Raw genomic sequence first — 51098 nt, forward strand, 5'->3', positions numbered from 1 at the left:
CCGAGCAGGCCGCAGCGGAAGCGCAGCAGCACCACACGGCGCATCGTTGAAACCCAAGCGCAAAGAAAAAGCCGGATTCGTCCTTCAACGAATCCGGCTTTTTCGCTTCTAAGCAACCGCAATCAGGGATTGGCGCTGCTGCCCATATCCGCGCTCATGATATGCGGCTCGCCGAGCGTATCGAGGAACGAACGCAGACGGCCTGCATCGGCGAAACGCGAGTACTTGCCGTACGAATCCAGCAGCACCATGACGACCGGACGGCCATTCACGGTCGCCTGCATCACGAGACACTCACCCGCCTCGTTGATGAAACCCGTCTTTTGCAAGCCGATATCCCACGACTGATTGCGCACCAGCGCATTCGTGCTGTTGTAGGCAATATTGCGCTTGCCGGTATTGACTTCATAGCTCCGGTCCGTCGAGAACCTGCGGATGATCGGATACTGATACGCCGCGTTCACCATCTTCACGAGATCGCGCGCGCTGGACACGTTCAGGCTCGTGAGACCCGTGGAGTTCTCGAAGTGCGTGTCGGTCATGCCGAGCGACTTCGCCTTCGCATTCATCGCGGCGATAAACGCCGGACGGCCACCGGGGTAATAACGCGACAACGCCGCCGCCGCGCGATTTTCCGACGCCATCAGCGCGATATGCAGCATATCTTCGCGATTCAGCACCGAACCCACTGCCAAACGCGAGCCGGTGAACTTCTCATAATCGCGATCTTCGTCGGTCACCGTCATTTCATCGGTGAGCGGCAGATGCGAGTCGAGCGTGACCATCGCCGTCATCAGCTTGGTGATGGAGGCGATCGGCACCACGGCGCGCGAATTCTTGTCGAACAGCGTTTCCGACGTGTTCTGATCGACCACGTACGCGACGCTCGAACGCAGCGCGAGGCTGTCGGGCGTCTCGTGCAGGCCGAACGCCTGACCGACCGACGTCGCACGCGGCTGGTACGCAACCGCGTGCACGGCACCACGACGCGAATGACTGTCCATCCGATACCGCGCGCGATGCTTCGAGGCGCGCGGTGCATCGTCGTCTTCAGCGGCGGCGACCTTGACGGCTTTCACCGGCTTTGGCGCTTTCAGCGATGTTTTCGCGACGCGCGCCGGCTTTTCTGCCTGCGCGGACGATTTAGCGGTTTTTTTGGCGGTTTTGGTTGTAGTTGCGGTCTTTGCAAGGGCTTCAGCCGGAGCCGCTGCGAAGGACGTCGCTACTGCGATGGAGACGGCGAGCGACAATGCGGAGCGCACTGCCACGCCATGCACCACCTTCAACGACGAAAACATTTCGGTTTTCATTAGTGTTCTATTGGGCGGCTGGAGAGTACCGCCAAGTGTAGTGAAGCTGTGAAATTTAAGCAATATTAAGCACTTATCGACGCTCGTTAAACCGAGTTGTAAGCGCCGTTTGCCTACTGCTGACACATTTGCACACAATGATCGGAAAATACGATCATTCGCGCTGAACAATACTGCCGGCAACACGCTCTCGCATCGCGGTAATGAGCGCACTATCGGCAAAACTTTCTGCGACTTGAGGCTGAAAGATGAAATTCGGGTCCGTACCACGCGCAGCATCGTCGTGGAGGCGTTAATGAAAACGGCGGGAGTGTCGCGCTGCGGCAGCTTCGTCGTGATCGACAGCCGAAATGTTAACGTTTCTTCAACAATTTGGTGTACGGCGTCATCCTAAAAATAAGACGGGCTACAGAATTATCCTGATTCTCGCGCTGCACCAGTTAAGTCGGCAGGCTTGACGCACCAACATAAAATAGTCACTGAAGCATGATTTCATAAGGCTCTCCGGTTACCCGGCGGCCTCAAACAGTCGATGACCAAACTGGTGCATAGGGTTTTCACGGACTCGTCATATGCAACCGAACGCTCGTGTTAAGTTATTGTTTAAACAGCGTTTTCGCGCTTTTGTGCGGCGCACAAAAAACGCTTGACATCCATAGGAATTTCTCTAAAATGGCCTTCATGTTGCGACGCACCAATACTTTTTTGTGCCGGTCGCAGCGTTCGGAGCGCCAAGCGCCCGTATCTATCCAAACCATGACCCGCGTTTGATGGGTCGGTAATCAGGAGCCTGAGATGACCTTGTTGACCCCCGAGCAAATCGCCGCTGCACAGAAATCCAACTTCGACACGCTGTTCGGTCTGACGAACAAAGCGTTCGAAGGTATCGAAAAGCTGGTTGAACTGAATCTGCAAGTCGTGAAGTCGACGCTGGCCGAAAGCCAAGAGAACACGCAGCGTGCTCTGTCGGTCAAGGACGCTCAGGAACTGCTCGCACTGCAAGCCAGCCTGTCGCAGCCGGTTGCAGAAAAGGTGCTGTCGTATGGCCGTCACCTGTATGAAATCGCATCGGCTACGCAAGCTGAATTCGCCCGCGTTGCTGAAGCTCAGTACGAAGAGCAAAACCGCAAGGTGCAAACGCTCGTTGACAACGTCGCGAAGAACGCACCGGCTGGTTCGGAAACGGCTGTCGCAGTCATGAAGTCGGCCATCACCGCCGCCAACACGACGTACGAAACGGTTCACAAGGCAACGAAGCAAGCTGTCGAAATCGCTGAAAGCAACTTCAACGCTGCCGCTACGGCCGCCACGAAGGCTGCTACGCAAGCGACGGAACAAGCTTCGCGCGTCGCCAAGAAGTCGGTTGCCTAAGTTTGTTGCGCCGGGTTTAGGCCCGGTGGCTTGAAGCACGTATCACGAAGAACCCGGCCATCGCGCCGGGTTTTTTGTCGTCTGTACTGTTTGTCTGCACGCCGCGAAATAAAAAAGCGCGCCCCAGTGACGGAGCGCGCTTTTTCGCGTACTGAAAATCGACCGCTTACTTCTTCTTTTGCGGCGGCAAATCCGTACACACGCCTTCGTACAACTCGGCCGCCATCCCAACCGATTCACCCAGCGTCGGGTGCGGGTGAATGGTCTTGCCGATGTCGGTTGCATCCGCGCCCATCTCGATCGCGAGACACACTTCGCTGATCAGATCGCCCGCGTTCAAACCGACGATACCGCCGCCGATCACGCGATGCGTTTCTTCATCGAAAATAAGCTTGGTGAAACCTTCGTCGCGGCCATTGGCGATCGCGCGGCCCGATGCGGCCCACGGGAAGACTGCCTTGCCGAACTTGATGCCTTCGGCCTTGCACTGCTCTTCCGTCTTGCCCGCCCACGCCACTTCCGGATCCGTATACGCGACGGACGGAATCTGCATGGCATCGAAATACGCTTTCTCGCCGTGCGCGGCTTCCGCTGCGACGTGGCCTTCGTGTACGGCCTTGTGCGCGAGCATCGGCTGGCCGACCAGATCGCCGATGGCGAAAATGTGCGGCACATTCGTGCGCATCTGCTTATCGACGTTGATAAAGCCGCGATCCGTCACCGATACGCCCGCCTTGTCCGCGCCGATCTTGCCGCCGTTCGGACTGCGGCCGACCGCCAGCAACACGAGGTCATAACGTTGCGGTTCAGCCGGCGCTTTCTCACCTTCGAACGTCACGTAGATGCCGTCTTCCTTGACTTCGGCCTTGGTCGTCTTGGTCTTGAGCATCACGTTCGTGAAGCGCTTGGAATTGAACTTCTCCCAGACCTTCACGAGATCGCGGTCCGCGCCCTGCATCAGACCATCGAGCATTTCGACCACGTCGATATCCGCGCCGAGCGTTGAATACACCGTCGCCATTTCCAGACCGATAATGCCGCCGCCGACCACGAGCATGCGCTTGGGCAACTGACGCAGTTCGAGCGCGCCGGTGGAATCGACCACGCGGGGATCGTCGGGGAAGAACGGCAGCTTCACGGATTGCGAACCGGCCGCGATGATCGCCTGCTTGAACTTGACAACCTTCTTGCCTTCCGGACCCGTCACTTCCATATGGTTCGGATCGACGAACGCGCCGACGCCCGTGACCACTTGCACCTTGCGCGCCTTCGCCATGCCAGCCAGACCGCCCGTCAGCTTCTTGACGACGCCTTCCTTGAAGCCGCGCAGCTTGTCGAGATCGACCTTCGGCTCACCGAAACTGATGCCGTGCGATGCAAGCGCCGCCGCTTCGTCGATCACCAGCGCCGTATGCAGCAGCGCCTTCGACGGAATACAGCCGACATTCAGACACACGCCGCCCAGCGTCGAATAACGTTCGACGAGCACGGTTCTCATGCCGAGATCGGCGGAACGGAACGCGGCCGAGTAACCGCCGGGGCCAGCGCCGAGCACGAGCATGTCGCATTCGACATCCGCCGAGCCCGAATAGCTGCCGGCTTGTGGCGCGGGCGTCGGCGCGGGAGCGGCTTTTTGCGGAGCAGGCGCAGCGGCAGGCGCAGCGCCGCCTTCGAGCGTCAGAATCAGCGTGCCTTCGGACACGTTGTCGCCGACCTTGACCTTCAGCTCCTTGACCACGCCCGCTGCGGGCGACGGCACATCCATCGTCGCCTTGTCGGATTCGAGCGTGACGAGCGATTGCTCTTTCTCGACCTTGTCGCCCGGCTTCACGTGCACTTCGATAACCGGAATGTCCTTGAAGTCACCGATATCCGGCACCTTCACGTCCTGCGAACCGCCACCGCTTGCCGCAGGAGCAGCAGTCGGCGCGGGCGCAGCAGCAGGCGCGGGAGCCGGCGACGGTGCAGCCGCCGAAGTCTCGATCATCGCAATGACCGAACCCTGCGAAACCTTGTCGCCCTGTTTGACCTTCACTTCCTTGATCGTGCCCGCGACGTCGGCCGGCACTTCCATCGTGGCTTTATCGGTTTCGAGCGTGATGACGCCCTGTTCCTTCTCGATGGAATCGCCGGGCTTGATATTGACTTCGATGACATCGACATCGGAGAAGTCGCCGATGTCGGGTACTTTTAGTTCGACGAGACTCATGTTGTCCCCTAAGAGATGTGCGGATGAAACCCCGGACTCACGTACGCGTAAGCCCGAGGTTCCGCCGTCGGCCAGATCAGAAGATCAAGCGATCAGAGAATGACGCGACGGAAATCGCCCAGAATCGCCGACAGATAAGCGTTGAAGCGCGCAGCCGCCGCACCGTCGATCACGCGATGGTCGTACGACAGCGACATCGGCAGCGTCAGACGCGGCACGAACTGCTTACCGTCCCACACCGGCTTCTGATAGCCGCGCGACAGACCGAGAATCGCGACTTCGGGAGCGTTGATGATCGGCGTGAAATGCGTCCCGCCGATCCCGCCCAGCGACGAAATCGAGAAGCAGCCGCCCTGCATCTGATCGGGCTTCAGCTTGCCGTCGCGCGCGAGCTTCGACAGGTCCGCCATTTCCTTGGCGATATCGACGAGGCCCTTCTTGTCTGCGTCGCGGATCACCGGAACAACGAGGCCGTTCGGCGTATCGGCTGCGAAACCGATGTTGTAGTACTGCTTGAACACGAGCGTGTCGCCGTCCAGGCTTGCATTGAAGTCCGGGAACTTCTTGAGCGCCGAGACCACGGCCTTGATGACGAACGCGAGCATGGTGAACTTGACGCCCGCCTTTTCGTGTTCCTTGTTCAGCTTGACGCGCAGCTCTTCCAGCTCGGTGATATCGGCTTCGTCGTTGTTCGTGACGTGCGGGATCATCACCCAGTTGCGATGCAGATTCGCACCCGAGATCTTCTTGATGCGCGACAGCGGTTTGGCATCGACCGGACCGAACTTGGTGAAGTCGATCTTCGGCCACGGCAGCAGACCGAGTTCGCCACCGCCACCACCAGCCGACGCGGCTGCGGCAGGCGCTGCGGCCTGACCGGTCATCACGCCCTTGACGAACGCGGTGACGTCTTCCTGCGTGATACGGTTCTTCGGACCCGTGCCCCTCACACGCGATACATCCACGCCCAGTTCACGCGCGAACTTGCGCACCGACGGCGATGCGTGGCTCGACGTGCGCGAGCCGTCGCCTGCGGGAATGGCCGGAGCCTGAGCAAGCGCGGACGCGCCGCCTTGCGGCGCGGGCGCGGGTTTCGCGGGCGCATCCGACGGGACTTCCTTCTGCGCGGCAGGAGCCGGTGCCGGAGCGGGCGCAGGAGCCGCACCGCCAGCGCCACCTTCGAGCACCAGAATCAGCGTGCCTTCGGAGACGTTGTCACCGACCTTGACCTTCAGTTCCTTGACCACGCCTGCTGCGGGCGACGGCACATCCATCGTCGCTTTGTCGGATTCGAGCGTGACGAGCGATTGCTCTTTCTCGACCTTGTCGCCGACCTTCACCGCGATTTCGATAACCGGAATGTCCTTGAAGTCACCGATATCCGGCACCTTCACTTCCACCGAGCCACCGCTCGACGCAGCCGGAGCCGGGGCAGGAGCCGCAGCCGGTGCCGGCGCAGCGGCAGGCGCAGGCGCAGCAGTTGCCGCACCACCGCCTTCCAGAATCACGATCAGCGTGCCTTCTGACACGTTGTCGCCCACCTTGACCTTCACTTCCTTGACGACGCCCGCTTCCGAACTCGGCACGTCCATCGTCGCCTTGTCGGATTCCAGCGTCACGAGCGATTGCTCTTTTTCCACGGTATCGCCCGGCTTCACCAGCACTTCAATGACGGGGATGTCCTTGAAATCGCCGATGTCCGGGACTTTGATTTCGATCGCTTGACTCATTATTAGTGTCTCCTGGCTGCACGCGGGCCTCTTCCCGCTTCGGAAAGAGGCCCGCGTCACAACGCACGGGGGCGATGCCTTTAGACGGTCATCGGGTTGGGTTTGGACGGGTCGAGGTTGTACTTCTTGATCGCCTCAGCGACGACCTTGCGCTCGATCGTGCCTTCGTCGGCCAGCGCATTGAGCGCGGCCAGCGTGACCCAGTAGCGGTCGACTTCGAAGAAGTGGCGCAGTGCTTCACGCGTATCCGAACGGCCGTAGCCATCGGTGCCGAGCACGACGAACTTCTGCGGCACGAACGCGCGGATCTGATCCGTCAACGCACGGATGTAGTCCGTCGATGCGATCACCGGACCCTTCGCGCCCGTGAGCAGCTTCGTCACGTGCGGCACGCGCTTCTCTTCGGTAGGATGCAGCAGGTTGTGACGCTCGATCGCCTGACCTTCGCGCGCCAGTTCGGTGAAGCTCGGCACGCTCCAGAGATCGGCGGAAACACCCCAGTCGTTCTTCAGCAGGTCGGCGGCGGCGATCACTTCGTTGAAGATCGTGCCCGCGCCCATCAGCTGGACGTGCGCCTTCGCCGGTGCGTCGGACTTCTTGAACGCGTACATGCCCTTGATGATGTCGGCAGCGACGGCATCGCCTTGCGGAATCGCCGGATGCTCGTAGTTCTCGTTCATCACGGTGATGTAGTAGTACACGTCCTCCTGCTCCTGCACCATGCGACGCAGACCGTCCTGCATGATCACGGCGAGTTCGTAGCCGAAGGTCGGGTCGTAGCTGATGCAGTTCGGCACCGACGCCGCCCACAGCAGCGAGTGGCCGTCTTCGTGCTGCAGGCCTTCGCCGTTCAGCGTGGTGCGGCCCGCGGTGCCGCCCAGCAGGAAGCCGCGCGAACGCATATCGCCCGCCGCCCATGCCAGATCGCCGATGCGCTGGAAGCCGAACATCGAATAGAAGATGTAGAACGGGATCATGATCTCGCCGTGCGTCGAATACGACGTCGCGGCTGCGATCCAGTCACACATACCACCCGCTTCGTTGATGCCTTCCTGCAGAATCTGACCGGTTTCCGACTCACGATAGAACATGAGCTGGTCCGAATCTTCCGGAATGTACTTCTGGCCGTCCTGATTCCAGATACCGATCTGGCGGAACAGGCCTTCCATACCGAAGGTACGCGACTCGTCCGGGACGATCGGTACCACGCGCTTGCCCAGCGCCTTGTCCTTCAGCAGGATATTGAGAATCCGCACGAAGGCCATCGTCGTGGAGATTTCGCGGCCTTCGCCCGTGCCCTTGAGCAGCGGTTCGAATGCGGCGAGCGCCGGCACCGGCAGCGGTTCGGCCTTTTCACGACGCGACGGCAGATAGCCACCCAGGTCCATACGCTTCTGGCGCATGTACTCGAGTTCCTTCGAACCTTCTTCGAAGGTCAGATACGGCACGTCGGCGATCTGTTCGTCGGACAGCGGCAGACGGAACTGGTCGCGGAATTTCTTCAGCGTGTCGATCGGCAGCTTCTTCTGCTGGTGGGTGATGTTCATCGCCTGACCATGCTCGCCCATGCCATAGCCCTTGATGGTCTTGGCGAGGATGACGGTCGGCGAACCCTTCGTGCGCGTCGCGGCGCTGAAGGCTGCGTAGATCTTGTGCGGGTCGTGGCCGCCGCGGTTCAGGTTCCAGATGTCTTCATCGGACCAGTCGGACACCAGCGCCTTGAGTTCCGGCGTGTTGAAGAAGTGCTCGCGCACGAACGCGCCCGACTCCGACTTGTACGTCTGATATTCGCCGTCGACCACTTCCATCATGCGGCGCATCAGCGCGCCGGTCTTGTCGCGTGCGAACAGCGCATCCCAGCGGCTGCCCCAGATGACCTTGATGACATTCCAGCCCGCGCCACGGAATTCGCTTTCGAGTTCCTGGATGATCTTGCCGTTGCCGCGCACCGGACCGTCCAGACGCTGCAAGTTGCAGTTGATCACGAACACGAGGTTGTCCAGACGCTCGCGGCCGGCCATGCCGATCGCGCCGAGCGATTCCGGCTCGTCCGTCTCGCCGTCGCCCAGGAACGCCCACACCTTGCGGCCTTCCGTCTTGGCGATACCGCGCGCTTCCATGTACTTCATGAAACGCGCCTGATAGATGGCCATGATCGGGCCGAGACCCATCGACACGGTCGGGAACTGCCAGAAGTCCGGCATCAGCCACGGATGCGGATACGACGAGATGCCCTCGCCGCCCACTTCCTGACGGAAGTTGTTCAGTTGCTTTTCGGTCAGACGGCCGAGCAGGAACGCGCGCGAGTAGACGCCCGGCGACGAGTGGCCCTGCACGAACACGAGATCCCCGCCATGTTCTTTCGACGGCGCGTGCCAGAAGTGATTGAAACCGACGTCATACAGCGTCGCGGCCGATGCGAACGAAGCGATGTGCCCGCCGACGTTGGTGTCCTTGCCCGCGCGCAGCACCATCGCGATGGCGTTCCAGCGCGTGTACGAGCGAATGCGGTGTTCGATGTCCTGATCGCCCGGAATCTTCGCCTGAGCGGCGACGGGGATCGTGTTGATGTACGGCGTGTTCGCCGAGAACGGCAGATGCTCGCCATGCACGCGAGCGAATTCGATCTGTTTCTCGATCAGGTAGTGCGCGCGATCAGGACCGACCGCAGAAATAACGCCGTCGAGCGCGTCGAGCCATTCGGCGGTTTCCTGGGGATCGTCGTCCTTGGCGTTGGCGACATATTTGAGAACTTCGTCGGGTACAGCGGACATGCTCGTCTCCTGATATGAGGAACACACTCGATGAGAACCGCCGGCGCACGCCCGCAAGAACAGCGAGACAACTGGCCGCGTGCCGGCATTCTAAAGAGGGTCCAGACCTTGTAGCAAGGAATTTTTCGAATCATGAGAGTCTATCTCATAATGCGGAAAATTGCTGCAATGCACCGTCCGATAAGGCTTCTTAGATCAGATGTTTCCCTCCTTTTTCCTGCATTTGCGTCTTCTTTACCGTCTTTTTACGCCAATTAACAATCAGGCGCTGCGTTACAATCGCTTCCATGTTGACTGACCGGCTGATCAAACGCTCGGCGCGGGTCGCGCGAAAGCCGACCGATGCGTCGCCTTCCCGCTGGCACCACGGACCGTGGTGGTCGAATTCTTATTTGCTCACGCCGCTCATTTCGATCCTCGTCTTTCTGGTCGTGATGAGTCTGATTCTCTGGAGCCTGAACCGGCGCGAGCAGCAGCAGCAGGAAGACACGCTTTATCGCAATGTCGCGTGGGCGCAGCAGCAGATTCGTCTTTCCATGACGGGCGCGCAGGAACAGATTCAAGCACTCGCGCGTGACATTGCAAGCGGTCACGGCGATCCGCAGACGTTCCAGACTTCATCGACGGACATCATGCAGGGGCATCCCGAGATCCTCTACATGAACTGGTACACGAGCGAGCACAAGCCGCGCTGGCCGAATACGCCGCTGCCCGTGCTCGGTTCGCGTCTGGCCAAACCCAACGACACGCAGATGGACGAAGCGGTGCAAGCCGCCTTCGACGAAGCGCGCAACACGCGCCGCCAGGTCTATTCCCCGCTGCTCTACGACGACCTCGGCAACGGCTATATCACGCTGCAAACGCCGGTTTTCCGCGACCGCGAATTTCTCGGCTCGATCGCCGCGGTGTTCTCGATCGAAGGCATCCTCAAGCACGACATTCCGAGCGAACTGTCGGCGAAGTACAAAATCTCCATCACCGATCTGAACAACCGCGAACTCGCGACCACGTCGAGCCGGCCGCGCCTGCCGCGCGATATGTTCTACGACTTGCCGCTCGATCCGCCGGGACAGGGTTTGTCGGTGCGCGTGTATTCGTATCCGCAACTGACGAACTTCACCAACAACACGCTGGTGTGGCTGGTCGCAGGTTTGTCGTGCTTCGTGTTGTGGAGTCTGTGGAGCCTGTGGAAGCACACGCGCCAGCGCTTCGAAGCGCAACAGGCGCTGTACGCCGAAGCCTTCTTCCGTCGCGCGATGGAAAACTCCGTGCTGATCGGCATGCGCGTGCTGGATATGCACGGGCGCATCACGCACGTGAATCCGGCGTTCTGCCGCATGACGGGCTGGGACGAAAGCGATCTGGTCGGCAAAAACGCGCCGTTTCCGTATTGGCCGCGTGACGCGTATCCCGAGATGCAGCGTCAGCTCGATATGACCTTGCGCGGTAAAGCGCCCTCGTCCGGCTTCGAATTGCGCGTGCGTCGCAAGGACGGATCGTTCTTCCATGCGCGTTTGTATGTGTCGCCGCTGATCGACAGTTCGGGCCGTCAAACCGGCTGGATGTCGTCGATGACCGACATCACCGAGCCGCGTCGCGCGCGCGAAGAACTCGCCGCCGCGCACGAGCGATTCACCACCGTGCTCGAAAGCCTCGATGCCGCCGTGTCCGTGCTCGCCGCCGACGAAGCCGAATTGCTGTTTGCCAACCGCTATTACCGCCACTTGTTCGGCATTCGCCCGGACGGCCATTTGCAGCTCGCGGGCGCGGGCTTCGACGGCAGCGGCGCGCAGAATTCGTCGTCCGACACCATCGATATGGTCGATACCTTCGCCGGCCTCCCCGCCACCGCGCTCACCGAAAGCTCGGCGGACGCGCAGGAAGTCTATGTCGAAGGCATCCAGAAGTGGTTCGAAGTGCGCCGCCAGTACATCCAGTGGGTGGACGGCCATCTCGCGCAGATGCAGATCGCAACAGATATCACGCAGCGCAAGCAGGCGCAGGAACTGGCGCATCAGCAGGAAGAGAAGCTCCAGTTCACCAGCCGTCTCATGACGATGGGCGAAATGGCGTCGTCGCTGGCGCACGAGTTGAATCAACCGCTCGCGGCCATCAACAACTATTGCTCGGGATGCGTCGCTTTGGTGCGTTCGGGCCGCATGACGCAGGAAACGCTCTTGCCCGTGCTCGAAAAAACCGCCCAGCAGGCCGTTCGCGCGGGCATGATCATCAAGCGTATTCGCGAGTTCGTGAAGCGCTCGGAGCCGAAGCGGCAAGCCACGCGCGTAGCCGATATCGTCGCGGACGCGGTGGGTCTGGCCGAGATCGAAGCGCGCAAACGCAAGATTCGCATTGTCACGGAAATCCGCTCGCGCATGCCGGTGATCTACGTCGATCCGGTTTTGATCGAACAAGTGTTGGTCAACCTGTTGAAAAATGCTGCGGAAGCAATGCATGATGCGAAACCGAATGCCATCGACCCGGTCATCCGCGTCATCGTGCAGCGCATGGACGGCGGCTTCGTTTGCATCAGCGTGGTGGATCAGGGACCGGGCGTGGACGAAGCGACCGCTGAGCGGCTTTTCGAACCGTTCTACAGCACGAAATCCGATGGAATGGGCATGGGGCTGAATATCTGCCGTTCCATCATCGAATCACATCGCGGACGGCTCTGGGTGGTGAACAACGTCGAGTCGGACGGTCATGTGACCGGCGCGACGTTCCACTGCAGCCTGCCGATCGGCCAGGTGGACGGCTCGTCCGACGACGACACGAATAGCGGCGCGAAAGCCCGCGACGAACACACGAGACAACAAACAGTTACGGGAGAACTATGAGCACAGTCACCACTCAGGAAACCGTCTTCGTCGTCGACGATGACGAAGCCGTGCGTGATTCCTTGCGCTGGCTGCTGGAGGCAAACGGCTACCGCGTGCAATGTTTCTCGAGCGCCGAGTCATTCCTAGACGTGTATCTGCCGATCGCGCATTCGGGCAATATCGCCTGCCTGATTCTCGATGTGCGGATGGCCGGCATGACGGGCCTCGAACTGCAGGAAAAGCTCATCGCCGAGAACTCGCTGTTGCCGATCATCTTCGTGACCGGTCACGGCGACGTACCGATGGCCGTCTCCACGATGAAAAAAGGCGCGATGGATTTCATCGAAAAGCCGTTCGACGAAGCCGAACTGCGCAAGCTGGTCGAGCGCATGCTGGAAAAGGCGCGCAGCGAAAGCACCAGCGTGCAGCAACAGCGTGCGGCGGCTGAACGCCTTGGCAAGTTGACGGCGCGCGAGCATCAGGTGCTGGAGCGCATCATCGCGGGCCGGCTGAACAAGCAGATCGCCGATGACCTCGGCATCAGCATCAAGACGGTGGAAGCGCATCGCGCGAACATCATGGAAAAGTTGTCCGTGAATACCGTCGCCGATCTTCTGCGTCTCGCGCTGTCGAACAAGCCGCAGCAGCAGTAATGCTTTTGTAGTCCGTTCGATCTTCCGCTTTCCATGCGGCCGGTTTTTCGCCGGCCGCATGCGTCTGTTGTCCCTGCTTTTCCCGCGCCTCTTCCGACGTCGAAACGTGATATTTCGTGTTTCGCGTTGCACTCCGCATGACCAAATCGTAATTTATCCGGGCCCTCATTTCCGGACCCGGATGTGAACGATCGCGCTTCGCGTCAAACGTGCATTGCGCTGATCGCTGCTCCGGTATATCGCTGTTTGTTCTGTAGCACCGTTTTTCCAGTTCGCTTTCGGCTCTATGCGTAACGTCCTTCACCGGACTGTCGCGCGCACGTCGGGCGGCCGTTGCCGCACGCGTGAGTCGAGTGTCGTGCTCAGGAGGACCTTACCTTGAAAATAACTCAACACTCCGTTCTGTCTACTCGCACGCGTGCGCTGGCTGTCTGCGCTGCGCTCGTCGCCGTGCCGTTCGCGCTGCTTCATGCGCCTGCCGTCGTCGCGCAGACGCGGCCGAGCGCGCCGCCCGCGCAGAAGCTATCGAGCCAGCAACTCGATTCGCTGACCGCGCCCGTCGCGCTGTATCCGGATGCGTTGCTTGCGCAAGTGCTGATGGCATCGACGTATCCGCAGGAAGTGGAAGCGGCCGCGCAATGGTCGCAGCAGAACCAGAACGTCAAGGGCGACGACGCCGTGAAGGCCGTGCAGTCCGAGCCGTGGGACCCGAGCGTGCAATCGCTGGTGGCGTTCCCGCAAGCGCTCGCCACGATGGCCTCCAAACCCGACTGGATGACGCAGCTCGGCAACGCGTTTATCGCGCAACCGAGCGATGTGATGGATTCCGTGCAGCGGCTGCGTCGCGCGGCGCAAAACGCGGGCAATCTGAAGACGTCGCAGCAGCAGAAGGTGACGGTCGCGCCCGCGCCTGCAGGCAGCACGACGACCAGCACGACGGTCATTCAGATCGAGCCGGCGAATCCGCAAGTGGTCTACGTGCCGCAGTACAACCCGACGGTCGTGTATGGCGCGTGGCCGTATCCGGCGTATCCGCCGGTTTATGTGCCGCCGCCGCCCGGTTATGCGATTGCAACCGGTTTTGCTACCGGCCTTGCGTTCGGCGCGGGCGTCGCGGTGGCGAATTCGCTGTGGGGCAATTGCGACTGGAACCACGGCAATGTGAATGTGAACGTGAACCGGTACAACAACATCAACGTCAATAACCGGCTTCAGACCAGCAACGGCAACGTCAACTGGAACCGGAACGACCCGCAGTTCAACCGGAACAACGCGAACTTCCAAAACCGGCAGAACAACTTCAACAACCAGAATCTGGGCGCGAATCGCGAACAGTATCGAGGTCGTGACGATGCCCGCGCGCAGGCCGCGCAGACGCTGCAACAGCGCACCGGGCAGAACATGAATCAGACCGCCAGCCAGCGCGCGCAGAACATCCGCTCGGGCGGCGGCGCGAATGGCATGAACAACGGCAATCTGAATCAGCGTGCTCAGAATGCGAATCGCGAGAACGGCAATTTGAATCAACGCGCGCAGAACGCAAATCGTGATAACGGCAATCTGAACCAGCGCGCGCAGAACGTGAATCGTGATAACGCGCTGCGCGGCGCAGGCGATGGCAACACCGCGCGACAAGACACGCAACGCGGTCAGCAGAGCCGGCAGTCGTTTCAGGATCAGCAGCCGAATCGCATGGGCGCGGGTGGCGGCGGTGAACAGCGTGCGGGTGGATTCGGTGGCGGAGGCGGAGGCGGCGGGTTCCAACGCGGCGGTGGCGGCGGAGGTTTTGGCGGAGGTGGAGGCGGCGGATTCCATCGCCGTTGATCGACCGTCCACCGTTTAGCGCCGTTCATCCGGCGCACGCCCGATTCAGGAGCCAGACATGACCCATATGCAAACCGACAAGAACACTTTCATGCGCACGACATTGGCCGCGCTCGCGCTATCGCTGATGGCGTCGTTTGCGCACGCGCAAGCCGTTTATCCGAGCGCCGAAGCCGCCGCGCAGGCGTTCACCGACGCCATTTCCACTAACGATGAAACCGCGCTGTCCAAGGTGCTCGGCAAGGACCACGCGCGTTACGTGCCGACTGACAGCATCGGCGAACAGGATATTTATGCGTATCTGAGTTCGTGGGCGCAAGGCCACAAGATCGTCACCGACGATAAACCGATCAACGGCCATCAGGCCGCGCACATCGAGACCGGCACCAGCGGCTGGACGCTGCCGATTCCGATCGTCAAGGTCGGAAACGGCTGGCGCTTCGATATGCCCGCCGCGCGCGATGAAGTGCTGACACGGCGCATCGGCCGCAACGAGCGTTCGGTGATGCAGGTCGCGCTCGCCTACGTGGATGCCCAGAACGACTATCACAAGCTGATGAACCACTACGGCCAGCGCTTCGTCAGCACGCCGGGCACGCACGACGGCCTGTACTGGGACACCGCGCCCGGCGAAGCGGAAAGCCCGCTCGGTCCGCTCGCGGCGGTGATGCCGAACAAGGCGACCGCGTCTGGCGGCTACTACGGCTATCACTATCGCATCCTCACGGCGCAGGGATCGCACGCGAAGGGCGGCGCGAAAAACTACATGCAGGGCAAGGAACTGGCGAACGGTTTCGGCCTGATCGCGTGGCCGGCCAAGTACGGCGAAACCGGCGTGATGTCCTTCATGATCGATCAGGACGGGCAGCTTTACGAGAAGAACCTCGGGCCGAAATCGGCGGCGGTGGCGGCATCGATCAAATCGTTCGATCCGGACGCGTCGTGGCACGCGGTCACGCCCTGACGAAGCGCGCCAGGAACGTGGGATGGCTAGCGGCGGTATAATTCGGCCCTTTCCGATGGCGTAAAAACGCCAATCCAAGACGTGCAGCGCCATGCCGGCGGGCCAGCTTCATCGCCCGCCGCGCGTCATTGTGCAACGCGCGACTGCCGCAAGCCCCTCGCCCATCCTGCTTCCTGATCCGATTCGCCATGACCGCCCAACTCATCGACGGCAACGCCCTCTCCAAGACCATTCGCGCCGATGTCGCCACGCGCGCCGCCGCCCTCACCGCTTGCGGACACAAGGCGGGCCTCGCCGTCGTGCTGGTCGGCGACAACCCCGCGAGCGAAGTCTACGTGCGCAACAAGGTCAAGGCCTGCCACGACAACGGCCTGCATTCGGTGATGGACCGCTTCCCCGCGACGCTCGCCGAAAGCGAATTGCTCGCACATATCGACCGTTTGAACGCCGATCCGTCGATTCACGGCATCCTCGTGCAATTGCCGCTGCCCGCGCATATCGACAGTCACAAGGTGATCGAGGCGATTGCGCCGGAGAAGGACGTGGACGGTTTTCACGTCGCCAATGCGGGCGCGCTGATGACCGGCAAGCCGCTGTTCCGCCCGTGCACCCCGTACGGCGTGATGAAAATGTTCGAAGCGCACAAGATTGACCTGAAAGGCGCGAACGCGGTGGTGATCGGCCGCTCGAATATCGTCGGCAAGCCGATGGCGTTGCTGCTGCTCGAAGCGGGCGCGACCGTCACGATTTGCCACAGCAAGACGCGCGATCTCGCGAAGCACACGCGCGACGCGGACGTGATCGTTGCTGCCGTCGGCCGCCGCAATATCCTGACTGCCGACATGGTCAAGCCCGGCGCGACGGTGATCGACGTCGGCATGAATCGCAATGACGAAGGCAAGCTGTGCGGCGATGTGGATTTCGCGGGCGTGAAGGAAGTCGCGGCTTACATCACGCCGGTGCCCGGCGGCGTCGGCCCGATGACGATTACCATGTTGCTGGTCAATACAATCGAGGCGGCGGAACGCGCGGCGCAGGCCTGAATGCACGCACATCAAGTAACGTAAATTCATCGGCCCCTTAAAAACAATCCATTGGATTTTGCCCCTGCCGCCCCAATAATTGCTGAATAGCGTCAGCGCGGGGCGCGGCCCGGCATCACAGGTCACGCCCGGCGCTTCATTCATTCGAGAAAGGAGAGCCATGAGCGATACCACCGCAACCACGACGGCCACGTCAGCCACCAATCCTTTGCTCGATTTCTCCGATCTCCCGCGTTTCGGCGAGATCAAGCCCCAGCACGTCACGCCCGCACTCGACGTGCTGCTGGCTTCCGCGAAAGAAGCGGTCGATCGCGCCGCCGCGCCGGAGACGCCTGCCACGTGGACGGATATCGTCGAAGCGGTCGAGCGTGAATCGGAAAAGCTGTCGCGCGCGTGGGGTGTCATCGGCCATCTGAACGCCGTCGCCGATACGCCCGAACTGCGCGCCGCTCACGCCGAAAACCTGCCGCGCGTCACCGAATTTTCTGCGAGCGTCGGTCAGAATCTGGCGCTGTACGAGAAGTACAAGGCGATCGTCGCGGGTTCGGAGTTCGCGGGTTTGTCGCCCGAGCGCAAGAAAATCCTCGAAAACTCCCTGCGCGATTTCCGTCTGTCGGGCGCGGAATTGCCCGAAGACCGCAAGCCGCGATTCGCGCAGTTGCAGGAAGAACAAGCGGCGTTATCGAAAGCATTTTCCGATCACGTGCTCGATTCGACCAACGCGTATTCCTATCTCGTCACGCAGCAAAGCGACCTCGCCGGCCTCCCGGATGACGTGATCGAAGCCGCGCATGAGGCCGCCCAACGCGATGGCAAGGAAGGCTGGAAGTTCACGCTGCATTTCCCGTCGTATTTCCCGGTGCTGCAATACGCAGAACATCGCCCGATGCGTGAGGCGATGTATCGCGCGTATGTCACGCGTGCGTCCGAACTCGGTGAGACGTACGGCAGCGGCAAGGCCGAATGGGACAACACGGCGAATGTCGTCGAAAATCTGAAGCTGCGCGATGAAGAAGCGAAGACGCTCGGTTATCAGAATTTCGCGGAAGTCTCGCTGGCGCCGAAGATGGCCGAATCGCCGGCTCAGGTGATCGCGTTCCTGGAAGACCTCGCCAAACGCGCCCGTCCCTACGCCGAAAACGACTGGATGGAGCTGCGCGCATTCGCCGCGACCGAACTCGGCATGCCCGAGCTTCAGCCGTGGGACACCGCGTATGCAGCGGAAAAGCTGCGTCAGAAACGCTATTCGTTTTCCGAAAATGAAGTGAAGCAATACTTCCCGCAGGAAGCCGTGCTCAAGGGCCTCTTCAAGGTCACCGAAACGCTCTTCAACGTATCGATCCGACGCGACGAAGCGGCCGTGTGGAACAAGGACGTGCGCTTCTTCCGCGTCGAAAACAAGGATGGCACGCTGGTCGCGCAGTTCTATCTCGACCTCTACGCGCGCGAAGGCAAGCGCGGCGGCGCGTGGATGGACGATGCCCGCTCGCGTCACAAGCACACGCAAGGCGGCGTGCAGACGCCGGTCGCGTATCTCACCTGCAACTTCTCCGCGCCGGTCGGCGGCAAGCCCGCCTGCTTCACGCACGATGAAGTCATCACCCTGTTCCACGAGTTCGGCCACGGCCTGCATCACATGTTGACGCGCGTCGATGAACTGGGCGTGTCGGGCATCAATGGCGTGGAGTGGGATGCGGTCGAACTGCCGTCGCAATTCATGGAGAACTTCTGCTGGGAGTGGGACGTGCTGACGGATATGTCCGCGCATGTCGAAACCGGCCAGCCGCTGCCGCGCGAACTGTTCGACAAGATGCTGGCCGCGAAGAACTTCCAGAGCGGTCTGGGCACGCTGCGCCAGATCGTCTTTTCGATGTTCGATATGGTGCTGCACACGTCCTACGATCCGTCGAACGCCACGAAGAACATGAACGACCTCGCGCGCGAAATCAACGAGAAATTCCACGTGATTCCGCAGATTTCGTTCTCACGCTGGCCGAACACGTTCAGCCATATTTTCGCGGGCGGTTACGCGGCGGGTTACTACAGCTACAAGTGGGCCGAAGTGCTTTCCGCCGATGCCTACGCCGCGTTCGAAGAAGCCGCGAAGCTCGCGAACGGTTCGGTGCTGAATGCGGAAACCGGCACGCGATATCGACGTGAGATTCTCGAAGTCGGCGGCAGCCGCCCGGCGATGGATTCGTTCAAAGCCTTCCGTGGCCGCGAGCCGAACATCGATGCTTTGCTTCGGCACAACGGCATGTCGGATCAGGCGGCGCACTAACGTTTCTATCGCCGGATCTTGAAGTCCACTTCGGAAGGCCGGCCTTCCAGCGACAACGCAGCCCGCACCGCCGGGCTGCGGCTCACCACCTTCCCTCTTCTCACCACCGCCGTACGCGCGGCACGCAGCCGAATCGCTTCGATAGGATCGCGCGCATCCAGCACGACGCAGTCCGCATTGCAGCCGACTTCGATTCCATAGCCTTCCAGCCCGAGAATCTTCGCGGGGTTTTTCGTCACCGCGTCGAAGCAGGCGCGCATCGCGTCCACGCCCGTCATTTGCGCGACGTGCAAGCCCATATGCGCGACTTCGAGCATGTCGCCGGAGCCTAAGCTGTACCACGGGTCCATCACGCAATCGTGGCCGAACGCGACGTTCACGCCCGCCGCCATCAATTCCGGCACGCGCGTCATGCCGCGCCGTTTTGGATACGTATCCGAACGCCCTTGCAGCGTGATGTTGATCAGCGGATTCGCAATCGCTGCGACGCCGGATTCGCGCATCAATGGAATCAGTTTGCTGACGTAGTAGTTGTCCATCGAGTGCATGGACGTGAGATGCGAACCGGTCACGCGCCCTTGCATGCCAAGCCGATGCGTCTGCGCCGCCAGCGTTTCGATATGGCGCGACATCGGATCGTCGGATTCGTCGCAGTGCATGTCAACGCGCAGGCCCTTTTCCGCCGCGAATTCGCATAGCAGGCGCACGGACTCCGCGCCGTCCGCCATCGTGCGTTCGAAATGCGGAATGCCGCCGACCACATCGACGCCCATCGCGATGGCGCGCTTGAGGTTCTCGAAGGCGGTTGCGCTGCGTAACACGCCGTCCTGCGGAAACGCGACGAGTTGCAGATCGAGATACGGCTTCACACGACGCTTCACTTCGAGCAAGGCTTCGACGGCAAGCAAGCGATCGTCGCAGACATCGACATGGGAACGGATCGCCAGCAGACCGCGTGCAACGGCCCAATCGCAATATTGCATCGCGCGTTCGACGAGCGCTTCCTGCGTGAGTTCGGGCTTCAGTTCGCCCCATAGCGCGATGCCTTCCAGCAGCGTGCCCGACATGTTCACGCGCGGCAAACCGTAGGAAAGCGTGGCGTCCATGTGGAAGTGCGCATCGACGAAAGGCGCGGTGACGAGCGAGCCGTTCGCATCGATTTCCTCGCGCGCGGTGGCATCGAGTTTTGGTTCGATGGCGGCGATCAGTCCGTCTTTCATGCCGATATCGACGCGCTTCGTATCAACGAGTGCGGCGTTGCGAATGATGAGATCCATCTGCGAACCCTCCGTCTCCAAGGCAGTTCGTCCGATTGTATCGGGACAGAAATGCCGTGCGGGTTCAGCGTCTTCGTCCGACGATGGCGAAACTCAGCGGCAAAGAACCGCGTGCGATGGCTTTTCCTTCGGATCGCGTGTGCGCCGGTTCGACATCGACGCGCGCCAGCACGCGCCCATCCGGTCCGATGACGAGCGTGCGTTCGCCATCGTTCAGAACCATGAACATGCCGCTTGCATCGACTTTCTTCGCTTCGGACGAAGAAAACACGGCAACGTGCACGCCTTCACGCGCGAGTTCCAGCGCCTTCTCACGCGAATAAGCACCGCCCGCTGCGACGCGAAGTGAAGAATGATTCACGCGAGACTCCATCGATTTAAAAGCAAGAATCACCATTGAACCGTTTGCGCTTCGATCAGTAAAATGAATCTTTTGATCGATTCGATAACTCATTGGAATCGAACATGGAACTCAGGCTTTTACGCGCATTTCTCACCGTCACGGACTTGCGCCATTTCGGCCGCGCCGCCGATGCGCTCCACCTCAGCCAGCCCGCGCTGAGCAAGCAAATCGTCGCGCTGGAACAAAGCCTCGGCGGACGCTTGTTCGAACGTGGCCGACACGGCGCGGAACTGACGGTCTTCGGCGCAAGCTTCGTCGCCGATGCGCAAGCCTTGGTTCGCGATGCCGACGCCATCCTCGCCCGCGCACGCGAATCGAGCGGCGGCACGCGCGGCTTTTTGCGCGTCGGCTTATGTCTTTCGGTGCTGACGCACGCGCCGAAACTCGTCGCCCAATTCCGGCAGGCGAATCCAAACGTGTGCGTCACGCTGCACGATCTTTCATCGAGCGAGCAGACGCGTCGCATGCTCGCCGGCAAGCTCGATGTCGGTTTCATGCGCATGCCGCTGGACGATGCGCTCTCGGGCTTCGCGGTGATCGATGAATCGCTGGCGCTGGCGGTGCCGGAGCACGCGCGCTACAAGCGTCTGCCTGCGGATTTGAGCGTATTGAACGATCCCGGCTTTATCGCGCTGGCGAGAAATCGCGGGCCGGGCATTGCCGCGCAGATCGACCGATGGTGCATGGAGCACGGCCTCACGCCGAACATTATTCAGGAGGCCGATGATATCCAGTCCGTGCTCGCCGCCGTCGCGGGCGGTGTGGGCGCAGCGTTTTTGCCATCGCGCGCGCAATACTTGTTACGCGATGCCCGCGTGCTCCCCTTGCGCGATGCGCCTGCAAAATGGCGCATCGGTCTGGCGTGGCCGAATGCGCGCGAAGACGCGGTGACGCAACGATTCGTGGAGTTGGTGCGCGCGCAGATGAAAGGCCGCGCTACGCTCGACGCTTGAGCTTGTCGAGCAACATCGACTGAACGGAAGGCCATTCATCGTCGATGATCGAAAACCGCACGGAATTGCGCTTGCGTCCGTCCGGCATGATGCGCTCGTGCCGCACGATACCTTCCTGCGTAGCGCCGATCCCCAGAATCGCCGCGCGCGATTTCTCGTTGAGTTCGTCGGTGGTGAATTGCACGCGCACGCATTGCATGACATCGAAGGCATGCGCGAGCAGCAGATACTTCGCTTCCAGATTGATGCCCGTACGCTGCGTCGATACCCCGAGCCACGTATGCCCGATCTCCTGTTTGCGATGCACGCGATCGATCTTCCAGAAGCGCGTGCTGCCGACCACGCGCCCGGTTTCGCGCGCCACGATCACGAAGGGCATCACCGTGCCGGCATCGCGGCCAGCGAGCGCGGTATCGATATAGCGATCCACCGTGTCCGGACCCGGCACGACGGTCACGCGCAGATTCCAGAGTTCGCCATCGGCGGCGGCTTGCAGGAGCGCGGGCGCATCGTCGCGTTGCAAGGGACGAAGCTCGACGCGCTCGCCCGTCAAAACAGGCTGAAGATCGATTGAAGTATTCATGCACGCGATATTAAAGCGTGTTCAGGCATCGCGCTTTTCGGTCTCGTCTTCCGGAAATAAATCGGTCGGCGGCGTTTCGTTCGCGGGCAGGCTGAACCAGAAGCGCGCGCCGCCTTCCTCGCGATTCTCCACGCCGATCTGCCCGCCGTGCGCTTCGACAATCGCCCGGCAAATCGCCAGTCCCAACCCGATGCCCGGCTGCGCGGATTCCTTCTCCCCTCGCTCGAACTTGTCGAACAAACGCGATTGCGCGTTGACCGGCACGCCGGGACCGTCATCGTCGATAAACACGCGCACGGTCTCGCCCTGCTCGATCGCGCTGATGCGGATCGGCGTGCCCGCAGGCGTGTACTTCGCGGCGTTTTCCAGCAGATTGGCGAAGAGGCGTTCCATCAGCACGGCGTCGAGCTTGAGCATCGGCAAATGCGGCGGCACGTTCACCTGCACCGCGCGGCCCGCCAGCGGACGGCGCAAAGTGGCAAGCGCCGCGCCGATGGTTTCTTCGAGCATCGACCATTGCCGATTCAGACGGATCGCGCCCGCTTGCAGGCGCGCCATATCGAGCAGATTGGTGACCAGCCCGCTCATGCGCAGCGCTTCTTCGTGGATCGCGTGCGCCAGTTCGTGCGATGCCTCGCCGCGCGACTGATCCTCCAGCACCGAAGCGAAGCCGACGATCGACGTCAGCGGCGTGCGCAAATCATGCGAAATCGCCGACAGCAGCGAATTGCGCAAGCGCTCCGATTCCATATTGACGAGCGCGTCCTGCGCAATCTCCACGTAATGCACGCGTTCGAGCGCCAGCGCGATCTGCGCGGCGAACGTCTCGATCATTCGGCGTTGTTCCGGCACCGCGAATTCGGTCTCGCGGCCTGTCATCAACGCGAGCACGCCGCGCGTGCGCATCGGCGCTTTGAGCGGCAAATACAGCGCAGGCGACGCGGGCAGCGTGTCCGTGCCGTGCCCGGCCTGCTTCTGCTGGTCGTAGACCCATTGCGCGATATCCGTATCGATACGCGATGCATCGAGCGTCACGTCAGGACTCGGCTCGACCACTTTCTGCCGCACTTTTTCCGATGCATCCGGCAGCAGCATCGCCACTTTCGCCTGAAACACTTCCGCGACGTGACGCGTGCCGATCTCGATGATCTGCTCGGTCATCAGCGCGGCGGCGAGCTCCTTGGTCATCGCGTACATCGCGCCGGTGCGTCGTTCGCGTTGCGACGCGATGCGCGCCTCGCGCCGCAAGCTCGACGTGAGATGGCTGATGGTCAGCGACGTGAGCAGCATGACGAAAAACGTCAGCACGTATTGCGTATCCGTCACGGAGAACGACAGCGCGGGCGGCACGAAGAAGAAATCGAACGCCGCCACCGATATGAACGACAGCATCACGCCCGGCCCGCGCCCGAGCCGCACCGCCGCGAACACCACGCCGAGCAGATACAACATGACGAGATTGGTCAGCGCGAACTGCCGTGCTTCCAGCACGCTGGCGATCAGTGTGATCACCGCGCCGAGCGCAAGCGCGACGGCATACGCACGCGGCGGCGAATGCGCGGAATCGCGCAGCGCGCTGAACGCGGACACCGGACGCTCTTCGTCGCGCGGGCCGGTGGACACCAGCGTCACATCGATATCCGATGCCTGCCCGATGATCCGCTCGCTGACCGGCCGCTGCATCCAGCGCCGCCAGCCCTGCATCGCCGATGCGCCCACCACGAGCTTCGACACGTTGCGCATACGCGCATAGTCGATCAGCGTGGCGGCGGCATCCGCGCCATCGAGCGTGACGGTTTCCGCGCCGAGCTGGGCGGCGAGTTCGAGGGCATCGAGCGTGCGCTTGCGTCGATCGTCGGGCAGCCGTTGCAGTTGCGGCGTTTCGACATACACCGCGAGCCAGTCCGCCTTCAGCGCCGATGCCAGCCGCGCCGCCGCGCGCACCAGCGCAGCGCTTTCCGGCCCCGGCCCGACGCACGCGATCACGCGTTCCCGCGCGCGCCATATCCGTTCGATCGACTGATCCGCGCGATATTCGCGCATCTGCGCATCGACACGATCGGCGGTGCGGCGCAGCGCCAGTTCGCGCAGCGCGATCAGATTGCCTTTGCGAAAGAAGTTGCGCACCGCGTGCTCGGCCTGCTGCGCCATATAGACCTTGCCATCGCGCAGGCGGTCGAGCAGTTCTTCGGGCGGCAGATCGACCAGCGTGACTTCATCGGCGAGATCGAAGACGCGGTCGGGCACGGTCTCCCACACGCGAATCCCGGTGATACGGCCGACGATATCGTTCAGGCTTTCCAGATGCTGAACGTTGACCGTCGTGTAGACGTCGATGCCGGCGTCCAGCAGTTCCTGCACATCCTGCCAGCGTTTTAAATGGCGCGAGCCTTGCACGTTCGAATGCGCGAGTTCATCGACGAGAATGAGTTGGGGCTTTCGTGCGAGCGCGGCGTCGAGATCGAATTCGGCGAGCAGGCGTTCGCGGTACTGAATGCGCGCGGGCGGCAGCGTTTCGATGCCTTCGAGCAAGGCCAGCGTTTCCTTGCGCCCATGCGTCTCCGCCACGCCGATCACGACGTCCACGCCCTCTTCCTTCTTGCGTTTGGCCGCGAGCAGCATCGCGTACGTCTTGCCCACGCCTGCGGACGCGCCGAAGAAAATCTTCAGCGTGCCGCGCTGGCGTTTTTCCTCTTCTTTCTGGAGTTTGGTGAGGAGGGATTCGGGGGTTGGGCGGGTCATATGTTTGCGGCCAGGCGCTTCAATCACATCCGGTTCGATACGACGTTTAATTTAAGCACATTGCCCGAGCGTGCGGTTCTGCGCCAGAGCTTAGAGCGGCAGGCGTAAAACGCGCGACAAGGTTGAATGGCGGGATATAAAAATCGCGTAAAAGCGCGTCCGCTAAAATCGAGCTTCGCGCTCTGTCGAAGAATCGGAACATCATGAAAATCGCCACCTGGAACGTCAACTCCCTCAAAGTCCGCCTGCAGCACGTCATCGACTGGTTAACCGAATCGCAAGTCGATGTCCTCTGCCTGCAAGAGCTGAAAATGCCCGACGAGAAATTCCCGCGCGCGGAACTCGAAGCCGCCGGCTACAAAAGCTGGTTCGCGGGACAGAAGACGTACAACGGCGTCGGCATTCTGGTGCGCAGCGCAGCCAACTATGAAGTCGATGAAATCAGCGTCGTGCGCAATATCCCCGGTTTCGAGGACTTGCAGCAACGCGTGATCGCCGCGACCATCGATGGCGTGCGGGTGGTCTCGGCATATTTTCCGAACGGCCAAGCGCCCGGCACGGAGAAGTTCGAATACAAGATGCGCTGGCTCGATGCCCTGTGCGAATGGCTGCGCGAAGACATGGCGCGTCACCCGAAACTCGCGCTTTGCGGCGACTACAACATCGCGCCCGACGACCGCGATGTGCATGATCCGCAAGCGTGGATCGGCCAGAATCTGGTCTCGCCGGAAGAACGCGCACATTTCGCGCAACTGATCGAACTCGGCCTCACCGATGCCTTCCGCAAGTTCGAACAGCCCGAGAAACTCTATACGTGGTGGGATTACCGGATGATGGCGTTCCGTCGCAATATGGGTCTGCGTATCGACCATATTCTGCTGTCGGCGGAACTCGCGGCGCGCTGCACATCGTGCGAAGTGGACAAGGTGCCGCGCAAATGGGATCAGCCGTCGGATCACACGCCCGTCATCGTGACCCTCGACTGATCCTTCAAAGCACGCTCACGCGTCGAGATGCAGCTCCTGAATCTTGCGCGTAATCGTATTGCGGCCGATACCCAATCGCTCCGCCGCTTCCACCTTGCGGCCGCGCGTGAAATCGAGCGCTTCGCGAATCACGGCGGCTTCGAAACGGCGCGCGAGTTCATCCATGACATCGGCGGAATTCTCGCGCAGCAAGCGCGCGACTTCCGTGCGCAAGCCGTTTTCCCACACGCTCGCGGGCGTGACCGGCGCGCCCCCGACCAGCGCCGCGCCATTCGCCGCAGCCGACACGGGCGCAACCGATCCATCCGTCGATACCGCGATACTCTCCGCCGATACCTCCGTGCGCGAGGTCAGGTCCGGCGGCAAATCCTTCTGCTCGATCACTTGCGCCGGTGCCATCACGGTCAGCCAGTTGCAGAGGTTTTCGAGTTGCCGCACGTTGCCGGGAAACGGCAGCGAGGCGAGATAAGCCAGCGCATCGTCCGATACGCGTTTCGGCTCGACGCCCAGATCGCGCGCGCTCTTTTGCAGAAAGTGTCGCGCGAGCAGCGGGATATCTTCGCTACGCTCACGCAACGCTGGCAAGCGCAGCCGAATCACGTTCAATCGATGGTACAAGTCCTCGCGGAACAAGCCCTGCCGCACGCGCGATTCGAGGTTCTGGTGCGTCGCCGCGATCACACGCACATTTGCTTTCAGCGGATTGTGCCCGCCCACGCGATAGAACTGTCCATCCGACAGCACGCGCAGCAAACGCGTCTGCAAATCGAACGGCATATCGCCGATTTCATCGAGAAACAGCGTGCCGTTCTCGGCCTGTTCGAAGCGCCCTTGCCGCATGGCCTGCGCGCCCGTGAACGCGCCGCGCTCGTGACCGAATAATTCGGATTCCAACAGATCCTTCGGAATCGCCGCCGTGTTCAGCGCGATAAACGGTCCGTTCGATCGTGGGCTATGTCGGTGCAAGGCGCGCGCGACAAGCTCCTTTCCGGTGCCTGATTCGCCCGTGATGAGCACCGTCGCCGCCGAATGCGACAAACGGCCGATGGCGCGGAACATGTCCTGCATCGCGGGCGCTTGTCCAAGCATCTCGGGCGTTTCGGTCACGCGCTCGTCGTAGGCCGCTTCGCCGCGCATGCTTTCATCCACGGCACGGCGGATCAGTTCGACGGCTTTATCGACATCGAATGGCTTGGCGAGATATTCGAACGCGCCGCCCTGAAACGCGGCCACCGCGCTGTCCAGATCCGAGAACGCCGTCATGATGATGACGGGCAAGCCCGGCAGACGTTCGCGCACGGTCTGCAACAACTCAAGTCCCGAGCCGCCCGGCATGCGGATATCGGATACCAGCACTTGCGGGCTTTCCTGTTCGAGCGCGGCGAGTGCATCGCGTACGCCCGAGAAACTGCGCGTCGTGAAGTTCTCTCGGGCGAGGGCTTTCTCCAGCACCCAGCGGATGGATTGGTCGTCGTCTACTATCCAGATCGGCTTCATATCGTTCGGCGAGAAGTCTTCGTGTGGTTCGGTATGTGCCCGTCGAAACGGTCAGGCGTCAAAGCGTGATGCGGATGCAATCATGTTGACGCCGATGCGTGTCGTAATCGCGTCATGGCATCACTTCCCCGTATATGCTTCGAACGGCAACAAGATGGCAAACTCGGTGCAGCCCGGCCGGCTTTCCACTTCGATCAATCCATCGTGCTGATGCACGAACGATTGCGCGAGCGTGAGACCGAGACCGCTGCCGTCTTCCCGGCCTGAAACCAGCGGAAAAAAGATGCGATCGCGTATCTCGGACGGAATGCCGGGTCCGTTGTCAGTGATATGCAAGTCCAGTGCCAGTTTGTGCAAGCGCTTGCCGATCGTTACCTTGCGCGCAATGCGCGTGCGCAGTTCGATCTTGGCGTCGCCCTGTGAGATGCGCTCTTTCAGCGCTTCGGCCGCATTGCGCACGATATTCAGCAGCGCCTGGATCAGTTGTTCCTTGTCACCACGCAGGTCGGGCACGCTGACGTCATAGTCGCGTTCGATGGTCAAGCCGCGCGGAAACTCCGCAAGAATCACCGCGCGCACGCGCTCGCAGACTTCGTGGATATTCACATCGCCCACGATATGCGGATGCCGGTGCGGCTCCAGCAATCGATCCACCAGCGTCTGCAAGCGGTCGGATTCCTTGATGATGACCTGCGTGTACTCGCGCAACTCGTCGCGTTCGCGCTCGCCGAGTTCGAATTCGAGCAACTGCGCCGCGCCGCGAATGCCGCCGAGCGGATTCTTGATTTCGTGCGCGAGATTGCGGATCAACTGCTTGTTGACCGCCGTTAAATCGTGGATGCGCTCTTCGCGATCGGTGCGCAGATAGCGCTCGCTTTCGAAGAGTTCGAGCATCACGTAATCGCTCGCTGCTTCCAGATACGCGACGATCGCATGAACGTGAATCACTTCGCGCCCGGGGCGCTGAAGTTCGGCATCGAGCCGCGTCGCATTGAAGCGATTCTCCGCAATCGATGCCACCGTGCCCGCCAGTTCCTCGGCATGCGCGAAGAGATCGGCCCAGTTCATCTGCGTGAGTTGCTTGCGCGACATTTCCAGCATCTGCTCAGCCGATGGATTCGCATACGCGATCTTCAGGCTGCGCGTGTCGAGCACGAGCACGACCGTGGGCAATGCTTCCAGTCCCGGCAACAGGCCGCTGGCGGCGAGTTGTGCGTCGTCGGACAGCGCGTCGGCGTGGCCACGGCGCGCCTTGATCAGATTCTTTAACACCATCGTGCAGTGGTTGAGGTCGTTCGTGATGCCGATCTTCTTATCGGTCAGGGACACCTCAGCAGCGATTAAAAAAGGGACGGCGCGCCGTCCCTTTTATCTTCACCGCGAAGCAAACGTCGCGCGCTTCATCGAACTCATTGAACTCATTGAACTATTACGTCCTGCGAAGCGCGCTTCAGTCATGCTGCTTTACAGCGAGTAGTACATTTCGAACTCAATCGGATGCACCGACTGACGATAACGCTGCAACTCTTGCGTCTTCAGTTCGATGTAAGCGTCGAGCATCGAGTCCGTGAACACGCCACCGCGCGTCAGGAACTCGCGATCCGCGTCGAGCGCGTCGAGTGCCTGGTCCAGGCCCGCGCACACGGTCGGGATCTTCGCGTCTTCTTCCGGCGGCAGATCGTACAGATTCTTGTCCGCGGCTTCGCCCGGATGAATCTTGTTCTGCACGCCGTCGAGACCCGCCATCATCAGTGCCGAGAAGCACAGGTACGGATTCGCCAGCGGATCCGGGAAACGCGTTTCGATACGACGGCCCTTCGGATTGCTCACGTGCGGAATACGGATCGATGCCGAACGGTTGCGAGCCGAGTAAGCCAGCTTGACCGGCGCTTCGAAGTGCGGCACGAGACGCTTGTACGAGTTCGTACCCGGGTTCGTGATCGCGTTCAGCGCGCGAGCATGCTTGATGATGCCGCCGATATAGAACAGCGCGAATTCCGACAGACCAGCGTAGCCATTGCCTGCGAACAGATTCTGACCGTCCTTCCAGATCGACTGGTGAACGTGCATGCCCGAACCGTTGTCGCCAACGATCGGCTTCGGCATGAAGGTCGCCGTCTTGCCATACGTGTGCGCCACGTTATGAATGATGTACTTCATCTGTTGCAGCCAGTCCGCGCGCTGCACCAGCGTCGAGAACTTGGTGCCGATTTCGTTCTGGCCCTGGCCCGCAACTTCGTGGTGATGCACTTCGACCGGGATGCCGATCTGTTCGAGCAGCAGACACATTTCCGAGCGGATGTCCTGGAACGTATCGACCGGCGCAACCGGGAAATAGCCGCCCTTCGTGCCCGGACGGTGGCCGGTGTTGCCGCCTTCGAATTCCTTCGACGACGACCACGGCGCTTCTTCCGAACCGATCTTCACGAACGTGCCCGACTGGTCCGTGTTCCACTGGACGCTGTCGAAAATAAAGAATTCCGGCTCCGGACCGAAGAAGGCGGTGTCGCCCAGGCCCGAGCTCTTGAGATAGGCTTCGGCGCGGCGCGCCAGCGAACGCGGATCGCGCTCGTAGCCCTTGCCGTCGGCCGGTTCGACCACGTCGCAGGTCAGGACCAGCGTGGACTCTTCATAGAACGGGTCGATGAAGGCGGTGTCCGCGTCCGGGACCAACAACATGTCCGACGCTTCGATGCCCTTCCAGCCAGCGATGGACGAGCCGTCGAAAGCGTGGCCGCTTTCAAACTTGTCTTCGTCGAATGCCGAAACCGGTACGGAAACGTGTTGTTCTTTGCCGCGCGTGTCGGTGAAACGGAAGTCGACGAACTTGACGTCCTCGTCCTTGACGAGTTGCATGACGTCGGCCACGGATTTACTCATTACCTATCTCCTGATTAACAAAAGTCGGCGAATTGCTTCGCCGCCTCGACCAATTCCTTGCTACCGATTCAATCGAGGACTGAAAAGCAGCTTCTGTGCCAAGCGCACCAACTTTGCGCTAAGCGCTTGAAGCAGCGCGCGTTTTGCATGAAACCGTTTCGTGTTGCAAGGCAGTTGTCACGCTGCCCTCCTATGTCTTCGCACAGCTTTGGTGCGTCTACGTGGGATCGGCCTCGTTCGAGCACGATTTCTGTGCATCGCGTGAATAATGCACCAATTTAGCGCATGCGTTCGGACTTCGATCGTTTCACGCAGCGCGCTAGAATCGAAGATTACGTTTTCACGGAGACCGACCCGCCATGAGCACGCTGGAACAGCTTTACAAACAGGCCGCCGACCGCGCCGCCTCCAACAACCTCGCCTACGCCGGCGCGTTCTCGCCTGCCGAGGCGTTCGAACTTCTGCAACTCGATCCACGCGTGAAACTGGTCGATGTCCGCACCCGCGCGGAGCTGGATTGGGTCGGCCGTCCCGCTATTGATGGTGCGCAATACGCGCATATCGAATGGATCAAATATCCCGGCTCCGTGCCGAATGGCGAGTTTATCGAACATTTGCGACAGGTCGCCAGCCCTGATGTTCCGGTCGTTTTTCTGTGCCGGAGCGCGGCAAGGTCGAAGCTGGCGGCAGTGGCCGCGCAGAAGGAAGGGTTTGGGCAGGCTTATGACCTGCTCGAAGGGTTTGAGGGCGATAAGGATGGGCAGGGGCATCGGAAGACCGTGGCGGGATGGTGCTTCCGGGGGTTGCCTTGGATTGGGGCTTAGACTGTTTTATTCAGCAACCCACGCACGCGTCTGACTCGCGCTTCATCGACGGGCGCGAGCGCTTTTCCGTCTACGCGCAAGCCCGAGCCGAAGTGCACCGCGCTCACGCCTGTCGATGCCACGAACGGCGCAACTGCTTCGACGGTGAGGCCCGCGCCTGCGAGTACCGTGCAGCGCGTGCCTTTCGATTGCGCGACGAGCTTCGCAATCGTGGATTCGGCTTCCAGCACCGATGGCTTGCCGCCCGACGTCAGCACGTTCGTCACGGCATCGAATTTAGTCAGGATATCGAACGCTTTATGCAAGTCGCGGGCTTCGTCAAACGCGCGATGGAACGTGATCTGTTTTCCATCCGCCGCATCGATCACGCGTGACAAACCGTCTTCATCGATCGAACCATCGGCGTTCAGCATGCCGATTACGATCGCGTTCGCGCGCGTCGCCGCAATCGCGCGGATGTCGCGGAGCATAACGGCGTAGTCGTCGGCATCGTAGGTGAAGGAGCGGCTGTGCGGGCGCACGATCACGTTCACCGGAATGCGCACCGCATCCACCACGCTTTCGATCAGCCCGATGCTCGGCGTCAACCCGCCTTCACCCATCGCCATAATAAGCTCCAGCCGATCCGCCCCGCCACGCTCGGCAGCACGCGCATCTGCAACCGTCGTCGCGATCACTTCGAGCAAAGTCACGTCACATCCACCACTTCGCCGCCCAGCGCCAGTACGCCTTCGCGTAAAACATCGAACGCGGCGTTGGCTTTGTCGGGATCGCCCTTCACGCCCAAATCGATATGCGAGCGCGCATACAAGTCCCCGCGCGCCGCATCGCCGACGCTCGGGAGGCTGAACGCGCGCACGCCTTCGAACTCGCGCTCGATCTTTTCCATCAGCGGCGTGATGCGCGATTCGGGCAAGCCGAACACGAGAATCGATCGCTCGATATGCGGCGTCGCGTGATGCAGATGCGCGTATTTGTTGTCGAGCACCCACTCGATCATCGGCCATGCCATCACCGGAAAGCCGGGCACGAAATGGTGATCGTCGAACGAGAAGCCCGGAATCTTGTTGTAGCTGTTCGGGATGATCTGCGCGCCCTGCGGAAACGTGCCCATATTCAGGCGATGCAGATTCTCCGGCGAGTTCAGATCCGCAGGCTCGGTACCGGCCTGAGCGGCGGTATCGCGGATACGCTCGCGAATCAGTTCAGCCGCTTGCGGTTGCAATTCCAGCGGCACGCCCAGCGCCTTCGCCGCACACTGACGCGTGTGATCGTCCGGCGTCGCGCCGATCCCGCCCGTCGAAAACACGATATCGCCGCTCGCAAAGGTACGCGCCAGCGTCGCGGTGATGCGCGCCGGATCATCGCCGACATACTCCGCCCAATCCAGCGCCAGCCCGCGCGCACTCAACAATTCGATGATCTTCGGCAGATGCTTGTCCGTGCGCCGCCCGGACAAGATCTCATCGCCGATGATGATGACGCCGATTCCCATTCTTCGCCCCTTATTCTTTGACCGATATTTCGCGGGATTCCACCGTGATCGCCGGATACTGCGGCTCGCTTGCGCGCAGCCGTTCGAGCGCGTGCAGGCAGTAATGCGCGAACCACAGCGCCGAAAACACGAGGATAAAAGCGTACGCCCAGATCGTCACGGCCGCGACGACCGGGAACAGCGGAAGGAGCCACACGGACCAGGCCCAGAGCATTGTCGGCACCGAACTGAGCAGGCCGCTCACGATGCCGATGCCCAGCAGCGGCCAGCGCGCCGCACTCACGATCGCGCGCCGCTCCTCAACCGTGGCGTGAACGGCGAGCGCATCGTAAGTCATCACGCGATAGGTGAGCCAGCCCCACAGCAGAGGCGGAATCAGCGCGAAGAATGGCGGGATCAGCCACAGCGGCAAGGTCACGACCAACAACACCAGACACACGACGGTCGTAATCACCGAATGCCCGAGGCCGTACCACGATCCGCCGCGCCGCGCTTCCAGCGACGCGTAATGCCCGCGCGGACTGCGCGTCAGCAGCTTGATAACGCCCGGCATCGACAGCGTGGCGATCAGCAGCAGCACAGTCACCACGATCAGCGGTATCGCCATGATGACGACGAGGAACGGCGCGATCACCGCGTGCAGCGACGCGAAACCAACGGCATCGAACAGGCGGTACATGGCGGACGTGAGCGCCCAGCCGTCGAGCAGGCCGTTGGCCGTGCCGGTCAGCGTCTGCCAGAAGAACCACAGCAGCGCGCCCCACACGATGGTCGCGGCCGCGAACGGCATCAGCGTGAGCCAGAGCATGCGCGGATGAAAGACGTTCGCCAGCGCGCGCACGAACGAACGCAGCAAATCATTCATGCGTGATTCGTCGAGAAAAGAGGAAGGGACAGGATAAACCAGCGCCCGACATCAGACGATGCAAGGCGCTGTTGGCAGATTCAAACGGCTGCGGAGCCGTTACCCGACGCGCCCGCGCGACGCGACATCAGCCGCGCGCCGATGCGCCGGAACGCGAGCCAGTGCTGCTCGAAGAAGCCATCGCCGTAATGTACGGGCTTGATACCCGGCGCGCCGAGTTGATCGCGGATGCCGGTCGGCTCCACGGTGCGATTGAACGATGCCGAGCGGAACAGAATGTCCCAGAACGAAAACAGAACGCCGAAGTTGCAGCCGTACGTGGTGCCTTCGTGCCCGTAACCGATCGCATGATGCCGACGATGAAACGCCGGACTGACGATGATCCGCTCGCCGAGCCAACCGAAATGCAGGCGGATATTCGCATGCTGCACGCTCTGCATAAGATTCGTAATAGCGACCAGCACGACAAACTGCGCCGGCTCCACGCCAATCACCAGCGCGATCGCGGCGAAGAAACCCGCTTGCAGGATATCGTCGAGCAGATGGTTACGATCATCCGACCACAGCGACATTTTCTGCTGGCTGTGATGCACCGCGTGCAATTCCCACCAGATGCCGATGCGATGCTCCAGCCGGTGATACCAATATCCCGCAAAATCGAGCACGAACAGATAGATCAGGAACGTGACGATCGGCTGCGTGGTCACGCCGGGCCAGAGGTTATCGATTTCCAGATTCGGAATGCCTTGCAGACGCAACCAGCTTTGCAAGGAATCGAACAGCGGCTGGAAGGTGAAGAAGAAGAACAGATTCAGGATGCCGAGCTTGACGATCCACGTGTACAGCACGTCCACGCGCACGCCCTTGCGGTCCTTCCACTCTTCCGCCGGACGCAGCGCTTCCAGCGGGCGCAGGATCGCGTACATGGTCAGCACTTCCAGCACGCCGACGATCACCCAGTAAAGCGCGTCGTACGTGTCCTCGTCGTAGTCCATCATGCCGACCTTGAAGAGGAACGGCTGGACTACATCGACGTAGAGCATCGTCTGAAGCCAGGAAACGAAGCTGTCGAGATTCGAGACAATGGAATGAAACATGGTGCTCCGTGTTGCGCGAAACCTGCTGATTCAATCGCAGTACAGGGCGCAAAACTGCGCCCATTTACCGATATTACGCTCCGTTCGGCGCGGTGACAGGCGCACGGTTGTAGAAGTAGATACCGTGCGGCGAGCGGCCGACCTTGATGGTCTGGATCAGCTTGCGGTCTGCGAGGTCGATCACGCCGACGTGCTTGGCGAAGCGGAACGTAACCCACAGATACTTTTTGTCGGCGGAAAGTTCCATATCGTCCGGTCCGGGCAACAGGCCGGTGATATCGCCGACGTTCGTGAGCGTGTCTTCATCGATGATGCTGATGGTGTTCGCGACCCGATTCGACACCGCCACATGCTTGCCGTCCACCAGCGACCGGAAGTTATGCGCGCCCTTGCCCGTATGGATGGTCTTGACGATCTTCTGATTGCGCCAGTCCATCACAGCGACGTAATCCGCGCCGGTCATGCCGATGAGCAAATACTTGTCGCCCGGCGTCATCCACACGCCTGCGGGCACGGGACCGACCTTCGCCTTCCATTTGACCGTCTGCGTGGCCAGATCGATTGCGGCGATTTCGCCCGACACCTGCAGCGAGATAAACGCGGTCGTGCTGTCGTTGCTGAACGCGATATGGCTCGGCATGGTCGCGAGCGGCAGGCGCTTGGCGATGGTCAGATTCTTGCCGTCATAGCGATACACATCCAGCCGATCCAGACGCAGACCGGTGGACACGAACCACTTCTTGTCCGGCGAGAAACCGATCTGATACGGATCTTCGATGTCCTGCACCCAGCGCTGGAACGCGCCGGTTTTCGGATCGACGAACATGAGATTGTTCGACACCGAGTTCGCCACGATCAGCGACGACGCGTCCGGCGTGGGCATCAAGTGATGCGGTTCCTTGCCGGTCGGCACGGTGCCGATGACCTGGCGCGTGTTTTCATCGATCAGGCTGAGCGTGGCTTCAGCCGAATTCAGCACGATGACGTTATTGGCGAATGCGGCGGTAGCGACGAGCGCCGCGCCGGCGGCGATTGCAGCACGAGCAGCGACCTTGCGGACACGGTCAGAGAGGAATTTATTGCGCATGAAGGAAACGTTTCGGGAGGCAGGCGTCATTGTAGAACGTTTGCGTCGGCCAACGCGTTGACCGGACGCCTGTTTTTGCGCAATACCTTGAATCAACGCAAGAAATTCCGTTTTTTTGCGACGCGTTGACGCAGCGCGCCTCGTTTAACGCTGCATCGATTCCCAGACTTTGTGGAGACGCTTGACGGATACCGGCATCGGCGTACGCAATTCCTGCGCGAACAGCGAAATACGCAGTTCTTCCAGCAGCCAGCGATATTCCGACAATCGCGCATCCGCGACGCCGCCACGCTGCGACAGCGCCCGCTGATAGTTCTGCATCAGCGACAGCATGTCGGCGGAGAGACGCGCATCGCGCGTGGCATCGGCTTTCAATTTGTCGATGCGCAGCCCGATGCCTTTCAGATAACGTGGGAAATGCGCTAGCTGCGCGTACGGGGTATCGATCACGAAGCGCTTGCCGACGAGCGCGTTCAATTGCGTCTGCATATCGGCGTAAGCGGCGGCGAAAGGTTTCGCCTGCGCCATTTTCTTCGTCAGCGCGGCGTATTCCGCGAGGATCGTGCCGACCAAGCGCGCGATTTCGTTCGCGAGCAGCGTCAGCCGCCCTTTTGCGGCGTCGCGGCGGGTGTGGAACGAGACATCGTCGTCGGGAAGCGGGTCTTGCAGGCACGCGCGATCCAGCGCCGTTTCCACGATCTGATCGCGGAGTTCGTCGGCGGTGCCGAGCGCCATGAACTGCATCGACATTTCGCGCAGGCCGGGGAGGTTCTTTTCCAGATAGCGGATCGGCTCGCGCAGTTGCAGCGCGAACAGCCGACGCAAGCCCGCGCGATGAATCCGCGCCGCTTCTTCGGGCGAATCGAAAACTTCGACGTCGCAATGCGTCGTGCGATCCACCAGCGCCGGATAGCCGAACAGCGTCTGTCCGCGTCGGCGGATTTCGAGCAGTTCGGGCAGCTTGCCGAAATTCCACGTCGTGAGGTTTTCGTAGAGCGCGGTGCTTTCGCCGCTTTGCTGCTGAACAGGCGGCGTGTCCGACTCGCCCGACAAGGCATCGAACGCGGCGACGGCGGTCAGCTTCTGGAACTGCTGCTGCGCCTGGCCGCCAAGTTCCGCGCGTAATTGCGCAAGATTGCGGCCCATAGCAAGCTGGCGGCCGTGCTCGTCGATCACTTTGAAGTTCATGAACAGATGCGCCGGCAGCGTTTCCAGCTTGAAATCCGCGCTTTTCACGGCAATCTGCGTCTGCTCGCGAATATCGGCGATCAGCGTGTCGATCAGCGTGCCCGCGCCGAATTTCGGCCCCGCGTGACGCTCGGCGAAACCGGCCGCGAATTCCGGCAGCGGCACCACATGGCGACGCAGCTTCTGCGGCAGCGACTTCAGCAGCAGTTGCGTCTTCTCCTTGATCATCCCCGGCACCAGCCATTCGATACGGCGCGCATCGATCTGATTCAGGCCGTAGAGCGGCACTTGCAGCGTGACGCCATCGCGCGGCGCGCCCGGCTCGAAGTGATACGTCAGCGACATTTCGATGCCCGACATCGTCATGCGCTTCGGGAACAGATCGGTGGTGACGCCTGCCGCTTCGTGGCGCATCAGGTCGTCGCGCGAGAGGAACAGGAGCTTGTCGTTGCCCTCTTTCCTCGATTCATCGCGATACCAGCGCTCGAACGCCGCGCCCGTCCACATGCCGTCGGGAATCAGCGAATCGTAGAAACCGTAGATGAGTTCGTCGTCCACCAGCACGTCCTGACGGCGCGACTTGTGTTCCAGTTGTTCGATATCCGCGACCAGCTTGCGGTTGTGCGCGAAGAACGGCAGACGCGTATCGAATTCACCTTCGACCAGCGCGCCGCGAATAAACAGCTCGCGCGCGTATTTCGGGTCTTGTTTGCCGTAGCTCACGCGGCGTCGCGCGTAGATCGTCAGGCCGTAAAGCGTGGCGCGTTCGTACGCGGTGACTTGCGCGGCTTTCTTTTCCCAATGCGCATCCGACAGCGATGTCTTCAGCAAATGCGCGCCGACCATTTCGATCCATTCCGGCTCGATTTTGGCGATGGTCCGCGCGTACAAACGGCTCGTCTCGACCAGTTCGCCCGCCATGATCCAGCGCCCCGCTTTCTTCAGCAGCGACGACCCCGGCCAAAGATGGAATTTGATGCCGCGCGCACCGAGATAATGCGGCTCGTCGTCCGCCTTCAGGCCGACGTTGCCGAGCAAGCCGGTCAGAAGCGACAAATGAACCTGCTCGAAGGTGGCATCGGATTCGTTCAGACGCCAGCCGTGTTCGCGCACGACCGTCAGCAATTGCGAGTGGACATCGCGCCATTCGCGCAGACGCAGGTGCGAGAGAAAGTTGGCGCGGCAGGCATCGGTCAATTGCTTGTTCGATTTCTTGTGCGCGACGGCTTCTTCGAACCACTTCCAGATGCGCGTCCACTGCAAGAATTCCGAACGCTCATCGACAAATTGACGATGCGCCTGATCCGCCTGTTCCTGCGCTTCGATCGGCCGGTCGCGCGGATCCTGCACCGATACCGCCGACGCGATGATCAGCACTTCTTTCAGCGCGTGATGATCGCGCGCGGCCAAAATCATCCGGCCGACGCGCGGATCGAGCGGCAGGCGCGCGAGTTCGCGGCCCAACGGCGTGAGCGCATTGTCGTCGTCTACTGCGCCGAGTTCGTTCAAAAGTTGATAACCATCGGCAATTGCGCGGCCGGGCGGCGGTTCGATAAACGGGAACGTTTCGATCGCTGTCAGATGCAGCGACTTCATGCGCAAAATCACCGACGCCAGCGATGAACGCAAAATTTCGGGATCGGTGAAGCGCGGGCGCGACTGGAAATCCGCTTCGTCGTACAGGCGAATGCAGATGCCGTCCGCGACACGGCCGCATCGACCGGCACGTTGATTCGCCGCCGCCTGCGACACCGGCTCGACCTGCAACTGCTCGACCTTGTTGCGATACGAATAGCGTTTGACGCGCGCGGTGCCGGTATCGACGACATAGCGAATGCCGGGCACCGTCAGCGAGGTTTCCGCCACGTTGGTCGCCAGCACGATCCGCCGCGCGTTCGATGGCTTGAACACGCGCTCCTGTTCCTGCGCCGAGAGTCGCGCAAACAGCGGCAGGATTTCCGTGTGCGGCGGATGATGCTTGCGCAAGGCTTCGGCTGCATCGCGGATTTCGCGTTCGCCGGGGAGGAAAACGAGCACATCGCCGGAACCTTCGCGGCAGAGTTCATCGGCTGCATCGACGATGGCTTCCATCAGATCGCGATCCGTTTTGCGATCGTTGCGTTTCGGGAGCGTGCCCTGCGCGTTCTTGATCGCCTCGCTTTCCTCTTCGATCGGGCGATAGCGCACTTCCACGGGATACAGCCGCCCGCTCACTTCGATCACCGGCGCGGGTTTTTCATCGCTGCCGAAATGGCGCGCGAAACGGTCGGCATCGATGGTCGCGGAAGTGACGATCAGCTTCAGATCGGGCCGTTTCGGCAAAATCTCCTTCAGATAGCCGAGCAGAAAGTCGATGTTCAGGCTGCGCTCGTGCGCCTCGTCGATGATGATCGTGTCGTAGGCCTTGAGCAGCGGATCGGTCTGCGTTTCCGCGAGCAGAATGCCGTCCGTCATCAGCTTGACCGATGCACCCGCCGCGAGGTTATCGGTGAATCGCACCTTGTAGCCGACCACTTCGCCGAACGGCGTGCCCAGTTCCTCCGCGATCCGCCGCCCCGTCGCCGATGCCGCGATCCGGCGCGGCTGCGTATGGCCGATCAGCCCGCTGCCGCCCGCGCCGAGACCGCGTCCTAGCGCGAGGCAGATTTTCGGGAGCTGGGTGGTTTTGCCCGAGCCGGTTTCGCCACTGACGATCACCACCTGATTCGATTGAATCGCCCGCGCGATTTCCTCGCGGCGGCCGGAGACCGGCAGCGCTTCGGGGAAGGTGATCGGCGGGATCGGGTTCGGCGTGATGTTGCGCGGTTCGCGCGGCGGTTTGGGTGTTTGCGGGCGCGCGGGCGCGTCGCTGTGGCGTTGTTCGGCGCGCGGTGCGTGTGGCTCGCGTTGAGGTTTCGGCTGCGGTTTCGCTTCGACGGGCGCGCGTTGCGGCTTGGCTTGCGGCTTGGCCTCGGCACGCGGCGCGTGGCCGATCGGCTCGTTTGATGTCGGTTGCGTGACAGGCTTCGTTTGCTTAGGCGGCTGCGGCTCGCGCAGCGGTTTCGCTTCGACTCGCGCGGGCGTCGTCGCTTGCGGACGCTGCGGCTTCGCTTGCGGCTTCACTTCAGCAGCGCGCGGCGCTTCCGCGCGAGTTGGCGTCATCGGCGCACGCGCCGGTTCGCGCTGCGGCTTCGCTTGCGGTTTGGCTTCGACTCGAACCGGCGTCTTCGGCGCCTGCTGCGCACTTCCCCCCGCAAACCGTCTTGCCGCCATCTCCTTCTTACTCAACCCCGCCCCGTCCTCAGGCGCACTCTCCCGCGCGTCGCGCAAAAGATTCTCGCGCAGTTTCTTCAACTGCTCTTGAGTATCGGTTGATTGATCGGCAGACTGGGACTTGCCCGCCTGTTTGGCTTGATTGGGACGCGAGGGTCGAGAAACATTCCGCATAGCGTCGCATTATAATCCCGGCATGAATTCCCAAACCGACCTCACGATACCGTCGCAGCCCGCTCCCGCCGAGCCGGAAGCGCCGAATCCTCACGCCCAGTTCGTTGACTGGATGCGTTCCGTCGCGCCGTATATTCACGCGTTCCGCAACAAAACCTTCGTCGTCGCGTTCGGCGGCGAATTGGTGCAGGAAGGTCGATTGAACGCGTTGGTTCAGGACGTCGGTCTGCTCCACGCAATGGGCATTCACGTCGTGCTGGTGCACGGCTCGCGTCCGCAGCTCGACGAACAGTTGAGTTTGCACGGCGTGGAATCGTCGTTTTCGCACGGATTGCGCATCACGGACGCCCGTGCGCTCGAATCCGCGAAAGAAGCAGCCGGCGAAGTACGGCTCGATATCGAAGCCGCCATCAGCCAGGGCTTGCCGAATACGCCGATGGCGCACGCGCATATTAGCGTGGTGTCGGGCAATTTCGTGACGGCGCGGCCGGTCGGCATTCTGGATGGCGTCGATTTCCAGCACACCGGCGTGGTGCGCAAGATCGATGGCGATTCCATCCGCCAGTCGCTGGCATCGAACAAACTGGTGTTGTTGTCATCGCTCGGGTTCTCGCCCACGGGCGAAGCGTTCAATCTGTCGATGGAAGATGTCGCGTCCGCCGCCGCCATCGCGTTGCGCGCCGACAAGATTATCTTCGTGACGGAAATTCCCGGGCTGGAAGACACCGAAGGCGAACTGATCCGCGAAATGTCGCTGGACGACGCGTATCGGCTGCAGGAAAGCGGCGAGCTTCAGGGCGATACCGCGTTCTACCTGAAGCACACCATTCGCGCCTGCCGTGGCGGCGTGGCGCGCGGCCACATCATTCCGTACACGCTCGACGGCAGCGTGCTGCTCGAACTGTTCCTGCACGACGGCGTCGGTACGATGATCTCGTACGAGAACCTCGAGAGTCTGCGCGAAGCCACGCCGGACGACGTCGGCGGCATTCTTACGCTGATCGAACCGCTGGAAACCGATGGCACGCTCGTGCGGCGCGGCCGCCACCAGATCGAACGCGATATCGACCACTTCTCGGTGATCGAGCACGATGGCGTGCTGTTCGGCTGCGCGGCGCTGTATCCGTACACGCAGGAGCGCATCGGTGAAATGGCGTGCCTGACGGTCGCGCCCGAAGCGCAAGGTTCGGGCGATGGCGAGCGCCTGTTGAAACGCATCGAACAACGCGCCCGCGCGCGCGGCCTCACGCGCATTTTCGTGCTGACGACGCGCACCGAACACTGGTTCCTGAAACGCGGCTTCGTCAAGGTCACCGTTGACGATCTGCCGGAAGACCGCCGCCGCCTGTACAACTGGCAGCGCAAATCGCTCGTATTGATGAAACAGCTTTGATCGATGGCCGCGCTCGTTCACGCAGCGCGCCTTCCACCCCGATACAGGAGAAACACACGATGGCTCGAATGATTCAATGCGCGAAGCTCGGCCGCGAAGCCGAAGGACTCGATTTTCCGCCGCTGCCGGGCGAACTCGGCAAGCGCATCTACGAAACGGTTTCGAAGGAAGCGTGGCAAGGCTGGCTCAAGCAGCAGACCATGCTGATCAATGAAAACCGCCTGAATATGGCCGATCCGCGCGCGCGTCAGTATCTGATCAAGCAGACGGAGAAGTATTTCTTCGGTGAAGGCGCGGATACCGCGCAGGGTTATGTGCCGCCGCAGAGCTGAAATTCGCTACGCACGCTGCATGTTGTCGATGAAAAACCGGTCCGCGTGACCGGTTTTTTGTCGTCCGCAAGTTGTCCGTGCGGTCAGGAAAATTGGACTAAACCGAACAAACAGAATTAGGCGCAATCCTAAGCGCAGCAAGGGATTGCGGCCTGTTGAAGCGTCGCGCCAGATCGGCCGATTTGCACATCGTCGGTCATCGTGTTATTATCTTCGTCGTTGTCACTCGTAATTCACCATCATTCGCGCGTAGCCTTAAATGCAGCACACGCGCAGGATTGACAGTTTTTATACAAAGAGGCGCGTCGGTTCCAAGCAGCATCGCCGGCCTTTTTCGTCTCAGCTTTAGTTTTCGCCGACGTCGCGGCCCACCCCGCGGCAGCTCAGATTCCCCGCTGAGCCAGCCGTCCGCACGTCAAATTCGTTTGGCTTGATCACGCTGTATCCCGAGTGCATTTTCGCGACTCACACCGCGAGGCATCGGCACCGTTTTTGCTCTGAGGATCTTCAGCATCGGCTTAAGAGTCGTGCTGAGCGATGCCATTGGCTCTTGCTTAGTGCATCACGTTTAAGCAACACGGCGCCGTCACGAAACTGCACTGTCCCGGCAATACGCATCGCCCGAATTACAGGCGACGCGCCCGACGTTCTCGCGAGCGCTCGGGATCAATACGGAGTTTTTAAAACTATGAACGCTCTACACGAGGGCCTTTGGCGCAAGCGCAACGCGTCATCCAATCAATCCGGCCTCACCATCGACGACATCACGATCGTCGATCAATCGCTGCTCAAGCGCGCCGTCGGCGCGATGGCCATCGGTAACGCGATGGAATGGTTCGATTTCGGCGTCTACAGCTATATCGCGGTGACGCTCGGCAAGGTGTTTTTCCCGTCGAGCAGTCCGGCCGCGCAGTTGCTGGCGACGTTCGGCACGTTCGCGGCGGCGTTTCTGGTGCGCCCGATCGGCGGCATGGTGTTCGGGCCGCTCGGCGATCGAATCGGCCGTAAGCGCGTGCTCGCGATGACCATGATCATGATGGCGATCGGCACGTTCTGTATCGGCCTGATTCCGAGCTATGACAGCATCGGCGTGATGGCGCCTGTGCTCCTGCTGGCGGCGCGTCTGCTGCAAGGCTTTTCGACGGGCGGCGAGTACGGCGGCGCGGCGACGTTCATCGCTGAATTCTCGCCGGACAAGAAGCGAGGTTTCATGTCGAGCTTTCTGGAGTTCGGCACGCTCGTGGGCTATGTGCTCGGCGCGGGCGTGGTCGCGGTGCTGACGGCGACGCTGTCGCAGGACGCGCTGTTGTCGTGGGGCTGGCGTATTCCGTTCATGGTGGCGGGTCCGCTCGGTCTGATCGGCCTGTATATCCGGATGAAGCTCGAAGAGACGCCCGCGTTCCAGCGTGAAGCGGAAAAGGCCGAAGCCGTATCGCACGAAACGACCAAGCAACAGTTCCGCGAAACGCTGATTCAGCAATGGAAGCCGCTGCTGCAATGTGTCGGCCTGGTGCTGATCTTCAACGTGACCGACTATATGGCGCTGTCGTATCTGCCGAGCTATCTGTCGGCGACGCTCAAGTTCAACGAAACGCACGGCCTGTTTATCGTGCTCGTGGTGATGGTGCTGATGATGCCGCTCACGCTGCTGCTCGGCCGTCTGTCGGATGCCGTGGGCCGCAAGCCCGTGATGCTCGCGGGTTGTATCGGTCTGCTGGTTTTGTCGATGCCGGCGCTCACGCTGATCCGCATGGGCACGGTGCCGTCGATCTTCGCGGGCATGATGATTCTCGGCGCGCTGCTTTCGACCTTTACCGGCGTGATGCCGTCGTCGCTGCCGGCGTTGTTCCCAACCAAGATTCGCTATGGCGCGCTGGCGATTGGCTTCAACGTGTCGGTGTCGTTGTTCGGTGGCACGACGCCGCTGGTGACCGCATGGCTGGTCGACAAGACCGGCAATCTGATGATGCCCGCGTACTATTTGATGGGCGCGTCGGTGATTGGCATTATCTCGGTGCTGGCGCTGCATGAGACGGCCAAGAAGCCGCTGAAGGGCTCGCCGCCTGCCGTGGCCACGCACTCGGAAGCGCACGCGATTCTGCGCGGCGAGCGTGTTGCTGCGGAGATGGATGATCGTATGCCGGAAGGTACGGCGCGCGCTTAACGCCTTGTTTCACGCTTGCAAGAAAGCCGATGCCTCGCGCATCGGCTTTTTTTATGTGACTAGCTGAACGATACGCGCGTCAATGCGGCCTTCATCGATCTCCAGCCAAGCCAGCGAAATCGGCAATTTGAAGCGACGCGGCCCCGCGCTGCCGGGATTGACGAACAGCACCGCGCCACGCTGTTCGATCAGCGGCTTGTGTGAATGGCCGGTCACGACGACGTCGATACCATCGAGTTTTCGCGGCACATCAGCGATATCGTGCACGACATGAAACGTTATCCCGCCCAGTTCGATACGCACGTGCTCAGGAAGATGCGCGACATCCTCAGCCACATCGTTATTGCCGCGCACGACGGTCAGCGGCGCGAGTGACGCCAGCGCATCGAGCACATCGTGTTTGCAGATATCGCCCGCATGAATGATGTGATCGACGCCGCGCAAGGCATCGAGCGTTTCGGGGCGCACGAGATTGTGCGTATCGGAGACGAGACCGATGCGCATCACGTTTCTTCGCTCGCGAGCATCCGCGCGATGCGCCGGTCGGGCACGAGCCAGAGCAAGGCGACGAGCGCATAGATCAGCGCTGCGATCCACGCCTGCCAGAACGACACGGCGATTCCCACAAGATACAGCAGCACGGACAGCTTGCCCTTCCGATCCGCGCCGAGCGCGCGTTCGAGGCGCTCGTTGTCGCCGTGCATCGCGACGAGCGTGCGCGTAAGGATGTAATACGCGACGGCGGTCATAAAGAGCACGAAGCCGTAGCAGGCGGTCGGCACGGCGGTGAGATGGTTCTCGCCCATCCAGTTCGTCGTGAACGGAAACAGCGACAGCCAGAACAGCAGATGCAGATTTGCCCACAGCACCGAGCCGTTCACACGCTCGATCGCGTGACACAGGTGATGATGATTGCTCCAATAGATGCCGACATAGATAAAGCTCAGCACGTACGCGCACAGCACGGGCAGCAGCGGCGCGAGCGCGGCGAAATCGTCACCGTGAGGCACTTTGAGTTCCAGCACCATGATCGTGATGATGATGGCGATAACACCATCGCTGAACGCTTCGAGCCGGGTCTTGCCCATCTGAGTCCTCGCGCCTGTGGATTTTTGTCGCGATTATGCGTGAATCTTGTGGACTTGGCTGCCTGCTTTCGTCTTAGTCGATTTTGGTGTGCCGGAACGCAGTGGTAGAATGCCGTCCGCCCTGCCGGGGTGATGAAATTGGTAAACATAGCGGACTTAAAATCCGCCGCCTAACGGCTTGCCGGTTCGAGTCCGGTCCCCGGCACCAAGTACATACTACCAAAACACGGAAACGCTCGTTTCTGTGTGTATTCAACGAGTTAGGCGCACGTGCCTATGGGCGATATCGCGGGATCAACCGGTACTAACCGGTATGTTTTTGCCTCTCGACCCCAAAATAGCCCCAACAAGGGGCCCACGCGCTATTGCCGGTGTTTGACGGGTTTATTGCATCATTGCGTTCGCCTCCTTGCTCCGAGCATTGCAAACGTAGAATGATGTCCTCGGTTGGCTGCGCCTGCGAAGCTCTTAGCGTATCCGCGCCTATCAAATCCTGAGGATTGCTAATGGCGGGTTTCGATCGGCTGGTCCAAAGCGCGTCGTGCTTATCAGGACGAGTTTGACCTTTGAAACCATCGCGCCACGTCTCGAGAGGCCAGAGGAACGAGCCTTTGATTGGTGCGACAGCGTTCAAGAACGGTCTGTACCAGCAAATTAAGTTGCATTTTCTCAACCGCCGCAACGCCTTTCCTGCGCGGTCTTGAACGCAACGGTCCATACCGTTCCGCTTAAATATTGATTCAAACCGGTGGAGCTCTTGTTCACGGCTTTTGATAAACCAGTCGCTTCCCCCGGTACACGTCGCTAACCGAAACTGCCTCGCGGATGACGCACTGCCAGCCCTGCTGTCGGCTCACCGGAGCGCATTTCATGGTTATCAGAACTGCCATCCGGCGGATGGCTATTTTCGCCGCCGCCGGCCTATCATGCCCGCCACCACGCATCCTGCAATAGCGGCACACCCTGCTCGACTCTGATGCGCCTCGGCAACCCTCCCCGCCCAAAAGGAACCGCTCGTAGTTACGCTCAATCGCCATTACAGCGTGCCATCGCCGTCCACTACCCTGAGCCACTTTTCACCCATTTCCGCATAGACCGACTCGAACACGCCCTCAGGAAATCTTGCGATTCGCCCGAATTGATCCGTGGCGTCCATGAGTACCATTAAGCCACTCGTAACGATGGACCGTACAAGCTCGGGCGCGACCTCTTGCTTGTAGACCATGCTCATTTCACCCTGATGCCGAAGCGCGATGACGTTCAGGTCGTTATGAGAAAAGGCACACAACATCGAGTATGGTCCCGCCAGATGCCACAACTTCGCAGTCCCGAAGTCGTCACTAATCTTCTTCGGCTTGCAGCCTGCGGCGCGCATTCGGTCGCACTCGGCACGACAGATTTCAAAGCGATCACGGATAGGTGCTTTCGCCTCCTCGGGAATACCGGGATCGCCGAGAATGCCCTCACAGACGCGTCGCTCGCCGCGTGCGTTTTCATATCGCATCAATGTCGAGCATTTTCATCACAACGAGTGCTTCGATCATCGACCGAACGTGCGTGGCGGCGTGGGTGCTCATTTGCGCACGCGTCAGACGCAACGCGGCCTCGAATTGTTCGGCGATTGTCAAAACCAGACCGACGCTTATACGGTCTCCACCGCCCCTTGGGGGACGCGAACGAACAATCAAACCTTGCAGATGTTCGAGAAGTTGCTCTGACGTATCGATTAGTTCGGTAACGGTCATTGTGCTCATCGTTTTGCGTTCACTCGAAATTCGAGAAGGCATGCGTCTTACAGAGTTGAACGGACGCGGCATTGAATTGTTTCGTCCAATACCACTCGTTCGGAAGACCACCAGATCAGCGGCCCAGGTCATCCATCGATGTCATACCACGTCGCTCTGGCTACAGCTAAGCACGCGCGCCAATTTGAACCCGGCGCTCTGCGAGTTGCCACTCGATACATAGGCTGGGTTTCTTGTTTGCATGTTTCTAACTTAGAAGCTTCTCGATGACTAGGTAACCAACGAATACCAAAGCAACGCTGACGAAGAGCCAATAGACAACTTTCTCCTTCGTGCTCATTCGTTTCCATTGCTCCGGCGACGGCCCTCCCCCTACTGCTGGCATTTTCTCTCCTTACTTATTTCCAACCGGCGTTGAATGACTCCAAGGCACGATCCCAAACGACGTGCCACCAGGCGGACCCAATGCCCACTTCAAGCGCGGTAGACCCGCCGTAAGCATGTGTTAATGCGCCGATGACATTGAATCGCCAAGGCGTTGGTATAGAGATAAAAGCTTGATTGCCATCTCCATTGAGGAATGCATTGGTCGCGTCGCCGCTCTCGTGCTGACCGATCATCGGCACCAGACCGCCCGAACCCGGCACCGATGCCGTGCCCACCGACTTCTCCGTCGTCGCACCCGGCGCCAATCCCATTGACCCGCCGATGCTATTGGCCGAGTAATGCGAGTGATTTTCGATATCCGAGAACGTCAGCGTGCCCGTATTGAGCGTGTTCCTGCTCGCATCCGCCGCACCCGAAATCACCGCGCCCTTGAGGTCGGTGTTCCCCTTCACGTTCACATCGAAGCCACCATCGCCCGCAAAGAGTCCGGCCTGCTCATGGACTTGCGCATAGTCACCATCGGCATGCCCATATTGCGCGCTCATGCTCGCGCCACCACCGCCCTGACTGATCGAGATTCCGCCACCCACGCTGCTCTGATGCGCCGCGCTCACCGTCGTATCCTGCACCGACGTGATGTTCAGATTCCCGCCCACGTCCGCCGCGATCTGCTTGCCCGCGATCTGCGAACCGGTGATGTTCGTATCGCCACCCGAGATCACCGTCACGCTGTTCGCGCCGGTGATGTGCGACGCGTTCTGGATCGCCGCATCGCTGTTGGCGTCGCCGTGCGCGTTCGACATCGCCGCCGAGACGCCGACGCCGTTCGTCCCCACCGACACCCCCATTCGCGTTGTTGACTGTGCCGCCGACCGTCACCGCCAGACCTTTCTGACCGCTGATCGAACCCGACGCGTTGTTCAGCGCGCCGCTCTGAGCGACGACTTGTCCGTTGCTGGCAATCGTGCCGCCGACGTTGGACACGTTGCCCGCGCCGTTATTCGCCTTGACCGTCAGCGTGCCCTGACCGGCATGCGTAATCGTGCCGCCGTCGTTATCCAGCGTCGCGGGTGCGAGCGTCAGGTCTGTACTGTTGGTCTGCAGCGTGCCGCCCGCCGAATTGTCGAGCGTGCCGGTGACATCGAACGTGGTCGCACCGGTTCCGGTCTGCGTGATGCTGCCGCCGTGATTCACCAGATTCGTCGCATGCAGCGTGAACTGATCGGCGCTGGCTTTGCCGTTGCTGTTATCGAACGTCGACGCCGAGAGCGACAACCCGCCCTTTGCACCGAACTGTCCCGCATTCGTCAGCGTTGTGCCTGCCGAGAGCGTCGTGTTTGCATTGCTGGCGATCGTCCCGCTGTTGAACAACGTCTGAACCGCCGTCGCGATCAGGTTCTGCACCGCGGTGATGGACCCGGCATTGGCGAGTTGCCCCGCCTGCACCGTGACCGCGCCATTGCCGCCGATGCTGCCGCCCGCGCCGTTGTTCAACAGGCCCGCCGCCGTGAGCTTCACGCCATCCGCGCCGAGCGATGCGACGCGGCCCGCCGTGTTATCGAACGAACCCGAAGCGAACGCCAGCGCGCCATTGGCCTGCATCGTGCCGCCCTGGTTGCTGATCGCACCCGATACGTTCTCCGTCAACGTGCCGCCCGACACCATCTGGCCATTACGGTTCGATAGCGCGCCCGCCGTGACAGTCTGCGCGCCGCCCGAGGACATCGAGCCGTTGTCGTTGGTGAGCGTGCCGCTGGCGCGCGCGTTAAGCGTGCTGCCGGCGGTGGTCGTGGCACCCGACAGATTCAGGTCGCCGTTCGAGTTTGCGCCGGTCGCGGCGAGCGTGACCGCGCCGTTCGCTGACGTCGTGCTGCCGGCAAGATTCACGGCGCTGCCGCTGATGGTCGCGTTGCCGCCCGCCACGTTGCGTCCCGTAGCCGTGACTGCACCCGAGGCGCTGACACTCAATTCGCCCGCTTGCGCGAGCGATCCGTCGCCATTCACACCGGCAGCAAGCGTACCGGTCGAGCCGATACTGCCGGCATTCACCGTCGTATTGTTCTGTGCCGCCAGCAAGCCGCTGTTGGTCAACGCGCCCGCCGTGCTCGCGTTAACGTTGCCTTGCGCGTACGTCGTCCCGGTATTGTCGATGCCTTGCGCCGCGCTCGCATTGAGGTTGCCGCTCGCATTCGTTTGGCCCGCCAGGATCAGCTTGCCACTCGTCGTGAGCGTCATATCGCCCGCTTGAGCCGCCAGCACCCCGCGTGTGCTGATCCCTACGCCATACTCGTTGCCAACGAGCACGATTCGATTCGCATACATGCCACCCAATTGGCTGACATCGATCGCCACGCCCGGCGCGGCGCCATTGCCTGCGATCGGCGTCGCCGCCAGCGAATCGTGATCGATGCTGTTCGCACCGGCGATCACATTGAGGTTTTTGGCATAAATTGTCGAGTTCACCGCGATCGCTCTCGACAACAAATCAACCTGGTCTACATTATTGGCGTTCAGCCCCGCGCCTTCGACCGTGATATTGCCGCTATTGACGGCGAAGCCGGCAAGGCTGCCGTTGGGACCATAGTTCGGCGTGCCGGTGGCAAGAATCGCTCTCGACGTATTGATGAAGCCGCCACCGTTAACAACCAGCCCGTTCGGGTTAGCAATGACCACTTCGGCGCGCGGGCCGGCGACCTCCACGTACCCTCGCAATTGGCTGGGGGCATTGGACATCACCTGATTGACGATGATCCGCGCCGAGCCATTAGGACTCAGATTCGGATTGCCATTGATATACCCCGCCTGTTGTGTCTGAACCAGAGTTGGCGAGTTGTTCAGAATAGCGCCGGGTTTCTGAACGTCGAATTGTGAATATGTGTTGACGGACACGCCCGCGCCGGACGGCCTTGAAATATTGACTTGCGGCAATCCATTTTGCGTTTGGATAACTTGTGCGCCCGATCCCGGCGCGGCGACGATCTGGCCAATTGCGAAGTTGGATGCGGTGCCCAGCAGCAGCATGGCAGCCCATGCCATCAGGCTAATAGCGGGTTCGAAGCGCGACGATTCAACCGCCGGATGTGCACGATCAGCGCCCCGAGCCGACCCATTTCCGTGTGACGATGCGTGATCGCTGACCGCGACCAGCATATTGCGCAGCTGGTTGAAAATTAATCTGTAGCAGTACTTATTCATTATTTTATTGCTTATGCGAAATCGAACCCAGCCGATCTGAACTGGAGCACGATATTTACGCACGCTTATAGCGCGCGTCGTAATCGGAATGCCCTTATTTCAGAATGCCCTTGACTTCAGGCAAAAGACGGCCTCTGCGATGGATCGTTTCCACGCACGGTCACCAGCGTACAGCCAGTCCCGGCGACGGTCACCGTCACGGCAACGGCGCCGTCGAATTCCTGTCCGGTCGAATGAGTCCCCCGCGTTTCAATGCCATTCCTTGAAAAAGGATCGAAATCATTATTAGGCGCGTCGTCCATTCAATTTGCCGGCTTGCATCGGAATATCCAGGACAACAAACGCATCCGTGAAACCGGTAAATTCGGCTTGTAATACAAATAGACCACGCGCAGTAACTTTTGCTTAACGCAATTGCGTCCGATTAATCTGCAAACTTCCCCGTCGAACCTAACCGGCAAATCCCTCCATAAAATACCCTGCCATTCAAAAATCCCATCGGAACGATTTTCT

38 protein-coding genes, 1 tRNA gene and 2 pseudogenes are annotated in these 51098 nt (G+C 60.8%); 15 read left to right on the forward strand and 26 right to left on the reverse strand.

Annotated features, from left to right (window positions below):
• Positions 1-122: 122 nt before the first annotated feature.
• Positions 123-1079, reverse strand: a complete 957-nt coding sequence (gene pbpG, locus P7F28_RS15650) for a D-alanyl-D-alanine endopeptidase (RefSeq protein WP_277185432.1) — start codon at positions 1077-1079, stop codon at positions 123-125.
• On the opposite strand from pbpG, the gene P7F28_RS15655 reads away from it, so the two are divergent.
• Both P7F28_RS15655 and P7F28_RS15660 read left to right on the forward strand, forming a co-directional pair.
• Entirely contained in the window at positions 1066-1362 is a 297-nt protein-coding gene (locus P7F28_RS15655) for a hypothetical protein (RefSeq protein WP_277185433.1), read from the forward strand. The two genes, pbpG and P7F28_RS15655, sit on opposite strands and share 14 nt — an antisense overlap.
• A 743-nt stretch (positions 1363-2105) precedes the next feature.
• On the forward strand, positions 2106-2681 hold the full coding sequence (locus tag P7F28_RS15660) for a phasin family protein (protein ID WP_277185434.1): 576 nt from the start codon (positions 2106-2108) through the stop codon (positions 2679-2681).
• Positions 2682-2847: 166 nt separating this feature from the next.
• Here P7F28_RS15660 and lpdA read toward each other — a convergent pair whose 3' ends face one another.
• The 3 genes from lpdA to aceE all read right to left on the reverse strand — a co-directional run bounded on the left by lpdA (position 2848) and on the right by aceE (position 9394).
• Positions 2848-4890 (reverse strand): dihydrolipoyl dehydrogenase, encoded by a 2043-nt coding sequence (gene lpdA / locus P7F28_RS15665; RefSeq protein ID WP_277185435.1) that lies wholly within the window; start codon positions 4888-4890, stop codon positions 2848-2850.
• Positions 4891-4982: 92 nt separating this feature from the next.
• Positions 4983-6620 (reverse strand): dihydrolipoyllysine-residue acetyltransferase, encoded by a 1638-nt coding sequence (gene aceF, locus P7F28_RS15670; RefSeq protein ID WP_277185436.1) that lies wholly within the window; start codon positions 6618-6620, stop codon positions 4983-4985.
• A gap of 80 nt (positions 6621-6700) precedes the next feature.
• Complete coding sequence (gene aceE / locus P7F28_RS15675) at positions 6701-9394, reverse strand: pyruvate dehydrogenase (acetyl-transferring), homodimeric type (protein WP_277185437.1); 2694 nt, start codon at positions 9392-9394, stop codon at positions 6701-6703.
• 287 nt (positions 9395-9681) lie between these two features.
• Here aceE and fixL point away from each other — a divergent pair, with 287 nt between their 5' ends.
• The 6 genes from fixL (at position 9682) to P7F28_RS15705 (ending at position 18978) form a co-directional block, all read left to right on the forward strand.
• The gene (gene fixL, locus P7F28_RS15680; RefSeq protein ID WP_277185438.1) at positions 9682-12231 is read left to right on the forward strand and encodes an oxygen sensor histidine kinase FixL; all 2550 of its coding nucleotides are present in this window, start codon (positions 9682-9684) and stop codon (positions 12229-12231) included.
• Positions 12228-12866, forward strand: coding sequence for an oxygen response regulator transcription factor FixJ (gene fixJ / locus P7F28_RS15685; RefSeq protein WP_277185439.1), 639 nt, complete (start codon positions 12228-12230; stop codon positions 12864-12866). The genes fixL and fixJ overlap by 4 nt, the downstream gene beginning before the upstream one ends.
• 378 nt (positions 12867-13244) lie before the next feature.
• The gene (locus tag P7F28_RS15690; RefSeq protein ID WP_370467330.1) at positions 13245-14690 is read left to right on the forward strand and encodes a DUF3300 domain-containing protein; all 1446 of its coding nucleotides are present in this window, start codon (positions 13245-13247) and stop codon (positions 14688-14690) included.
• A 58-nt stretch (positions 14691-14748) separates the two neighbouring features.
• Positions 14749-15654, forward strand: coding sequence for a DUF2950 domain-containing protein (locus tag P7F28_RS15695; protein ID WP_306805917.1), 906 nt, complete (start codon positions 14749-14751; stop codon positions 15652-15654).
• Between the two features lie 188 nt (positions 15655-15842).
• Entirely contained in the window at positions 15843-16697 is an 855-nt protein-coding gene (gene folD, locus P7F28_RS15700; RefSeq protein ID WP_277185440.1) for a bifunctional methylenetetrahydrofolate dehydrogenase/methenyltetrahydrofolate cyclohydrolase FolD, read from the forward strand.
• Between the two features lie 160 nt (positions 16698-16857).
• On the forward strand, positions 16858-18978 hold the full coding sequence (locus tag P7F28_RS15705) for a M3 family metallopeptidase (protein WP_277185441.1): 2121 nt from the start codon (positions 16858-16860) through the stop codon (positions 18976-18978).
• 5 nt (positions 18979-18983) lie between these two features.
• Here P7F28_RS15705 and P7F28_RS15710 read toward each other — a convergent pair whose 3' ends face one another.
• Positions 18984-20255 carry an amidohydrolase family protein gene (locus P7F28_RS15710; RefSeq protein ID WP_277185442.1) on the reverse strand — a complete coding sequence of 424 codons (1272 nt, stop codon included), beginning with the start codon at positions 20253-20255 and terminating at the stop codon, positions 18984-18986.
• A gap of 64 nt (positions 20256-20319) precedes the next feature.
• Positions 20320-20616, reverse strand: a complete 297-nt coding sequence (locus tag P7F28_RS15715; protein ID WP_277185443.1) for a hypothetical protein — start codon at positions 20614-20616, stop codon at positions 20320-20322.
• Positions 20617-20720: 104 nt separating this feature from the next.
• Here P7F28_RS15715 and P7F28_RS15720 point away from each other — a divergent pair, with 104 nt between their 5' ends.
• Positions 20721-21611 carry a LysR family transcriptional regulator gene (locus tag P7F28_RS15720; RefSeq protein ID WP_277185444.1) on the forward strand — a complete coding sequence of 297 codons (891 nt, stop codon included), beginning with the start codon at positions 20721-20723 and terminating at the stop codon, positions 21609-21611.
• Here P7F28_RS15720 and P7F28_RS15725 read toward each other — a convergent pair.
• Positions 21595-22194: a GNAT family protein gene (locus P7F28_RS15725; RefSeq protein ID WP_306805918.1), complete on the reverse strand. Its 600-nt coding sequence runs from the start codon at positions 22192-22194 to the stop codon at positions 21595-21597. The genes P7F28_RS15720 and P7F28_RS15725 overlap by 17 nt on opposite strands.
• Before the next feature lie 21 nt (positions 22195-22215).
• Entirely contained in the window at positions 22216-24936 is a 2721-nt protein-coding gene (locus P7F28_RS15730) for a sensor histidine kinase KdpD (protein WP_277185445.1), read from the reverse strand.
• A 203-nt stretch (positions 24937-25139) separates the two neighbouring features.
• On the opposite strand from P7F28_RS15730, the gene xth reads away from it, so the two are divergent.
• Positions 25140-25922, forward strand: coding sequence for an exodeoxyribonuclease III (gene xth, locus P7F28_RS15735; RefSeq protein ID WP_277185446.1), 783 nt, complete (start codon positions 25140-25142; stop codon positions 25920-25922).
• Positions 25923-25937: 15 nt separating this feature from the next.
• On the opposite strand, the gene ntrC is transcribed toward xth, so the two are convergent.
• The 3 genes from ntrC to glnA form a co-directional block, all read right to left on the reverse strand.
• Entirely contained in the window at positions 25938-27419 is a 1482-nt protein-coding gene (gene ntrC, locus P7F28_RS15740; RefSeq protein WP_277185447.1) for a nitrogen regulation protein NR(I), read from the reverse strand.
• Positions 27420-27539: 120 nt separating this feature from the next.
• Positions 27540-28694 carry a nitrogen regulation protein NR(II) gene (glnL, locus tag P7F28_RS15745; protein ID WP_277185612.1) on the reverse strand — a complete coding sequence of 385 codons (1155 nt, stop codon included), beginning with the start codon at positions 28692-28694 and terminating at the stop codon, positions 27540-27542.
• 189 nt (positions 28695-28883) lie between these two features.
• On the reverse strand, positions 28884-30299 hold the full coding sequence (gene glnA / locus P7F28_RS15750) for a type I glutamate--ammonia ligase (protein WP_277185448.1): 1416 nt from the start codon (positions 30297-30299) through the stop codon (positions 28884-28886).
• Between the two features lie 359 nt (positions 30300-30658).
• On the opposite strand from glnA, the gene P7F28_RS15755 reads away from it, so the two are divergent.
• On the forward strand, positions 30659-31123 hold the full coding sequence (locus P7F28_RS15755) for a rhodanese-like domain-containing protein (protein ID WP_277185449.1): 465 nt from the start codon (positions 30659-30661) through the stop codon (positions 31121-31123).
• On the opposite strand, the gene P7F28_RS15760 is transcribed toward P7F28_RS15755, so the two are convergent.
• From P7F28_RS15760 to hrpA, 6 genes are all read right to left on the reverse strand, one after another.
• Positions 31120-31815 carry a copper homeostasis protein CutC gene (locus tag P7F28_RS15760; protein ID WP_277185450.1) on the reverse strand — a complete coding sequence of 232 codons (696 nt, stop codon included), beginning with the start codon at positions 31813-31815 and terminating at the stop codon, positions 31120-31122. The two genes, P7F28_RS15755 and P7F28_RS15760, sit on opposite strands and share 4 nt — an antisense overlap.
• The gene (locus tag P7F28_RS15765; protein ID WP_277185451.1) at positions 31812-32618 is read right to left on the reverse strand and encodes a molybdopterin-binding protein; all 807 of its coding nucleotides are present in this window, start codon (positions 32616-32618) and stop codon (positions 31812-31814) included. The genes P7F28_RS15760 and P7F28_RS15765 overlap by 4 nt, the downstream gene beginning before the upstream one ends.
• Positions 32619-32628: 10 nt before the next feature.
• A complete protein-coding gene (locus P7F28_RS15770; RefSeq protein ID WP_277185452.1) occupies positions 32629-33483 on the reverse strand; it encodes an EI24 domain-containing protein in 855 nt (284 codons plus the stop codon).
• Between the two features lie 80 nt (positions 33484-33563).
• Complete coding sequence (locus P7F28_RS15775) at positions 33564-34580, reverse strand: sterol desaturase family protein (protein ID WP_277185453.1); 1017 nt, start codon at positions 34578-34580, stop codon at positions 33564-33566.
• Between the two features lie 73 nt (positions 34581-34653).
• Positions 34654-35667 carry a beta-propeller fold lactonase family protein gene (locus P7F28_RS15780; RefSeq protein ID WP_277185454.1) on the reverse strand — a complete coding sequence of 338 codons (1014 nt, stop codon included), beginning with the start codon at positions 35665-35667 and terminating at the stop codon, positions 34654-34656.
• A 144-nt stretch (positions 35668-35811) separates the two neighbouring features.
• Positions 35812-40188, reverse strand: a complete 4377-nt coding sequence (gene hrpA, locus P7F28_RS15785; protein WP_370467331.1) for an ATP-dependent RNA helicase HrpA — start codon at positions 40186-40188, stop codon at positions 35812-35814.
• Positions 40189-40303: 115 nt separating this feature from the next.
• On the opposite strand from hrpA, the gene argA reads away from it, so the two are divergent.
• The 3 genes from argA to proP all read left to right on the forward strand — a co-directional run bounded on the left by argA (position 40304) and on the right by proP (position 44170).
• Positions 40304-41674 (forward strand): amino-acid N-acetyltransferase, encoded by a 1371-nt coding sequence (argA, locus tag P7F28_RS15790; protein WP_277185455.1) that lies wholly within the window; start codon positions 40304-40306, stop codon positions 41672-41674.
• A 59-nt stretch (positions 41675-41733) separates the two neighbouring features.
• On the forward strand, positions 41734-42006 hold the full coding sequence (locus P7F28_RS15795) for an oxidative damage protection protein (protein ID WP_277185456.1): 273 nt from the start codon (positions 41734-41736) through the stop codon (positions 42004-42006).
• A gap of 688 nt (positions 42007-42694) precedes the next feature.
• Positions 42695-44170 (forward strand): glycine betaine/L-proline transporter ProP, encoded by a 1476-nt coding sequence (gene proP, locus P7F28_RS15800; RefSeq protein WP_277185457.1) that lies wholly within the window; start codon positions 42695-42697, stop codon positions 44168-44170.
• Positions 44171-44221: 51 nt separating this feature from the next.
• On the opposite strand, the gene P7F28_RS15805 is transcribed toward proP, so the two are convergent.
• Both P7F28_RS15805 and P7F28_RS15810 read right to left on the reverse strand, forming a co-directional pair.
• Positions 44222-44674, reverse strand: coding sequence for a metallophosphoesterase family protein (locus P7F28_RS15805; protein ID WP_277185458.1), 453 nt, complete (start codon positions 44672-44674; stop codon positions 44222-44224).
• Positions 44674-45258, reverse strand: a complete 585-nt coding sequence (locus tag P7F28_RS15810) for a TMEM175 family protein (RefSeq protein ID WP_277185459.1) — start codon at positions 45256-45258, stop codon at positions 44674-44676. The genes P7F28_RS15805 and P7F28_RS15810 overlap by 1 nt, the downstream gene beginning before the upstream one ends.
• A gap of 123 nt (positions 45259-45381) precedes the next feature.
• On the opposite strand from P7F28_RS15810, the gene P7F28_RS15815 reads away from it, so the two are divergent.
• Positions 45382-45466, forward strand: a tRNA-Leu gene (locus P7F28_RS15815).
• 828 nt (positions 45467-46294) lie between these two features.
• On the opposite strand, the gene P7F28_RS15820 is transcribed toward P7F28_RS15815, so the two are convergent.
• From P7F28_RS15820 to P7F28_RS15850, 7 genes and pseudogenes are all read right to left on the reverse strand, one after another.
• Positions 46295-46762, reverse strand: coding sequence for a hypothetical protein (locus P7F28_RS15820; RefSeq protein ID WP_277185460.1), 468 nt, complete (start codon positions 46760-46762; stop codon positions 46295-46297).
• Positions 46752-47003 (reverse strand): hypothetical protein, encoded by a 252-nt coding sequence (locus tag P7F28_RS15825; protein WP_277185461.1) that lies wholly within the window; start codon positions 47001-47003, stop codon positions 46752-46754. Before P7F28_RS15825 ends, P7F28_RS15820 begins: the two co-directional genes overlap by 11 nt.
• A 398-nt stretch (positions 47004-47401) precedes the next feature.
• Entirely contained in the window at positions 47402-47935 is a 534-nt protein-coding gene (locus tag P7F28_RS15830) for a polymorphic toxin type 22 domain-containing protein (protein WP_277185614.1), read from the reverse strand.
• Between the two features lie 105 nt (positions 47936-48040).
• A pseudogene (locus tag P7F28_RS15835) lies at positions 48041-48238 on the reverse strand (hemagglutinin repeat-containing protein); the annotation flags it as partial.
• Positions 48239-48434: 196 nt separating this feature from the next.
• Positions 48435-50585, reverse strand: a pseudogene (locus tag P7F28_RS15840) (filamentous hemagglutinin N-terminal domain-containing protein); the annotation flags it as partial.
• A gap of 116 nt (positions 50586-50701) precedes the next feature.
• Positions 50702-50887, reverse strand: coding sequence for a hypothetical protein (locus P7F28_RS15845; RefSeq protein WP_277185462.1), 186 nt, complete (start codon positions 50885-50887; stop codon positions 50702-50704).
• On the reverse strand, positions 50888-51098 hold a 211-nt coding region (locus P7F28_RS15850), incomplete at its 5' end, for a hypothetical protein (protein ID WP_277185463.1).

Origin of the sequence: Caballeronia sp. BR00000012568055, assembly GCF_029439455.1 — a bacterium.
Taxonomy (GTDB): Bacteria; Pseudomonadota; Gammaproteobacteria; order Burkholderiales; family Burkholderiaceae; genus Caballeronia.

Coding starts and splice junctions, on each gene's coding strand:
- P7F28_RS15660 (WP_277185434.1), top strand. CDS start 2,106: ATGACCTTGTTGACCCCCGAGCAAATCGCCGCTGCACAGAAATCCAAC.
- lpdA (WP_277185435.1), bottom strand. CDS start 4,890: ATGAGTCTCGTCGAACTAAAAGTACCCGACATCGGCGACTTCTCCGAT.
- aceF (WP_277185436.1), bottom strand. CDS start 6,620: ATGAGTCAAGCGATCGAAATCAAAGTCCCGGACATCGGCGATTTCAAG.
- aceE (WP_277185437.1), bottom strand. CDS start 9,394: ATGTCCGCTGTACCCGACGAAGTTCTCAAATATGTCGCCAACGCCAAG.
- fixL (WP_277185438.1), top strand. CDS start 9,682: ATGTTGACTGACCGGCTGATCAAACGCTCGGCGCGGGTCGCGCGAAAG.
- fixJ (WP_277185439.1), top strand. CDS start 12,228: ATGAGCACAGTCACCACTCAGGAAACCGTCTTCGTCGTCGACGATGAC.
- P7F28_RS15695 (WP_306805917.1), top strand. CDS start 14,749: ATGACCCATATGCAAACCGACAAGAACACTTTCATGCGCACGACATTG.
- folD (WP_277185440.1), top strand. CDS start 15,843: ATGACCGCCCAACTCATCGACGGCAACGCCCTCTCCAAGACCATTCGC.
- P7F28_RS15705 (WP_277185441.1), top strand. CDS start 16,858: ATGAGCGATACCACCGCAACCACGACGGCCACGTCAGCCACCAATCCT.
- P7F28_RS15710 (WP_277185442.1), bottom strand. CDS start 20,255: ATGGATCTCATCATTCGCAACGCCGCACTCGTTGATACGAAGCGCGTC.
- P7F28_RS15720 (WP_277185444.1), top strand. CDS start 20,721: ATGGAACTCAGGCTTTTACGCGCATTTCTCACCGTCACGGACTTGCGC.
- P7F28_RS15725 (WP_306805918.1), bottom strand. CDS start 22,194: ATGAATACTTCAATCGATCTTCAGCCTGTTTTGACGGGCGAGCGCGTC.
- P7F28_RS15730 (WP_277185445.1), bottom strand. CDS start 24,936: ATGACCCGCCCAACCCCCGAATCCCTCCTCACCAAACTCCAGAAAGAA.
- xth (WP_277185446.1), top strand. CDS start 25,140: ATGAAAATCGCCACCTGGAACGTCAACTCCCTCAAAGTCCGCCTGCAG.
- ntrC (WP_277185447.1), bottom strand. CDS start 27,419: ATGAAGCCGATCTGGATAGTAGACGACGACCAATCCATCCGCTGGGTG.
- glnL (WP_277185612.1), bottom strand. CDS start 28,694: ATGGTGTTAAAGAATCTGATCAAGGCGCGCCGTGGCCACGCCGACGCG.
- glnA (WP_277185448.1), bottom strand. CDS start 30,299: ATGAGTAAATCCGTGGCCGACGTCATGCAACTCGTCAAGGACGAGGAC.
- P7F28_RS15755 (WP_277185449.1), top strand. CDS start 30,659: ATGAGCACGCTGGAACAGCTTTACAAACAGGCCGCCGACCGCGCCGCC.
- P7F28_RS15765 (WP_277185451.1), bottom strand. CDS start 32,618: ATGGGAATCGGCGTCATCATCATCGGCGATGAGATCTTGTCCGGGCGG.
- P7F28_RS15770 (WP_277185452.1), bottom strand. CDS start 33,483: ATGAATGATTTGCTGCGTTCGTTCGTGCGCGCGCTGGCGAACGTCTTT.
- P7F28_RS15775 (WP_277185453.1), bottom strand. CDS start 34,580: ATGTTTCATTCCATTGTCTCGAATCTCGACAGCTTCGTTTCCTGGCTT.
- P7F28_RS15780 (WP_277185454.1), bottom strand. CDS start 35,667: ATGCGCAATAAATTCCTCTCTGACCGTGTCCGCAAGGTCGCTGCTCGT.
- argA (WP_277185455.1), top strand. CDS start 40,304: ATGAATTCCCAAACCGACCTCACGATACCGTCGCAGCCCGCTCCCGCC.
- P7F28_RS15795 (WP_277185456.1), top strand. CDS start 41,734: ATGGCTCGAATGATTCAATGCGCGAAGCTCGGCCGCGAAGCCGAAGGA.
- proP (WP_277185457.1), top strand. CDS start 42,695: ATGAACGCTCTACACGAGGGCCTTTGGCGCAAGCGCAACGCGTCATCC.
- P7F28_RS15805 (WP_277185458.1), bottom strand. CDS start 44,674: ATGCGCATCGGTCTCGTCTCCGATACGCACAATCTCGTGCGCCCCGAA.
- P7F28_RS15810 (WP_277185459.1), bottom strand. CDS start 45,258: ATGGGCAAGACCCGGCTCGAAGCGTTCAGCGATGGTGTTATCGCCATC.
- P7F28_RS15820 (WP_277185460.1), bottom strand. CDS start 46,762: ATGCGATATGAAAACGCACGCGGCGAGCGACGCGTCTGTGAGGGCATT.
- P7F28_RS15825 (WP_277185461.1), bottom strand. CDS start 47,003: ATGACCGTTACCGAACTAATCGATACGTCAGAGCAACTTCTCGAACAT.
- P7F28_RS15830 (WP_277185614.1), bottom strand. CDS start 47,935: ATGAGCGCGCAATATGGGCATGCCGATGGTGACTATGCGCAAGTCCAT.
- P7F28_RS15845 (WP_277185462.1), bottom strand. CDS start 50,887: ATGGACGACGCGCCTAATAATGATTTCGATCCTTTTTCAAGGAATGGC.